Raw genomic sequence first — 57,443 nt, forward strand, 5'->3', positions numbered from 1 at the left:
GTTCGACCCCGGTCGGGACCGCCATTTATGTTGGCTCGGTAGCTCAGTCGGTAGAGCAGAGGACTGAAAATCCTCGTGTCGGCGGTTCGATTCCGTCCCGAGCCACCATTTTTTTTATGCCGGCTTAGCTCAATTGGTAGAGCAACTGACTTGTAATCAGTAGGTTGGGGGTTCAAGTCCTCTAGCCGGCATCATTTAGGGGCATAGTTTAAAGGTAGAACTGAGGTCTCCAAAACCTCCAGTGTGGGTTCGATTCCTACTGCCCCTGTAAAGTATATGGGCCTATAGCTCAGCTGGTTAGAGCGCACGCCTGATAAGCGTGAGGTCGATGGTTCGAGTCCATTTAGGCCCACCATATATTATTCCGCAGTAGCTCAGTGGTAGAGCTATCGGCTGTTAACCGATCGGTCGTAGGTTCGAGTCCTACCTGCGGAGCCATGGCCCGTTGGTCAAGTGGTTAAGACACCGCCCTTTCACGGCGGTAACACGGGTTCGAATCCCGTACGGGTCATACAAAAAAGAGTCAGCATTATGCTGGCTCTTTTTTATTTTGTTGATCCTTTTTATCATGTTACTTTCCAGAAATAAATAAAGGGATTTTGGAAAAGCTATGGTATGTATAAAAAGGAGGAAATAAATAATGACACGAGTTAGAGACTTAATGAGTACCCATATTGTACATTGTACACCGCTAGACAATGTATATGAGGCAGCTGTAAAAATGAAGGAAGAATCGGTTGGATTAATTCCTGTTGTTGAAAATGAACAAGTTGTTGGGCTTGTTACTGATCGAGATTTAGTTGTTCGAGGGATTGCTGAAAAACATCCTGGATCTAATAAAATTACAAATGTAATGACAACAAATATTATCTCAGTTTCTCCAAATGATCCTATTGAAAAAGCTACAGAGCTAATGGCACAGTATCAAATTAGACGGTTACCAGTAGTTGATAGTGGTCAGCTTATTGGTATGTTAGCACTAGGAGATTTAGCTATAAGGGAATCGGCAGATGATCAAGCTGGATTTGCCTTGAGCGAAATTTCAGAGCGTACAGAGTAAATTGAAACTTTAATTAACCGAGATTTTAATGGTTACTCATAAAGAGCTAAACTATATATAAAATTCAGATGCATTATTCTAGCATATATGAATTAAACTAATATGTTAGCGTGATGTATCTGAGACATTATATAATAAGTATATGGTTAATAATTTCGACAGTTTTTTAAAATTTGTTATTCTTAATTTTTAATAAGAGAAAAGATGATATACTGATAGATATAAGTATTATGAGAGATTTTGAATATAACAATATTGATTTTTAATGGTGCGATAATAACTTAATATTTCCTACATAGATGAAAGGGAAGGGGAATTATATGAAGGCTGTACAGGGCGATCCAAATTGGAATTTGGTTACAGATACATATATAGAACCAAATAATTTCGCTGAATTATTTTCTTTGCTTGTACCTTGTCACCCAAAAGGTGAGGGGAAAGAACGAACTATATTAGTATGGAAAGAGAAAGAATTTTATAAAGAAGAAAATTTAGCCGCATTTATTGTATATGGCATGAATAAAGTAAAGAATTTACCGCAGTTTCATAAAGATGAAATTCCAACTTTAGTGCGTATTCTTCGCTTATGCCAAGAGCTTGGTTGGTATGAAGAAGCAAATGCTTTTATGATAGCACAAGGATTAGCTGAGTTTGTTCATACTTCATTGGAATATGAAACATGGGATCTTTTGACGCAATCAGTTGCTTTAAACTATTTAATTATTAAATATCGTATCGGCGAATTGACAGATAGAGATATTAAAATTTGGGATAGAGTTAAATTTAATGAAAAATGTATAACAGATTGTAAACATTTATTATCTCATAAAGAAGTATTGGAATTTACATTCTTTTATATGTGCAAGAGAGCAAAATCATTATCAAAAGAGCAATTAAATAGTGATATGATGAGTTTAGCAATGTATTGTAATACTTTTGTATATGATTTATATACACATGATTTATTACGGAAATATCGCAAGTGTACAGATTTCCTATCATATTATGGGCCTAGTCAGGCAGTTTTAGCATGTCAAAGAGCTGTATTATCTCAAATTTCCGATCGCTTAGACCCGTTAAAGACAACTCATGTAGATGATTATTTATATGTGATGAAAGAAATGATGGAGCATATGACGATAGGAGTAATGGATCGATATGGTCATTTTATTGGAAAGCTACTATCTTATGTGCCATTTTTCGAAATGATACAAGTTCCACAGCATGCATATTATTGTGAAGAGTTACTGTATATTTGTAAGGGCATTGAATATAAAGAAGAAACACTACGCAATTATATATTTATACAATTACATGATTGTTTACCATCATTCTTTAGGCTATTTCTTAAAAATAAGCGTTACGCAACGATTCATGATATTCTTTTCTATTGGTGCGATGATGAACAACGAATGAGCTTAGAGAAAAAATATAATTTGAGCTTTATTTATGAAAAATATGCTTGTGGATAAACAATATTTTCGATATGAAAAATTAATATAAATTAAAAAGGATCTCCGGTTTATGTGAGATCCTTTTTTGTTAGTAAAACAAGGAGAAAGTGATTAAGACAAGAAACAACATTCCATATAGGAGAAGTTGTGCAGTGTAACTTCCTTGTATACCAAAAAAAGTATTAGCTTTTTCATACAAATTCAATATGTATTTTATTGGAGTATCTTTGAAAGATTGGTACACAGTGTCTCCTCTTTCTAAGCTTCTTGTTTTTGTTTTTGGTTATAAGGGACATTAATATATCTAGCTACAAATAACAAAACAGCCATAAAGAATACTGGAAATACAGTAGATAAATAAAAGCCATTACTAATTATATTTGTTATGAGAGCACTCAAAAGAAAAATAGCATTATAAATATGGGCAATTTTTTGTTTTAGTTGTACTTGAAATGATTCCATCATAATTTCTAATGCAACAAAAGCAATAATAATAGATAAAAATACAATGTTTGTATTGTAAATGATTAAACAACAGATTAAACCTAAAAAGGCTACGTATTCAATTATAAGAGGTATATTGCGTGGCATACAATTTACCTAACTAAATATGGCAGTGGATTTACTGCATTTGTTTTTTCAAAATTCCATTCTCCATTATGTAATTCAAAATGAAGATGTTGCCCGTATGAATGACCTGTGTTTCCCATATGACCTACTAATTGTCCAGTTTGTACTTGATCACCAGTTTGTACAGTGCGATCCTTCATATGGGCATAAACAGTTGTATATAATTTCCCATTGATTTGATGCGCAATGAACACAACATTTCCATAGCTAGCTGAATAATAAGATTTCACAACTTTACCTGCAGCAGCAGCTTGGATAGAGACGTTCCCTGGAGCGGCAATATCTATACCATAATGCATTTGTTCCCAGCGTATATCAAAGGTTGAGCTAATTCTTCCTTGAGCAGGGAATTTGAAAGCAGCTGGAATAGATGAAGGTTGCTCTGTTTTAGCTTGTGGTTGATTTTGTACTACATAGTGTTTTGCTACATATCCGTATCCTGTGCCAAAACGAATTTTATACCAAGTTCCTACAGTTTCTACTACTTGTACTTGTGTACCGTTTTGTAATGAACCGAGTAGAGCGCTACTTGTACTAGTGTTGCTACGTACATTCAGATTAGGTGTTGCAACAGTATATTTTGTATTATTTTGAACGGTGATTCCTTTTACTAAGGGCTGTGAACCATTAGAAACGAATGCTTTTTGTACGTAACCTGTTTGGCCATTGTGTGATATTTTATACCATTCGCCTTGATCTTCTTGAACGGTAATGAACTTGCCATTTGGTAATACATCTAAAATGGAAGATTCTAAATTAGGTTCAGAGCGAACGTTTAATGCATTAGCATTGACGATGTATTGATCATTAGATTGAAGTTTGTTTTTTAGTAAAATAGCATCTTTTTGTACATAACCTACTTTATTATGAACAGATACTTTATACCAACCATTAGTTGTTTCAAGGATGTTCACTTTTGTATTAAAGCGAATTGTATCAATTGATGTGCTTTTTACGTTATCTTTTGTATGTAATGCTACTTGATCGACTTTGACATACCCAGTTTTAATATTAGATAATTGTTCAGCGTTTGCTTTTTGTACATTTGTTTCACCCATAGAAGGAAGTAAAGAAGCAATCGCTACAGTAGTTGCTGTTAAAGCAGTAGCTTTCATATTCATGGAATAGAGACCTCCTCTAGTTGTATAGTTGTAATTTTATTATAGTATAAAGATATAATATAGTGGGTGTATTCACATAAATGTAATATGAAATCAATATAAAAATAAATTTTTTGAGGATAATGATTCCTTTTTATACAATTAATTGGGGTTTTATTTTCTAAAATAGAATGTATGTATTTTATAACTTCAATATTTTGTTGATAATTAAGAAAATTAAAACAGTTGATGATGTCTTATTAGGGTGTTATACTGACAGTGATAATTTTATAGTTTGCTAGGAGAGCTGGTGTTGCCAGCTGAGAGTAGGCCGTAAGCCTTTGATCCTTTTTATTACCTGATCTAGATTATGCTAGCGTAGGGAAGCAATTCGGACACTAACAATGAGTCCCCGTTTCTTTGCGTATAGAAACGGGGCTTTTTTATTTGAAAATTTCATATTGAAACCACTAGGGGTGCTTGATTTGCTGAGAGAGGAATAATCCTTAACCCTTATAACACCTGATCTAGGTAATACTAGCGAAGGGAAGTGGAACATCGAATAAATGTATAATTTTATTTGCTGTAACCACTTCTTATATATAGAAGTGGTTTTTTATTTAGATACATATATTGAAAGGGGATAGAGAAATGAAATTTTGCGATAGATTATTAGAAACTGTGCAACCAGTTTGGGAGATGAGTCATAATCATCCGTTTGTAGTGGGTATGGGAGATGGCACGTTAGAAAAAGATAAATTCCAGTATTATATTATTCAAGATTATTTATATCTGCTAGATTATGCAAAGTTATATGCGATTGGTGTTGTAAAAGCAACGAATCCACAAGTAATGGGAAAGTTCGCTGAACAAATTGATGGAATATTAAATGGCGAAATGACAATCCATAAACAATATGCAAAAAGACTTGGAATTTCTATAGAGGAGATAGAGTCTGCGAAACCATCTGCTAAAAATTTAGCTTATACAAATTACATGATGTCTGTATCTCAAAATGGCACACTTGCGGAATTAATAGCAGCGCTTCTTCCTTGTATGTGGAGCTACTGGGAAATTGGAAAGCGTTTAAATGATATTCCTGGAGCAAGAGATCATGAGTTTTTTGGTGAGTGGATTCAAGGATATAGTTCGGAAGAATACGGTAATCTTTGTATTTGGTTAATAGATTTATTAAATGAAATGGCAGTTGGAAAGTCTGAGAAAGAACTAGATAGATTAGAGGAGATTTTCTTATATTCCAGTCGATTTGAATATTTATTCTGGGATATGTCCTATCGTAAGGAGATGTGGGGATTTGAGGAGCAAGAACATACTACAGTTTCATAATGTTTCTTTTCATTACGATGAGAAACCAATCATCCATGAATTAAATGCTTCTATACATGAGAAAGAGTTTGTCAGTATTATCGGACCGAGTGGATGTGGGAAAAGTACTTTATTTCGCCTTATTACAGGCCTAGAGAAGGTAAGTACTGGACAGATAGAACTGACAGAAACAAAGCACCATCCTGTAGGGTATATGCCGCAAAAAGATATGCTTTTGCCGTGGAGAACAATTATTGAGAATGCCGCCTTGCCGCTAGAGTGCCAAGGTGTACAGAAGAAAGAAGCACAAGTAAAGGCAGAGGAACTGTTATATAAATTTGGTTTACAAGGATATGAGACAAAACATCCGAAAGATTTATCTGGTGGTATGAGGCAACGCGTATCTTTTATCCGAACTTTATTAACGGGCGGGGAGATATTGTTATTAGATGAACCGTTTAGCGCGTTAGATGCTTTAACGAAGGCCTCTTTACAAGAATGGTTGTTTGAACAATGGCAAGAGTAGGAAAAAACAATTTTATTCATTACTCATGATGTTGAAGAAGCGTTATTTCTTTCGAACCGAGTTTTAGTAGTGGAACAGCAGCCGATAACGACTTTGACTGAGCGGATTGTACCGCTTGATCATAACAGAACACGAAAAGATTTATATAAACCGGAAGTGTTAGCGCTGAAAGATGAGCTTCTTAGTATGTTACAAAGGCAGGTACTTGTGTGATGAACCGATTGAAAGAATTAGTTCCTGCTATTACACTTTCTAGTATTTTACTTGCTGTGTGGGAAATAGGAGCAAGAATTGTAGATGAGATGTACATTTTACCGTCACCGTCTGCGATTGTAATGAAGATATGGAAACTAAAAGACATATTATTTACGGTTCATTTACCTGCAACGTTATACGTCGTTTTAATAGGTGTTGTGATTTCTATCGTATTAGGTGTAGGGCTAGCGATGTTAATGAATGCGAGTACATGGATGGAAAGAGCATTTTATCCATTATTAGTTGCTTCACAAACGATTCCGATTACTGCGCTTGCTCCGTTATTTGTTTTATGGTTTGGATACACAATCTGGAGTAAGGTTGTTGTCACAGTTTTAATTACGTTTTTCCCGATTGCGGTCAATACATATGATGGACTGCGTAGTACGAAAAAAGAATGGGAGGAGCTCTTAGTTACATATGGAGCAACGAAAAGAGATATTTTTCTTAAACTAAAGTTGCCGTCTGCTCTTCCTTATTTTTTCTCAGCTTTAAAAATTGCAGTTCCGCTTAGTGTTATCGGAGCAGCAATTGGAGAATGGCTCGGTGCACAAGCTGGACTTGGATATTTCAGTAAGAGAATGATGACGCAGTTAGATGGAGCTGGCGTATTTGCACCCATTGTATTGTTATCATTATTAGCTATTTTCTTCGTCGTACTTATTTCCATATTAGAAAAGAAATTCATTAGTTGGAGGAAGCATTCATGAAATTTTTAAAGCGCATCTTTGTGTTTACATTATTAATTGCAATGATTGCAGGATGTTCGAGTAATTCAGCATCAGACAAAAGTAAAAAAGAGAAAGAAATAACAGTCATGTTAGATTGGTATCCAAATGCGGTACATAGCTTTATTTATGCGGCAATTGAAAAAGGATACTTTAAAGAAGAAGGTGTAAAGGTAAATATTAAATTCCCTTCTAATCCGACTGATCCATTAACATTGGCAGCAGCAGGGAAGGTGACAGTTGGCTTGTATTATCAGCCAGATGTTGTTATGGCAAGAGCAAATGAGCAAATTCCAGTGAAATCAATTGGGGCTGTCGTACGTTCGCCATTAAATCATGTCGTATCGCTGAAATCAGCGGGCATTCAATCACCGAAAGATTTAGAAGGAAAAACAGTAGGATATTCTGGAACACCTTTAAGTGAGATGTATTTAAAAACGATGGTAAAAGAAGCTGGTGGTAATCCTGATACAGTGAAAGTAGTTGATGTTGGATTTGATTTAGTACCAGCCTTAATTACGAAAAAAGTGGATGCGGTAACAGGGGCATACATTAATCATGAAGTACCGGTTATGCGTCATGAAGGCCATGAACCAGCTTACTTTAATCCAGCTGATTACGGAGTACCGAACTATCATGAGCTTGTGTTTGTAACAGGTGATAAAACGTTGAAAAAAGATAAAGAAGCGTTGCAAGCTTTCTTACGTGGTACGAAAAAAGGCTATGATTTCATGAAGAAAAACCCAGATGAAGCATTGAATATTTTATTAAATCATCAAGAAAAAGAAAACTTCCCACTTGTGCCAGAAGTTGAAAAGGAAAGTATGAAAATTTTATTAGAGAAGATGGAAACGAAAGATGAGCCATTTTTATCAGATTCAAAAGAATCTTGGGAGAAACAAAATAAATGGCTGAAGGACAAAGGAATGACGAAAGAAACTGTCCCAGCCGATGAACTATTCGAAAATATTTTAAAGTAGGCGAATGAATATGAAAAATGAGCTCCACGTAATCTCAAATGGCCATATGCCATTCGAAGAGTTAGTGAATGTAGCGATGCAAATTGAGAGTGAGATTGATTATTTGCATATTCGTGAGCGTGAGAAGAGTACGAAGGAGTTATATGAAGGTGTGGAAAGTCTTTTAATGGAAGGCTTTCCGGCTTCTAAAATTGTCATAAATGATCGAATTGATATTGCAATTTTATTAAATATTCCTCGTGTTCAACTAGGGTATCGAAGCACAGATGTAAAGTCAGTGAAAGAAAAGTTTTCGTATTTGCATGTCGGTTATTCTGTGCATTCGCTAGATGAAGCGATAGTAGCATTTAAAAATGGAGCGGATTCACTCGTTTATGGTCATGTATTTCCGACCGATTGTAAAAAAGGTGTGCCAGCGAGAGGGCTTGAAGAAATTTCAGACATTGCAAGGTGTTTATCTATACCGATTACAGCAATTGGAGGAATTACTCCAGAAAACACAGTGGATGTCCTTACTAACGGTGTAAGCGGTATAGCAGTTATGTCTGGAATAGTAAGTAGTAGTAACCCGTATAGCAAAGCTAAATCTTATAAGGAATCAATAAGAAAGTGGGCGGAAAAACATGTGTGAGAAGTATGATGTAGCGATTATTGGTGGTGGTGTAATTGGTAGTTCAGTTGCACATTTTCTAGCAGAAAGAGGACATAAAGTAGCGATTGTAGAGAAGCAAAGAATTGCATCGGAAGCTTCGAAAGCAGCTGCTGGTTTACTTGGTGTTCAAGCAGAATGGGATGCGTATGATCCGCTATTTGAACTTGCTAGAGAAAGCCGAGCTATATTTCCACAACTTGCAGCAGTTTTACGTGAAAAGACGGGTATTGATATTGGATATGAAGAAAAAGGAATTTATCGTATTGCTCAAAATGAAGATGAGAAGGAAAGAATTCTTCACATTATGGATTGGCAGCAAAAAACAGGTGAAACTTCCTACTTTCTAACGGGAGACCATGTGCGGGAAAAAGAGCCGTATCTATCCGAATCCATTATAGGAGCAGTATATTATCCGAAAGACGGTCATGTTATTGCACCAGAGCTTACGAAAGCATTCGCACATTCTGCGGCAATGTCAGGTGCTGATATATATGAACAGACAGAAGTGTTTGATATTCGTATTGAAAATAATAAAGTAACCGGAATTTTTACGAGCGAAGGTATTGTCACATGTGAGAAAGTCGTTATTGCAGGAGGTTCATGGAGCACGAAATTACTCAGTTATTTTCACCGCGATTGGGGTACATATCCAGTTAAAGGAGAAGTGGTTGCGGTAAAGAGTAGAAAACAACTTTTAAAAGCACCTATTTTTCAAGAAAGATTTTACATTGCTCCAAAGCGCGGTGGGCGTTACGTAATTGGGGCAACAATGAAGCCCCATACGTTCAATAAAACTGTGCAGCCAGAAAGTATAACTTCTATATTGGAGCGTGCTTATACAATATTGCCAGCTTTAAAAGAAGCAGAATGGGAAAGTACATGGGCAGGATTAAGACCACAATCGAATCATGAAGCTCCTTATATGGGAGAGCATGAAGAAATAAAAGGTTTATATGCTTGTACTGGGCATTATCGAAACGGTATTTTATTAAGTCCTGTTTCTGGTCAGTATATGGCTGATTTAATAGAAGGAAAGCAAGAAAATCATTTGCTAGATTCATTGCTTTCTAGAAGAGTTTAGAAAGGGGATGGAAGTTTGAAGTTAAAAATTAATGGTAACCAACTTGAAGTGCCAGCGAGTGTAAAAACAGTAGCTGAGCTACTTACACATTTAGAACTAGATAACAGAATTGTTGTAGTAGAGCGTAATAAAGATATTTTACAAAAAGATGATCATACAGATACATCTGTTTTTGATGGAGACCAAATTGAGATTGTAACTTTCGTAGGAGGCGGTTGATTATGTTAAACATTGGACCATTTTCATTTCATTCTAGACTTTTATTAGGAACAGGTAAATTCCCTGATTTTGACGTACAGCAAAAGGCAATTGACGTTTCTGAAGCTGAAATTTTAACGTTTGCGGTACGTCGTATGGATATCTTTGATGCAAAGCAACCTAATTTATTAGAGAAACTTGATGTGAAAAAATATACGTTATTACCAAATACAGCAGGGGCAAAAAATGCTGAAGAGGCTGTTCGTATTGCAAAATTAGCAAAAGCGTCTGGGCTTTGTGACATGATAAAGGTAGAAGTTATTGGTGATGATAGAACGTTATTACCGGATCCGGTAGAAACGTTAAAGGCATCTGAAATGTTACTGGAAGAAGGATTTATCGTACTTCCGTACACATCTGATGATGTTGTATTAGCACGTAAATTACAAGAGCTTGGCGTGCATGCGATTATGCCAGGAGCATCTCCAATCGGATCAGGACTTGGTATTGTAAATCCATTAAATTTGAGCTTCATTATTGAACAAGCGACAGTACCAGTTATCATCGATGCCGGTATTGGTAGCCCAGCTGATGCGGCATTTGCAATGGAATTAGGAGCAGATGGCGTGTTATTAAATACAGCTGTATCAGGAGCGAAAGATCCTATTAAAATGGCGCAGGCAATGAAATTAAGTATTGAAGCAGGCCGTTTAGGATTTGAAGCAGGTCGTATTGCACGTAAGCGTTGTGCAACTGCAAGTAGTCCTTTAGAAGGAATGAGCGTAGTTGAATAATCGATATTCTCGCCAAGAACTATTTTCTCCAATTGGAGAAGAAGGACAGCAAAAGATAAGAGAAAAGCATGTGCTTATTATCGGTGCAGGTGCATTAGGTAGTGCAAATGCAGAGATGTTTGTAAGAGCAGGTGTTGGCAAGATAACAATTGTTGACCGGGATTATGTAGATTGGAGTAATTTACAAAGACAACAATTGTATGCAGAGAGCGACGTAAAGAATAATCTTCCAAAAGCTATAGCGGCTAAAAAACGTTTAGAAGAGATTAATAGCGATGTAACAATAGAAGCTCTCGTTCAAGATGTAACAGCTGAAGAGCTAGAAGAACTTGTTACAAACGTTGATGTAATGATTGATGCGACTGATAATTTCGAAACACGCTTTATTGTGAATGATATAGCACAAAAATATTCTATTCCATGGATTTACGGTGCATGTGTAGGTAGTTACGGTCTTTCTTACACAATCCTTCCTAGTAAAACACCATGTTTATCATGTTTATTACAGTCGATTCCGCTTGGCGGGGCAACATGTGATACAGCGGGTATTATATCACCTGCTGTATCTCTTGTCGTTTCTCATCAAGTAACAGAAGCTCTTAAACTGTTAGTAGAAGATTACGAATCACTTCGAGATGGGCTTGTATCGTTTGATATGTGGAAGAATGAGTATTCATGTATGAATGTACAAAAGCTCCGCCAGCATAATTGTCCGTCATGTGGAGAGAATGCATTGTATCCGTATTTAAATAAAGAGAACACATCAAAAACAGCAGTTTTATGCGGGCGAAATACAGTTCAAATTAGACCACCTCATAAAGAAGAAATGAATTTTGAACAATATAAAGAGTTGCTGGAAGGTCGCGTGAATGATTTAAATGTAAATCCATATTTATTATCATTTTCTGTTGAAGACAAGAGGTTAGTCGCCTTTAAAGATGGCCGTGTGCTCGTACATGGAACGAAAGATATAAGCGAAGCAAAAACGATTTATCATCGCTATTTTGGATAGAAAAGGATGAGTGGGATGAAAGTGAATAAAGCTTTGACAATTGCAGGATCTGATAGCGGCGGCGGTGCTGGAATTCAGGCAGATTTAAAAACATTCCAAGAGCTTGGTGTATACGGAATGACGGCTATTACGGCAATTACTGCTCAAAACACGCTTGGCGTTCAAGGGGTATATCCTGTTCCGTTAGAAGGTATTACAGAACAGCTGAATTCAATTGGTACGGATTTAACACCAGATGCAGTGAAACTAGGAATGTTATTTAGTAGTGAAATAATTCAAATTGTTGCAGAACAAATTAAAAAATTTGGCTGGAATAATATTGTGCTAGATCCCGTTATGATCGCAAAAGGCGGTGCATCATTATTACAGCAAGAAGCAGTTCATGCATTAAAAGAATATTTATTACCAGTAGCAACCGTTATAACACCGAATGTTCCAGAAGCAGAAGTGTTAACTGGGATGGAGATTCATAATGTTGAAGATAGTAAGGAAGCTGCAAAAGTATTGCACGAATTAGGTGCTAAATATGTGCTTATGAAGGGCGGACATGCAGAATATCAAGGTAATGAAGTAATTGATTTCCTCTTTGATGGAGAAGAATTTATTGAGTTTAGAAGCGAGCGAATTCCTTCAAAGCAAACACACGGAAGTGGGTGTACATTTGCTTCAGCGGTTACAGCAGGACTTGCGAAAGGGTACTCAATTGAAGATGCTGTTCAAGAAGCAAAACGATTTATTAGTATAGCAATTGAAGAGCCATTGAATATTGGTAGTGGTCATGGACCGACGAATCATTTTGCGTATAAAGTGAATAGAACGCGTGTATAGGTAAGTGAAAAGCCAGTTTTATAACTGGCTTTTTTTCTGTTTACTTTTTCAAAATACAGGAGTAATATATCAGCCAGAATATATTTTTTTGTAAACGCTGAGTCCAATTATATGGAGCGGAGGAACCAATTTGTGCAGTGTCACTAGGGGTGAATCTTTCAAATTTGAAAGTAGGGCTACTCTCAAAGCCCGAATCCGACAGCTAACTTCGTAAGCGTCTTGAGAGAGGACGGTGCCATGATGGATACATCACTTCATCGATCTGATTAGTATAGGGGAATATCAATCTATGTTTGATTTCTTTTATACTAAGGAGGATGAGGTACATGGAACTAACACTTATTTGTGTTGGAGAAGAAAGCAAGGTTAAGAGTTTAAGAGAGCTAGTAGCATTTCAGCATGAGTTAATTATTTTTACAGCAAATGAAGAGGTAGCGGCTGAAGTTAGGAATTGTGGGTTTGATTGGACTTATAGTTGTAGTAAGGAGCAGGATTTTACTAGTATTTGTGAGTGCATTAAGAAGGTGATTTTACTAGGGGATGAGCTTCCAATTGTTAGTTTCTTCACAGAACACATTCGTTTTTCTTTTCAAGCACCTATTACTGTTGTTACAAGGAATAAACGATATCCAGCGAGGCTCTATGAAACAATTGGAGCTAAGTTTGTCGTGTTTACAAATTGTGATAATATTTCTTTTTTATTTTTTGAATAGGGCGGGGGAAGAAATGATGAAGGTACTATTACTTGGAGATATAGCAAATCGTTGGGCAGTATCGGTAGAGCGAGTTCAAGAATTGGTTCAGATTGATCCCCTTTTTCCCGGGCCATATATTATATTACCATCAAAAGATGCTTTGTATTTAGAGATGGATATTACCGAGTATGAGCAGCTACATGCAGAATTGACACAAGTTTATATTCGTGGGAGAAATTTACGTGCATTTTTACGAGGAGAATAAAGGTTGAATAAAAAAGAGCGAATGCTGAGTGCAACAAGCTATGCACTTCATGTCATTCGCTCTTTTTATTTCATATTTAAAAGGTCATTTTTAAGAAAAGAGAAGAGAAATAAAGAAAATAGATGAAATAATAGTAATAATCTTCAATGTAAGCGTTTAAACGAATGTAAATATTATTATTTTCAGAAATTTAGCCCTTTACAAGTGAAATATAGAGGAGTATATTTACTCTCATAAATCATTCATAAAATTTCCAAAAAAACCTAAAATCGCTGAGTTCCAGAAATGGAGCGGGGGAACCAATTTTGTGCATCGTCACTTGGGGTGAATCTTTCAGTTTTGAAAGTAGGGCTACTCTTTAGGCCCGAATCCGACAGCTAACCTCGTAAGCGTTTAGAGAGGAGGTTTACTTTTTGTTGTTCATTTTTTGAACACTGAGTAGAGCTCAGTGTTCTTTTTTAATATTTTAATGGTAAATTTTTACAGAAAGAAGAGAGGGATAGTTATGTTAGATGTTGTAATGGTCGGGATTTTTATTTTATTAGTTGCATCGATGGCAAGTCTTGCAAGTTGGTCAGATAAAGTTGTGAAAGAAGGAAAGCAATCATGATGATTGTCTTATCGGTTATTGTCGCAGCAATTACAGTGTATTTAGTGTATGCATTATTAAATCCAGAGAAGTTTTAATTAGGGGGAATCATTCATTATGATTTGGGTTGCAGTCATTATTACAATGCTCTTGTTTATTTTAGTAGCAAAGCCAACGGGGATTTATTTAGAAAAAGCTTTTCAAGGTAGCAAAACGTTAGATAAAGTATTCGGGCCTTTTGAAAAACTTATTTTTAAAATTACGGGTGTAAAAGCATACAATCAAACGTGGAAACAGTACGCATTATCATTAGTTTTATTAAATGGATTTATGATCGTTGTCGTATACTTCATTTTCAGATTACAAGGTGTGCTGCCACTAAATCCAGCGCATATTGAAGGGATGGAGCCTACGCTCGCTTTTAATACAGCAATTAGTTTTATGGCTGATACAAACTTACAGCATTATAGCGGTGAAAATGGTTTATCTTATTTATCACAATTAATCGGAATTACATTTTTAATGTTTGCGGCACCAGCAACGACATTAGCGCTCGTTATGGCTTTTATAAGAGGACTTGCTGGAAAAGAACTTGGTAACTTTTTCGTTGATTTTACGAGAGCGTTAACGAGGGTGTTTCTTCCTATCGCATTTATTGCGGCACTAGTTTTTGTCGCACTTGGTGTACCACAAACGTTAGATGGGGCGGTTACAGCACAAACGATTGAAGGTGCAAAGCAAAGTATTTTACGTGGACCTGTTGCATCATTCGTTTCCATTAAGGAACTTGGAAATAACGGCGGTGGATTTTTCGGAGCAAACTCTACGCATCCTTTCGAAAATCCAGGACAAATGAGTAATATTTTGCAAATGATGCTTATGATGTTATTACCAACAGCACTTCCATTTACGTACGGACGAATGGTCGGAAATAAAAAACAAGGCCGCATCCTTTTCGTGTCACTTTTTATGGTGTTTTTACTAGGATTTATAACGATTACGACATCTGAACTAAACGGGAACCCGGCATTAAATGGAATGGGTATCGAACATGTACAAGGAAGTACAGAAGGGAAAGAAGTACGATTTGGAACAGTATTTTCTTCACTATACGCAACAGTAACGACAGCTGCTGAAACTGGGGCTGTTAATACGATGCATGATACGTTAACACCAATTGGCGGTCTAGTTCCACTTGTAAATATGATGTTAAATACAGTGTATGGCGGCGTTGGAGCAGGCTTTGTAAACATTATTATGTATGCAATTATAGCGGTGTTTATATCTGGATTAATGGTTGGACGGACACCAGAGTTTTTAGGTAAAAAGATTGAAGGTAAGGAAATGAAATTAATCGCAGTCACGATTTTATTTCATCCATTGCTCATTTTAGGATTTTCGGCATTAGCTCTTTCAACAAATTTAGGAACGGATGCTATTTCTCATTCCGGTTTCCACGGTTTAACACAAGTTGTATATGAATATACATCGTCAGCTGCGAATAACGGATCTGGATTTGAAGGATTAGGAGATAATACACCGTTTTGGAATATTACGACTGGTTTAGTTATGTTTTTAGGACGTTACTTCAGTTTAATTACGATGCTAGCTGTGGCAGCTTCGTTGAAAGAAAAAACGGTAGTGCCAGAAACAGTCGGAACGTTCCGCACAGATAATAGTTTATTTGGTGGTATCTTCATCGGAACAATTGTAATTGTCGGTGCATTAACATTTTTCCCGATGTTAGTACTCGGACCAATTGCAGAATTTCTTACATTGAAGTAATGGAGGGTAAATGATGAGACCGGTAGTAGTAAAAGAAAAACAATTAAATGAGTCACAAATACATGCTGTAGAAGATGAAGTTAGACAAGCGAAAACGATGGATCGTGATATCGTAACACATGCGATGAAACAATCCGTTGCGAAATTGAATCCGAAAGTCATGATAAAGAATCCGATTATGTTCGTTGTGGAAATTGGATTTATCATTACGTTCATTTTATCTTTTCTTCCAAGCAGTTCTAGTAGTATACCAGGATGGTTTAATATAACAGTTTCTCTCATTCTATTATTTACAGTTTTATTTGCGAATTTTGCAGAAGCATTAGCAGAAGGCCGTGGTAAAGCACAAGCCGATTCTTTAAAGCAGTCGAAGAAAGATGTGTTTGCAAATGTTGTAAAAGAAAATGGAGACATTGTCCAAGTTTCAGCAACTGATCTTAGAAAAGGTGACGTTGTTATCGTAAAACAAGGAGAAATGATTCCGAATGATGGCGAAGTAATCAAAGGATTAGCATCTGTAGATGAATCTGCAATTACAGGGGAATCAGCTCCTGTTATAAAAGAAGCAGGCGGTGATTTTTGTTCTGTAACAGGTGGAACGATGGTCGTAAGTGATGAAATTACAATTGTCATTACGAGTAATCCTGGTGAATCATTTATCGACAAAATGATTTCTTTAGTAGAAGGAGCTGCTCGTCAAAAAACGCCGAATGAGATTGCTTTAAATACAGTATTAACGAGCTTAACTCTTATTTTCTTGATCGTCGTTGTGACGTTGCCGATTTTTACAAATTATTTAGGTTTTCAAATTGATACAGCTGTACTCGTAGCATTGTTAGTATGTTTAATTCCAACGACAATTGGTGGTTTGCTATCAGCGATTGGTATTGCTGGGATGGACCGGGTGACAAAATTTAACGTGTTAGCGATGTCAGGGAAAGCAGTAGAAGCTGCGGGCGATATTAATACAATTATTTTAGATAAAACAGGTACAATTACTTTTGGAAACCGGATGGCTCATACATTATTGCCTGTAGGAAATGAAACGATTGAGCAAGTTGGAAAGTGGGCTGCTATTAGTTCTGTTTTAGATGAAACGCCAGAAGGTCGATCTGTTATCGAGTATGTGCAGGGAAAATCTATATCATATAATAGAGAACTTGCAGAACAAGGGGAGTTTGTTCCGTTTAAAGCAGAAACGAGAATGAGTGGTGTTGATTTACAAGACGGAACGAAAGTGAGAAAAGGTGCTGTCGGTGCCGTTATTGAATGGGTTGGGTCACAAGGTGGAACAATTCCGAAAGATGTAAATCAAAAAGCAGACTTAATTTCAAAAGAGGGCGGAACACCACTTGTAGTTGCAGTAGATAATCGTATTTACGGTTTAATTTATTTAAAGGATACAGTAAAACCGGGTATGCGTGAGCGTTTTGAACAGTTGCGCCAAATGGGGATTAAAACGGTCATGTGTACAGGTGATAATCCGTTAACAGCAGCAACGATTGCAAAAGAAGCAGGGGTAGATGAATTCGTTGCCGAGTGTAAACCAGAAGATAAGATTGCTGTTATTAAAGCAGAGCAAGATAAAGGGAAACTTGTAGCGATGACAGGTGATGGTACAAATGATGCTCCGGCATTAGCACAGGCTGACGTTGGATTAGCGATGAATAGTGGTACGACAGCTGCGAAAGAAGCAGCAAATATGATTGATTTAGACTCGAATCCAACGAAAATTATTGAGGTTGTAGGAATTGGTAAGCAATTGTTAATGACACGTGGTGCGTTGACGACATTTAGTATTGCGAATGATATAGCGAAATATTTTGCAATTATTCCAGCAATGTTTACACTTGCGATTCCGCAAATGGAAGCACTAAACATAATGAAGTTAACATCACCACTGTCAGCGATTTTATCAGCATTAATATTTAACGCTGTTATTATTCCACTACTCATTCCGTTAGCGATGAAAGGTATCGCATATAAACCGATGAGTTCTAATGCATTGCTTAGCCGAAACTTACTTATTTATGGACTTGGCGGAGTGATTGTTCCATTCATTGGAATTAAGGTAATTGATATAATTGTCGGCTTGTTCATATAAGGAAGAGGGGAAAAAGATGGAGAAGAAACAAAGTATACTATCACCAATTATCCGTATTACTTTTACATTTCTAGTGTTGTGTGGACTTGTATACCCACTTATTGTTACTGGTATTGCACAAGCCGTGATGAAGGATAATGCGGATGGAAGTCTAATATATAATGATAAAAATGAAGTGATTGGTTCTAAATTAATCGGGCAAAACTTCACGGATCCACGTTATTTTCAAGGGCGTGTTTCTAGTATTGAATATAAGGCTGAAGCATCTGGTTCAAATAACTATGCACCATCTAATCCAGATTTAGCAAAACGAGTAGAGAAAAGTATTGTGGACTGGAAGGAAAAAAATCCAGCTGTTCCAGTTACAGAAGTACCGATAGATTTAGTGACAAATTCAGGTTCAGGGCTTGATCCTGATATTAGTCCGAAGGCGGCCTCTGTGCAGGTGGATCGTATCTCGAAATTAACGAATATTCCGAAAGAAAAACTTGATCAATTGATTAAAGATCAAACAGAAGGTGCTGCACTTGGTTTATTTGGAGAAGATCGAGTGAACGTCTTAAAGCTAAATTTAGCATTACAGAAATTAATGAAATAGTAATAGTGCTACCTCAATCTAACGGATTGAGGTAGCGTTGTTTCGAATGAAAGGTAGTGTTTATTTTGTATGCAGATGATTATGAACCGAAGTTTCAAAGGCGAACGCCAGAGGAATATTTAGAATATATTCGGCAACAAAATCGGGGAAAGTTAAAGCTATATGTAGGAGCAGCTCCAGGCGTAGGAAAAAGTTATAAAATGCTCTTTGATGCAAGAGAAATGAAAAAAGATGGAATTGATATTGTAATTGGTTTAATTGAAACGCACGGGAGAAAAGAAACAGAAGAAGCAATTGCTGATTTAGAGAAAGTTCCTTTGAAAGAAATACAGTATAAAGGAAAGGTATTTTATGAACTCGATGTGGAAGGAATTATAAAACGTGCGCCGCAAGTTGTTGTAGTGGATGAACTTGCGCATAGTAATGTTCCTGGTTCTAAACATAAGAAACGTTATATGGATGTGCAGGAATTGTTAGAGGCTGGTATATCGGTATTATCAGCTTTTAATATTCAACATTTGGAAAGTGTTCATGATATTGTAGCTCAAATTACGAATGTAAAAGTAAGAGAACGAATTCCAGATTTTATTTTACAAAAAGCAAATGAAATTCAGCTCGTTGATGCAACGCCCGAGGTATTAAGGAAGAGACTAATAGACGGAAAGATATATAAAGAAGAAAAAATTCAGCAAAGTTTACAAAATTTCTTTACGCTTAATAATTTAGGAGCACTTAGGGAATTATCACTTCGTGAAGTGGCAGATGATATGGACGAGAAAATTAGCCAAACAGTAATAGAACCGATTGGCGTAAAAGAAAAAATTCTTGTTTGTGTACAATACAGTTCAACAGCGGAGAAATTAATACGACGGGGATGGCGCATGGCTGATCGGTTAAATGCTGAATTGTACGTATTAAACGTTGAGAGGGAAAATATAGATTCTCTTTCAGCAGGTAAAAAACAAACAATTGAAGAGTGGAAATCGTTAACGAATCAATTTGATGCGAGTTTTGTATTAGAAGAGGCGAAAGGAAGAAAGCCAGCAGATGTTATTATTGAAGCCGCAAAAAGATTACAGGTAACGCAAATTTTACTTGGACAATCGGCTAGAACAAGGTGGGAAGAAATACGAAAAGGCTCTATTGTAAATGAAATTATGAGACAAACAAAGTATATTGATATTCATATTGTTGCGGATCAAAGAGGGTAAAATAGAGCCGACCTTTTTGGGGGCTCTATTTTACTTTTTGTACAGCATGAAAACTTAGCATTTTCATTGCATATAAGATTACAAGTAAAAACATAATTGCACCTAGGAAGAAAATCCAAAAGTAATTTTGGTTAAATAAAAGAAATCCACCTAGAAGTGGCCCTGTGCTCATACCGAGATAGCGGATGAAGTTGTACATACCGATAGCTGTTGCACGTTCTTGCACGAATTCTTCTGTTAATAAAGTAGTGTGAGTTGGCATAGAAAGTCCCATACTAAAACCGTACAAAGATGTAACGATAATGATGAATGGGATATTGATGCTATATGTGAAAGAGAATAAAACGACACATATAATATTGAAGAAACTCGTAATAAATAAAGCTTGCTTTGTTGTGAGGCGTTTTGGAAAAAACTTGTAGCAAAAACTTCCTAGCATGATAGAAAGAGACATTGGTACAAACATAAGACCAATTTCACTTGCAGCTAGATGAAATGAATTTGTTAAAATGTTCGGTAAAAAAACGAGAAAGCAAAAGTAAATACAAAATTGAATGAAGCCAATAAGAGTAATAGAAAACCCAGTTTTATTTTTTAAGATAAGAGAGTAATTCTTTTGTGCTTTAGACTGCTTAATTACATTTGGCTTTGTTTCTGGAAGTAGTGAAATGTTTATAATTAATAAGATAATGCCAAGTGTAGATAAAAAGAGGAATACAGATAAGTGACCATTTATACTGCCAAGATAACCACCTATGAGTGGAGCCATTGCAGGTGCGAGGGCAAGTAACATTTGGTATAGGCTCATCGCTTCTCCGCGTTCTTTTCCTTCAAATAAATCGCCGATAATCGTTGCTGAAACTACAGGTATAGCCGCTATTCCTATAGCTTGAACAGCTCTAAAAAAGAGAAATAAATAAATGTTTGCCGAAAAAGCACATCCGATTGAACCAATTGTACTAATGACTAAACTAGGGATAAGGACAGATTTTCTCCCTTTTGTATCAATTAAAGGTCCATATACGAGCTGCATAATTGCAAGAACGAATGTGAAAAGTGAAACTGTTACATTTACAAGATAAAGAGAAGTGTGAAAAGAATTTTGAATCATCGGTAAGATAGGTGTGTAAATATTTTGAGCGAAGGAACCGAGTAAGGCACTAATACAGACAACATATAAAATGAAAGTTAGTTTAGATTTTTTCATCTTTTTAACCTCCTTGTATTTTAGTTTCCTTGGAAACTAAATTTATTTTAACATGATTTTCTCACTTGTAAAGATGAAAAAAATTTTTTAAAATGGTATATAGTTAAATTGTTTCTTTGGAAACTTAGGAGGCGAACGGATTGAAGCATACAACGAAGCAAATGGAAATACTGTCGGACATTCGTACACTTTTGCATAAAAAAGAAGAACATTTAAAACGACAAAACGAGAAGTTTCTTTATGAGACAGGTGTAAGTAGTATGTCTTTATCTGAGTTACATGTAATCGAATGTATCGGAAAAAATGGTTTGATGAATGTAACGGCAATTACGACAGAAATGGGCATGACGAAGGGAGCAATCTCTAAAATTTGTACGAAGTTGTTTCAAAAGCAATTCGTTGAGAAGATGCAAATGTTAGATAATCAGAAGGAAATATTCTTCCGTTTAACGGAAAGTGGAAATGAAATATATATAGCTCATGAAAAATTGCATAAAAAAGCTGAAGAAAAGTGGCTGTTACTTTTAGATGGATATACAAAAGAAGAGCAAGACTTTATTCAAAGGTTTATAAAGGATGTCTCCGATCATTTGGAAATATAATTGGAATAAAAAACTCCTTTTTCTCAAGTCTTTTAAATATAATTTCTGAAAGAACTCATATATAATAGAAAAAGATACTTAACATGGTGAATAATTAAAGAGTCAATATATATAGAGGAGCGAGTAACATGCTTGAAAATACGGGTTTAGTATTAGAGGGCGGCGGTATGCGTGGTGTGTACACGGGCGGGATATTAGAATACTTTATGGAACAAGATTTATATTTTCCATATGTAATCGGTGTATCAGCTGGTGCTTGTCATGCGGCGTCGTATCTTTCCAGACAAAGAAATAGAAATAAAACGGTCAATATTGATTATGCATCACATCCGAAATATTTGTCGTATAAAAACTTATGGAGAAAACGTCAGCTATTTGATATGGATTTCATTTTTCATGAAATTCCAGAAAAGCATGTTCCGTTTGATTTTGAAACATATTTTAATAGCCCAGAACGTTTCCTTGTAGGAACGACGGATTGTGAAACAGGACAATCAGTTTATTTTGAGAAAGAAGGAACGAATGATGATGCACTAAATTTATTACAAGCGTCTAGTTCATTGCCTTTCATTGCACCAGTAGTAAATTATCGTGGTAAGCAGTTATTAGATGGCGGGATTTCTGATCCAATTCCAGTTCGTAAAGCACAGGAAGATGGATTTAAAAAATCAGTCGTTATTTTAACGAGAAATCATGGTTACGCGAAGAAAAAATCAAAATTCGGATGGATTGCAGGAAAAGCTTATAAAAAATATCCGAATCTTGTTAACACGATGTTGAATCGTTATGAAGTGTATAATGAAACACTTCACTATATTGAAAAAGAAGAGCAAGCTGGTAATTTATTTGTTATTCGCCCAGAAGTGCCGCTTCAAGTAGATCGTATGGAAAAAGATACAGCAAAACTACAAAGTTTATACGAGCAAGGCTATGAAGATGCAAAGAGACAATTTGCAGATTTACAGGCGTTCTTACAAAAATAATAATTAGGCTGTGGAGATGGAGTTCTCTGCAGTCTTTTTTGTATTACTTGCTTATGTTACTTTTAAAAAATGTATGAATGTTTAAGTGTTTAAAGAGTTTGTAAAACATTGGGGCGTCGTATTGAGGAGAATTTACTTGAGAGGTATTATGACGATGTAGCGCTACTAAACTATTAAATTTATGAGGTGATTGTTAATGAAAGGAAAAGTTTTTTCAATTACGACTTTAGTATTATTAGCAACATCAATCTCAACAAGTGCATTTTATCCAACTCTAAGCGGTCACAAAAGCGGTAACCTACTATCTTACAGAGCTCAAACTACTACGAATCAAAATGCATCTCGTTGTTCAGTAGCAATTTCTTTTATTAAATCAAATGGAAATAATTCATATATTGAAAGCGCTTCAGATAAATTAGGATCCCATGAATCTGGAAGAGCATTAAACGCAACTGTGAGTAATGGTGCATATAACGCCTTTGGTGCAAAAGGACTATACTCTGAGCATTATGCTAATGAAAATAATGACTATCAAGAAGATACACACAAAGGTACTTTTGATAGTAATGGTAACTTACGATTACAGTGGTAAAAAGCATTAAACAGTTGTCTTTATAAATATTTGGATAAGGAGAAGGGGATGTTCATCATCTCCTTCTTATTTAAAAGGAGTAGAGACATGTATTTAGCTTTTAAAAATATAAAAAACAACAAACTGTTTTCAGTCATTCTTCTTATGGCATTTTTTATTTCTTTTCTTTCTATATCAATATCCGCACTTTTAACAGAGTCTAAACGAAACTTTATATCTGCTTTTCAAATAGGTTTTCCAGAGAAAAATCAAATTTTAACTGTTCCGATAGCGAATGCAACTGAATTGGAAGAGATAATTCCTTTCATACAAGATACTTTTGTTAAAAGTGATATTTACGTAGAGAATTTAAAAGCATTAAATAGTTCAGGGGCAACAAAGATCATAGCTGTGAACTTAAAAGATGATTATTATTGGAAGCCATATATTTCTGAAGGACAATATTTTCATCGTGAAAATGTAAACGATATGGTTGTTGGCGATCAAACGAATGTAGAGGAGTTATATGAATTTGATGATACATATAAAAAAATAGGAACTATATCGAGAAAAGACAGTGACGTCGGTGTAGCAGGCATATACGTTCCACTTCAAAACTTACCTACTATATCTAAAAAAGGTATTATCGCGAGTAAACAATTACAATTAACAGTTGTTAATCCTACATCATCTATTCATAACGAAATAAAAAAGTTTATGGGTAGGAGTAAAGAAGTGCTTTCGGGAGATGTTCAAATACTGAATGAACGAGATCTTCAGGAACTACATGTGACACATATAGATCCAGCAAATAAGTATTATTATAAATTCATTCTTGTTGCAATTGTTTCTGGCATTTCTGCAGTTTTATTTTGGATTTATAAAAAAGAAAGAGAGATTTCATTAAAAAAAGCAGTAGGTGCTTCTAATAGATCTATTTACTGTGAACTATATGTTCAAATTTTGTTTATTTCTCTAGTGGCGATGTTGTTGGTTTTTCTGGTGTTAGAAATGTTTTCTGGAACAATTCATACGTATTTTCAGACATACTTATTAAAACCGTTAACACCATATGTATTGGTATGTAATATTGTTTTTATAATTTTTCTTACAATGTTTGTTACTGTAATTCCAATCAAGCACATTATAAATATATATCCTGGAAAACATTTAAGAACGTAGGAGGTCTTCATGTTTTTTATATTTGATTCTATACGGTCTGTGAAAAAACGGTTGTTACCAAGTTTGATTATAGTAATTTCTTTAATTATTGCATTTTCTTCAGCAATAGAATTTGTTAGTAATCTTTCGGGATATCGAAAAATGATGACGTTAGCAAATAATTTATCAACTCATAAAAATTTCTATGAACTTTATGCGACGCAAGATATAACATTGTTTAGCGAAGAAAAAGCGAAAAATGATTATCAAGATTTCATGCAAGGGTTATCTAATACGATACCAATAACAAATAAAACAAATTATTTGTTCCGTAACTATTCACTTAGTTTAAAAAAAGAAAATGGAACGATAAAGACTCTTATTGTTGATAAAGATATTAATAAGTACTTTCATATACGAATTTCACAAGGAAGATATTTTGAGGAATCGGAATTTCATAAATCAGTATTTGATATTAGACCTGTTATATTAGGGGCTAATTATATAGAAAAGGTATCTATTGGTGATGTTATACGATCTGGAAAAATGAAGCTAAAAGTAATTGGCTTTTTAGAAAAAAATTCACCATTTACATATCCTCGAAGTGGTGAAATATCGGATAATCGTATTACATTATTAGATGACATGGCGATTTTACCAATTGGAACAGAAGAAATAGAGTTCTATAGTGTAGAACTTTTATACAATGGGTTAATTATAGAAACAAAGGAGAAGATAAATATAAATGAATTTCAAAAGAAAGTATTAAAGGTAACGGAAGGTAAGGGGTATTCGTATTATGTTACAAATCCGAATAAATTGTTAGAAAATGAAAAACAAGGTATTGATAATATGTCATACCCCTTATTATTAAGCGGTACAGTCTTATTTTTTTCATTTCTATCTATTGTATTGACATCAATGGCAACACTTTATATAGAGCGTAAAAATATTTCTATTAAATCAGCGTTAGGTGCAAGCACTTTTCAAATATGTCTTCCATTTATTATTGAGTATATGTTGTTATTCATTTTATCGATATGTATAGGAATTACGTATTTTCAATGGGAGAATAGCGGAGCGATTGAAATTCAAAAAGAGCTAGAAAATAGTACCGTATCTTTTTTTGGAACGTTAAAAGTCTCTATAGAATCATTGGTTGTTATAGGTGCTTTATCACTTGTAATGATCCTCGTTATATATGCAATCATTTATTTAAATGTATTAAAAATAAAAAATACATATATGAAAGAGGTGTTATAGATGATTCAGCTCGCAAATGTGGCTAAGGGATACGGAAAGAGCAATTTTAGTGCTTTAAAAGATATTAATCTTACAATAGAAAAAGGCGAAATGATAGCCATTATGGGACCATCTGGTTCTGGGAAATCAACCTTGCTTAACATTATTGGCTTAATTGAGAGCCCCTCTACTGGAATGTATTTTTTAGATGGAATGGATACGAGTACATTCAAGTCAAACTATCATAAGTATAGAAACACGGAAGTTGGATTTGTATTTCAGAACTTTTCGCTATTAGATGATTATACAGTTGTTGAAAATGTAATGCTTCCGCTTGTATATAGAAAAATTTCTCATAAGAAACGTATACAAATATCAAAAGAAATGCTGGAAATGGTAGGACTGGAAAGGCATATTAACAAATATCCTTACGAGTTATCAGGAGGAGAACAGCAAAGAACAGCAATAGCAAGGGCTTTAGCACAAGATACAAAAATTATACTTGCTGATGAACCGACTGGTGCTCTCGATCAAGAAAACGGGAAGAAAATTATGAGCATTTTAAAAGAGATTAATAAACAAGGAAAAACGGTGCTAGTTGTTACACATGATCAAAAGGTAGCTGCATATTGTCAGAGGACGATACGGTTACTTGATGGTTGTATGGTATAATATGGATAATGTTATATGAAGAGGTGATACATATGGAAAATGTATATAAAGGACTTAGGCATACCGGATTTACTGCAATGCTTATTTTTGGAGGGGTATTTCTACTTCGCTGGCTCATACATGATGAGATGCTACTGGATCAGCTTATTGGATTTAGTGTAGGAATGGTAATGGTTGTTTCGTCAGTTTCCATTCAAAAGTATAGTAAAGAATTACAGATGAATGAGAAATATTAATAATTTTTAACTGCTGTTATCTTTTTCATAGTTTAGTAATCGTGGAGGCTTTCGTGTGATTGTTGCAAAGGGAAAATAGAGCATCGAATTTCGATGCTCTATTTTTTATTTACGCTTCTTTTTAATAAATGAAAAGGCTAAAGCTGTAATTAAAATACTGCCTTTAATGATATCTTGTGCATAATAAGGAACGTTCATCATTGTGAGGCCATTTAGTATAATTCCGATTAATACCGATCCGAGGAATGTTCCGACTATATTTGGTTTCTTGGCACCGAACATTGCGTAACCGATATAGGCAGCTGCGACTGCATCCATTAATAATGGAGCACCAGCTGAAACTTGTCCTGTTCCAACGCGGCTGCATAGAATAATGCCGCCAATAGAAGCTAGTAAACCACTAATCATATAAGCATATACACGGTAACGATCAGTAGGAATACCGGCTAATCTAGCAGCTTCTCGATTCCCACCAGTCATATAAAAGAAACGACCGTACGTTGTTTTTTCTAAAAATAGATGTGCAATTAAAACGACAGTAAGCATGATAATGACAGGGACTGGAATTCCTAAGACGGAACCTTGACCGATAAATAAAAAGGATGGAATAAAATGTCCTGTTGCACCGGACATTCCTTCATAAATTGAGGATCCTTTTGAAAATGTTAAGTGTAGTCCATTAACGATATACATGATACTTAATGTAGCTAGTAAATCGGGTAGTTTAATTCGGATAACGAGTAGTGCATTTAATAATCCAACTAATAATCCGCAAAGAATAGGAACAAGGAGTGTAACTAATAGTTCTTGTCGATATAAAACGAGACAAGAAGCAGCTGCAATTGTTGCTAAACTAGCGGTAGAGCCGACTGATAAATCAAACCCATCTACAATCAATGTAAAGGTAACGCCGATTGCAAGTAACGTTACGATGGAAATAGAACGTAAAATATCACTAATATTGTTATATGTTAAAAAAGAATCATTGACGATAGAGAAAAAAATTGTAACACCTATAATAATAGCAATTGTACTAAATTGATAAAAAAGATGAGTAGGTAAATATAGTTTCTTAGTTTTCGTTTTATGAACGAGATTCAATGGAATAGCTCCCTTCAGATAAATGTAAAAGCTGTTCAGGAGATAGTTCGCTTGGTAAGTATTCACCTACAAATTCTCCGTTTGCCAGTATAAGAATGCGATCAGCAATATGCAACGCTTCATCTTGTTCTCCTGTGAAATAAATTACGGAACTTCCGTTTTCTGTAATGTTGCGAATGAATTGAAAAATGTCTTGTTTCGCAGCGATGTCTACACCTTTAGTTGGCTCGTCTAAAAGAAATAGATTAGGTTTGAATCCACTCCACTTTGCAATTGAGACTTTTTGTTGGTTTCCACCGCTAAGTGAATGAATATGTGCCTTTGGGTCATTTGGTGAAATACCGAAAGAAGAAATTGCTGTAGTAGCATCATTTAATTCGGTTTGTTTTCGTTTCCAACCTGATTGATGTAAATTTGTGTGACTTATAATATCTTCCGAAAGAAATACGCCTTGTTTTCTTCTTTCTTCTGGTACAAGTGCGATTTTCGCTTTAATCGCATCTCGTGGTGTTTTAATCGTTAGTTTTTGACCGTCTATTTCTGCGTGATAAGTATGAAGAGCACCAAATAACGTTTCAGCAAGTGTTGTTTTTCCACTTCCAATTAATCCGTATATCACAACAGTTTCTCCTTTTCGTATTGTAAGAGAAAGGGGAGAATGACCTTCGTGTAATAGAAGCTCTTGTACTTTAAATAGTTCCTCGCTCCCGGTTTTTGGTGCGGTATTAATAGGAAGTGTAAGTTGTTTTCCAGTCATTGCTTCCACAATTTGTTGATCTGTAATCGTTGTAATGGTTTCAGAAAGGGCAACTTGACCATTATGTAATACAGTTACATCATCCGCGAAATTTCGAATCTCTGATAAACGATGAGAAACTAAAAGGATGCCAATTCCTTTTGATGTTAAATCTTTTAATAGTTTCCCAAAGGTTTCAACTTCTTTTGGTCCAAGAGAAGAAGTAGGTTCATCTAATAAAAGGTAATTTGTATTGTTAGATAAAGCTCTTGCGATAAGAAGTAATTGTTTTTCATGTAATGAACAGTTTGAAACATCTTCCGAAACATTTAAATTTACCTGTACAGTTTGCAAATGTTGTTTAGCAAGTGCGACTAATTTGGACTTTGAAAATAGTACTTTATTGTGCATTGCTAAATGATCGATTAGTACATTTTCTAATACAGATAATCCGGGAATAAGTCCGTGATCTACTTCTTGTGTTACGAAAGAAATGCCATGCTTTTTTGCATCGCGCGGTGAAGTAAAGGAAACAGACTGAGTATCAATTTTTATATCGCCAACAACTGGTTGAATTTCACCAGTTGCTATTTTTAGTAAAGTACTTTTTCCCGCACCGTTCATGCCTAGTAAAGCGTGTACTTTTCCTTTTTGAATATGAATAGAAACATCTTCTAGAACAGGTGTAGCGACATGATAAGAATGTGTAATGTTTTGAAGAGAGAACGTCATCATTTTTTCTCCTTCTCTAATTTTTTCATCCAAGGGGAATATGCATCTTTTGAGTCTCCCCAACCGTTTATATATTTTGATAACTGATCCATTGTTATATTTTCTTTTGGTAAACTATTTTTCTTTACTAAATAAGGTTCTAGTGAATAAATATCTGGCGTTTGTTCACCAGCAATTTTTTTGTATAAAAATCGTACTTGAACCTTACCTACTTCAGCTGGATCAGTTGCAGCTGTAGCAGTCCAAGGTGAGTTTTCTTTTTGCATGAGTTGTAAATCCTCATTACTTAAGTCAATGCCATATACTTTTATATCTGTACGACCAGCTTGTTCAAGTGCTTTAACAGCCCCTTTAGCAAACTCATCCCACGAAGCGAAAATAGCTTGTAAATCGCCTTTTTTCGGATATTTCTTTAGTAAAGCTTCTACTTGTGTTTGTGTATCGAGCGGTGTGTTATTACTAGCAGTACCGAATCTTGCAACTTCTTTTATATTTGGATACCGTTTATAAAAAGCATCAATGATAACATTGCGACGTTCCATTGGAGCAAATCCGCCGACCCATACAACTGCGATATTTCCTTGTCCATTCAAATCTTCCGCTAACGTTTTTAATGATTTCCATGCAAGACTATAGTCATCTTGATCAATAATTGTCACACCTGGCAAGCGTAGATCGTTATCGAACGCAACTACGGGAATGTTCGCCTGTAACGCTTTTTCTACTCCAGGTTTTAGTGCTTCAGAACGGCCATGATCAATTAAAATACCATCCACTTTTGAATTAATAGCAGTATCTAAATTTGCAGCCATTTTTGCTAAATCGTTATCAGAATTGTAGACTTGTACACTGCCGCCAAATAGCTCAACTTGTTTTTTGACACCCTCAATATATTGAGAGGAAAAAGTTCCGATGGACATTTGCATAATTAATGCGATTTTTAATGGCTTCTTCATTTGGCTTGGAATTTCTGTTTGTAATTGATTTTCTACCGTTGTAGTCGCCTTTCTCACAGTTTGTTGCTTTTGTGAAGAGATAGCATCTTGTTCATTTGTACATGCTGCTAATGTAAATAAGAGAAAAATAAGTACGATGGAACATAATTTTTTCATAAAAAAATCCCTCCTAAACTAAAAAGAGAGAGGAGGGAGTGAAAATAAAAAACGCCTTTTCATATAGAAAAGACGCCTTATCATATTACTCTTATCTTTCAACACAATGTGTTGTAAGAATTAGCACCGTGCCCATAAATGGGTCGGTTGCCGGGCTTCGTAGGGCTCATCCCTCCACCTGCTCTTGATAAGACATCGAATATTTAACTATTTTGAATTATTCCACAAACGAATGGTGTTGTCAAACAGTATTTATAAAAAAATCCCTCAGGAAGAGGGATTTTAATGTGGTAAGAATATCAATTGATAAGCAAACAAAATTCCAAATACATATACAAGTGGGTGAACAGCACGGAATTTACCTTTCGCCACTTTCATAAGTGGGTATGAAATAAATCCAAGAGCGATACCTGTTGCGATACTTGATGTAAGTGGCATGCTTAAGATTACTAAAAATGCTGGGAATGCTTCATCAAATGCGTCCCAATCGATGTGGCGAACTGAACCCATCATAAGACTACCAACGATAATTAATGATGGTGCAGTAATAGCTGATACACCAGAAACGGCACTTACTAATGGTCCGAAGAATGCTGCTAGTGCGAATAGAACAGCTACTGTAACAGTTGTTAAACCAGTACGACCACCAGCTGCAACACCAGCAGATGATTCAATGTAAGCTGTTGATGGTGTTGTTCCGAACATAGAACCGATTGTTGCTGAGAATGAGTCAGATAGAAGAGCGCGTCCAGCTTTTGGAAGCTTTCCGTCTTTCATAAATCCACCTTGTTGTGCAACGCCAAGTAATGTACCTGTTGTATCGAATAGTGTAACAAGGAAGAATGAGAATACAACGCCATATAATCCGTAGTTAATTACGTCAGATACAGCAGTAATTGGATTTGAAACGATAATTCCTTCTGGTAATCCAGGCATTGATGTAACACCGTTTGAGAATGTTAATTGCCCTGTGAAGAAAGCGATAATACCAGTTAATAGCATACCAATAAATAGTGCGCCATTTACATTTAAAGACATAAGAACAATAGTAATTCCAAGCCCAGCCAATGCTAGTAGAACTGGAGCAGAGTGAAGATCACCAAGTCCAACTAAATTTGCATCATTTTTTGTAACGATACCTGTTAAACGTAAACCGATAAAGGCGATGAAAAGACCGATACCAGCAGTAATTGCATGTTTTAAGTTTTCAGGAATTGCTTCCATTAATTTTGTACGGAAAGATGTAAATGATAGCAAAATTAAAATCATACCTGCTACGAATACAGCAGAGAATGCAATTGCGAAAGTCATGCCTTCATGAGCTTTTACAACAGAGTAAGAGAAGTAAGCATTTAATCCCATACCTGGCGCGATTGCGATTGGTAAGTTTGTAAAGATTGCCATAAATAATGTTCCGACAACAGCAGCGATAATTGTTGCTGTAAATGCTTGTTCAAATGGAACACCTGCATCCCCAAGGATAACAGGGTTTACGACAATGATATATGCCATTGTTAAGAAGGTAATAATACCTGCCATAATTTCAGTTTTAATAGAAGTTTTATGTTTTGAAAGGTTAAACATATAAACATCCTTTCTGTTTACGAATAATTTTCACAACAGTTATATATAATATTCGTTTTTTAACTGTTTTGCAATAGTTTTGTATAAAAAGTTTACAACAATTCATATTTTGTGTCTTAAATTCGAATATTAATCGTAACTTGATGTGTGAATTTCAGTTTTTATTATGCACATTATAAGGAAAAGGAGTTGAAAGAAGCTATGCCACAGCAAAAAAACTTTGTAACAATGCCAGCGCAACATCAAAATAAACAGCCTGGTATTGAATCATTAATGAATCCACTTCCGCAGTTTGAAGATTCAAATTATAAAGGTAGCGAAAAGTTAAAAGGAAAGAATGTATTAATTACAGGGGGAGATAGTGGGATTGGACGAGCTGTTTCCATCGCTTTTGCGAAAGAGGGAGCAAATATTGCGATTGCTTATTTAGATGAGGAAGAAGATGCTAATGAGACGAAGCAATATGTTGAGAAAGAAGGTGTAAAGTGTGTATTGTTGCCGGGTGATTTAAGTGATGAACAGCATTGTAAAGATGTTGTTCAAGAGACCGTCCAGCAGCTAGGTAGTTTAAATATTTTAGTAAATAACGTTGCACAGCAATATCCACAGCAAGGGCTAGAGTATATTACAGCAGAACAGCTAGAAAAAACATTTCGTATTAATATTTTTTCTTATTTTCACGTTACGAAAGCAGCACTTTCTCATTTGAAGAAAGGAGATGTCATTATAAATACGGCATCTATCGTTGCATATGAAGGGAATGAAACGTTAATTGATTATTCCGCAACGAAAGGAGCAATCGTAGCTTTTACAAGATCACTTTCTCAATCGTTAGTGCAAAAAGGGATTCGTGTAAATGGTGTTGCACCAGGACCGATTTGGACACCGCTTATTCCATCGAGCTTTGATGAGAAGAAAGTCTCTCAGTTTGGGAGCAATGTCCCGATGCAAAGGCCTGGTCAACCATATGAGTTAGCGCCGGCATACGTATATTTAGCGTCTGATGATTCTTCTTATGTTACTGGACAAATGATACATGTAAATGGGGGCGTTATTGTAAATGGATAGTTTTCATTTATAAGAGCAAAGTAAAGCTAATTACAATTATTATGGTGAGCGCTAGGGGGGATATAGGTGAAAAGGGTATGTTTCGTCTTACTATTATTTTTCTTCCTACCGGTTAGTGCTTTTGCTGATACAGATCATTTAATACTAGTTAATCTTACGACAAACCAGTTGTCTTTTTTTGAGAATGGAAATTACACAAAAACATTTCCAGTAACGACTGGAAGAGATCGTACACCTACGCCTGAGGGTAATTTTTGTATTATAACGAAATTTAAAAATAAAGAATACCATCGAAAAAAAATAGCTGGGGGTGCACCGAATAACCCTCTTGGTACGAGATGGCTTGGGCTAGATAAGAATGAATATGCGATTCATGGGACAAACCGGGAATGGACGATTGGAAGTAGGGAATCAAATGGCTGTATTCGCATGCATGACAGGGATATACAATGGTTATATGACCGAGTACAATTACAAACAAAAGTAATCATTTCTCGTTTTCATACGAGCCCCGAATATGAAGCGAATAAGCTTGGTTATCGCGTTGTGAGCTGGAATGGTCGAAAAATAGAAAAAGAACAAATTGGAATACTTACGTTAGTAGACCGCGCGGATATATATTGGCAAGAACCAAATGGACAGTTAACGAAAGTGAAAACGGTATTGCCAAATGAAAGATATCCGGTGTACTCAAAACGAAAAGATGGAATATATTATATAGGAAACAATTCGTATATTATAGATGAAACAGGAGAGAAAATTCGTTACGAGCAAATTCCTTCTTCGATTTTAAGTAATATATATAAACGGAAATACAATGTTCCGTAATGGCTACCGTATTATAGACGGTAGCTTATTTATACTTGGAGTTTAACTGCAACTATTGTATTTTGCTGAATATAATACAGTACAGATAGGGGGCGGTTATATTATGAAAAGTGAATTTGCGTTTAAAGTTTTCTTAGTAACGACCTGTTTATTTATCGTGTATTTATATGCGTTTCTCGTCTTTTCTTTTTATGTTCCATATGTTGATTTAATATTGTTCTTTGGATTTATTTGGGCGTTTGTGAAAGCGAGGGAAGGAGAGAAGAGTATATATCGGCGCATTACCTTATGCGGAACGGTAGTTCTCGTTATTTTGTACTTTTTTATTATGCATGATTTTTGGAGGGGGATATAAAAAAGCATACGATGAATCGTATGCTTTTTATGTTTAATATTTAGGCTTAAATGTATGACAACAAGTCTCTATACTCGTTGCTACAGAACTTTCTAGCGTCTCGTTTGTTAAAACAGTAGCTGTATATGAATCATTTTCAGTTTGACCAGTTTCATCTGCATCAGGCTGAACGACGATCGCACTTGCTTGACAAAAGTTACCTTGTCCCCAAAAAGAACAGTTGGAAACAGAACATCTTACTTCTGGCATAAAACCCCCTCCTTATACATTAGTGTGGGATTTTACGCCCATTTCATGTGTAGAAGGAGTTTCCTTTTCTTATTACTTTTTCGTTTGCTCAAGCCATTCTTTTAATTTGTCTTTCGGCTGTTCACCACTAATACGGCTCACTTCTTTGCCATCTTTAAAATGAATGATTGTTGGTGTACCTTGAATTTTATATTCATCCCAAGGAGCATCTAATTTTTCAATATCCATAACTTTCATATCAACGTTCAAGTCTTTAGCCATTGGCACTACGACAGGAGATAATTTTTGGCAATGAACGCAAGATGTTTGATAAAAGTATACTGTTTCTTCTTTTTTCTCTTTTAAATTCTTTTGAAGATCTGAAAGAGAGATTTTATTTGTGTAGTAGTCAGGACCATCTGTTTGACTACCAGTAGCATTATCAATTTTTTGGCTAGTTGAAGCTTTTTTTTCTTCCATTTGTGTTACAGCGAAAATTGCCGCAAACAAGGCGATAATAATACCACCAAATATAAGCATTTTTTTCATTCTTTCATCTCCTTATTTGTTTTTGATGACAATAAAGCTACAAACAGCGATTGTAATAAAGCCGATAAGTGCTAAAAACGGGATTGTCACAAAGCCGAACCAGTTTATGTATTCTCCCGTACATGGTACACGTCCACAAGCTGCCCCAGTAGCTGAAAATGCTGCGACTTTTTGAATTGCATAGTGATATAAAGAAATACAAGCGCCAATAGTTGCGATTGGTAAAGAATAATTTGCGATGCGATAGTCTTTCTTTGCTACAGCGATACCGAGCCATAAAACGAATGGATACATAAAAATACGTTGATACCAACAAAGAACACAAGGCTCAAATTTCATGATTTCGGAAAAGTACAGACTTCCTAGTGTAGCGATAAAAGAAGCTCCCCATGCGGTAAGTAAAGCATATTCTTGCTTTTTTTCTCGTCCCATATTTTATACCTCTCTTATAATAGTTACATACTAAATTATAGTATGAAGTGGTATGGAAAAGAAAGAAAAAATATGTTTATCAATAAAAGTTTTATAAGGAGAAACTTTTATTGATATAAATATTTTAAAAAAGCGCCATTCTCCGGAAGAGAATAGCGCTATAGTTTACATTTGAATTTGTTCTACTTCTTCTACATGCGACTTTTGGGATGCGTGGTCAATATATTGAAATAGGAGCTGCAATTGTTTATCAACTTCTGGTAGTTCTTTACTGTATTGATAAGCGTGTAAAAAATGCTCAATACGCTTAGAAAATAATTGATCGTTCGTTTGAACCATGAGAACGAGTAATTTATCCCAGTTACAGCAATACGTGTAATAGAGAGCTTTATCATAGTCGTTATATGTTTGCACTGTGTACCCTCCTTACCGAGAGTTATATATAGTGTGTGATAAGTAAGGAGAAATACACTTGAAAGAATTTGTTAAGAAAAAAAGTGAATGAAAAGAAAAAACGAGGAGTTTCCTCGTTTTTTAAGCTTTTGGCATTGGTGTAGGTGTTGGTTTGCCATAGCCTTCTTTGTATTTATTATCGATATAGTTACGAATTTCAAGCGTTGATTTTCCTTTTTGTTTCATGGAAGCAGATTCAACTGCGATTTCTAGGCAATTGACGCAAGTCGTTGCATGGGAGTCCCAAACAACTTCACCATTCTTTTTAATTTCACGAATAAAGCAGTTTTTATTATTTTTATGTCCTACACTTTCACCGCAACCACAATAGCATGGAATCCAATCTAATAGCTCTGCATTTTGTCCAGCGACGGTGTAGATATCTTTCATTTGTGGATCAAGCTTATCTAGGAAGGTCGGAAGTGTGTCGACTCCTTTTGTTTTCTCTTGAATGTCAGCTTGCTGAGTGTGCGATGCGTGGTCATGTTCTTCTTTTTTTGATTCAGAAGATTTTTGGTCATTTGTACCAGTACTTCCGCATCCAGCAAGAATTAAGCTTAGTACTGCAAGTAAAGAAAATACATACTTTTTCATTCGCTTGTCCCCTTTACAAATGTATTAACCAAATTGTATCAAATATCATGGTGCGTTGGGTGAAGATTTTTTCGACTGATTTTTGAAACGCCACCGCAGTGAATGGAATAGAAATAAAAGTGGGATATAAGCGTATACAATATATAATCCAACCTGGGAGAGTACTGTATTTAATGTATTGATACTTTCACGGTTTGTGAAAAATAAGGATGAAATAAATATAGCTGCGATAAAAAATGGTAATGTAATTTTAACCGGTATGTGAAAGGCAGTTTTACTAATACGACAAGAAGACCAAATGGTTAAACAAAGATTAGGTAAAATAATAAGAAACCATAGGAAAATAATAATGTACTCAAATCTTTGGATAAAAGGAACCTTAATGATTTTTAGCATCGTTAATGTTGGCCAAATTGTATGATGTAGTTGTCCTTGGCTATAGTACATAAGGGACACAATTGCTAGCATGACATATAAAATAGTTGTAAAGGCAATACCGCCATGTGCCCATTTATGTAGTGATTTTCCTTTTTTAATAAGCGGATAAAAGATAAGAATTGCTTCAAATCCAAGAAATTCTAATGCAGATGATTTTGCTGAAGTTAGAATTTCTACAGGTGAATGGGTAAGAATTGGTAAAATGTTACGGACGTGTGCATATTTCATAGGAAAAACTAAGAAAAGTAGTACGAATATCGGTATTACGACGCCCCAAAAACAAATTCCTGTTACAGAGCGGAATCCACCTTTTATTACGTAATAGGTCACGAGCAAAAATAATAACGTTAATTTCCATGGCTTAATTGTAGGGAAGACCCATACTTGAATGACTTCAATATATGTACGAAGCACAGTTAGGCAAAATAAGAGAAGATATGCAGCAAAGCACATAGACAAAAAAGTTCCAATCCATTTTCCAAAGCATGTCTTATGAATGGTCATTAAATCATTATCTTTATCCAACATTTTTAACATACAAAACAGTACGATATGAGTTATAATACCGGCAACAATAAGGGCAATCCAAGCATCATAACCAGCATATTGTGCAATAATACGTTGATATCCTAATACACCTACTCCAACTTGAAGAGAGTGTAATAGAAGAAATGTGAAATAAGGAGAAACGGTTATTGTTTTATTTTGTTCAGCCATTGTAACACCTCACTATTCTCCGATACCAGATTGCACGACATTGATTTGTACATGAACGGCAACATCTACATTAGGGTACATGTCTTGAATTTGTTTCATCGTCCATTTTCTTGAGTGGCTACGAATTTCTTCTCGTATACCTATTGGATCCACTTCTTTTTCTTGAAATTGTTTTATTAATTCGTTTAAATGGTTTTCAATTGTTTTTTCTACATGTTTTTTTACGTATTTTACATTTTCTGTCTTTGATAAATCGAGCCAAGGCGGAGCGTTTTTTATGAGCCCGTTTAATTTGAGGTGAATATGGATTTTCGGGATGTTACCGGTATCCGAAAGAGAGCAAATGCTATTTCCAGATAAGTTTTGAGTGGCAATTAACCCTTTGTGCTTACCTTGACGTATCGGAACCTCGTAACGGCCATTTTTAGTTGGATTAATGAGCAATTTTAATAAAAAAGATCCCTTTTTATCTGTATACATAACCACTTTATCCTTTTTTAAAAAAGCGAGTCCCTTAATGGAAGCAGACTGGTCTTCATCCACTTTAATATAAGGAAGAAATGGATCGCATCCTGATGAATAAAAGTTATACAAGAAAATATTTAATGCAGTTCGTGGAATTGTTTCGTTTTCTATATTTTGCTCTAGTAAATCAGAAAGATATAGTGATCCATTTGTTTTGACATGTTTGAGAAGCTTTTCAGTTGAACCGTCTACAAGTGCTAGCTGTACGTCACGGCCAATGTTAGGATCACGCTGTAAATTGTTAATAATATCACCAATTCCATGTTCACCAAATGCTTTTCCGAACAGTACGACACGCATTTGACCTACGGCGATAGTATGTGGTGATTTGGCGTTTAGTCGTGAAGAAATTGTTTCAATCGTGCCAGCCGTAGTTGATTGGGTTTGTGGTTTGGATTGCACGCCTTTTGTGTAATCGGGATAGAGGATCGTCCCGCGGAATTGTTTGTCTTTTGTTATATCGAATCCGCCTACATGAATAATTCGTTGTGTGTCTACTATATTCGCTTGTGTACATCCGGATTGGAAAATTAAAACGATAATAGCCGAGCATAATAAAATGTTTTTCATTTTTCCTCACCATCACGCTTTTCTTTCGCTTTGCTTGGATCATAGCGCCATTTCTTTTTTGGTCTCAGGAAAGAAGCACGTCCAGCGGTTTGACTAAATGGTAAGCGAAGGAGCCCTTCTGCTGTACCTAACCCGCGAAATGGGTATAAAGGTAATAAGTAAGGTGATCCAAGTGATTTTAAGCGAATTAAATGAGCCAATATGAATACGAACCCGACAATGAGACCTAGACCACCAAATGCTCCAGCCAAAATGATGAGTGGAAATCGTAATATCCGAATTGTGGAAGACATTTTTACTGTCGGTGTTGTAAAAGATGCAAGTGCTGATAACGCAACCGCAATTAATAAAATAGTACTCGTTAAAGCGGCTTCGACAGATGCTTGCCCAATTACAATCCCGCCAACAATACCAATCGTTTGACCGACTTTGGTCGGTAAACGTGCTCCAGCCTCGCGTAGTAATTCAATAGTAATTTCTAAAAAGAGTGCTTCTAAAATAGGTGGAAATGGTACGTTAGCTCTAGAATAAATAATAGGGCCAAGTAAATCGGCCGGAATCATTTGATAGTGATATGTTAATACCGCTGTATAAATGGCTGAAGAGAATAAAGAGAATGCTGCTCCAAAAAAACGAACTAATCTAAGAAATGAGCCTGCTATCCATGGTAAATAATAATCTTCTGGTGAGACGAAGAAATCGAGCAATGTCGCTGGGCCAGCTAATGCATACGGTGAACCGTCGGTTAAAATGACAACCCCTCCATTAAGTAATGCATAAACGGAACGATCTAAACGTTCTGTAGGTAGTAAAACTGGAAATGGGGAGTTGCTATTATCACTAATAAACTGTTCAACCATAGTTGCATCGAAAGGGACATCAAAATCGATATCTTGTAGACGTTGTAGTGCAGTATTAATATGTTGTTCATTTGTGATTTCTTCCATATAAGCAACGGCTACTTTTGTTTTTGATATAGATCCAACTTGGACTTCTTTAAAAATTAACTGCTCGGTTACAATATTTCGGCGTAGTAAATGTATATTTATATCAATATTTTCAACGAATCCAACTTTTGGTCCGATAACGCTATATTCGTTTTCAGTATCATTTGCTAGTCGGGTGCCCAGCACGTTACTTTCTGCGCGTACGAGTGCATATTCCTTCGTTGTCGCATCACTTTTTCGTTCTATAAGTACATATCCCCCTAACAACTTTTCACGAACATCATTAGTGGAAGGATTAATCATAATATCTTCAATGAATATAACATTTACTAAATCATTTATACTGTGAATGTTTTCTAGCTCTTTTTTTAGAGGTGTTAAAATGAATTGTTTAACAATGAGAGATTCTACAGTTGATTTATAATAAAATAAACAGAGAGTTTCTTCTTGGTCGATGTTGTAAGACACGAAGTCCATGGATTCTTTCATACTTTTTACAAATTCTGGAACAGAACAGACTGATTTATGTTTTTGTTTCTTTGATGATAAACGAAACATTTTCTCACCCCTAACATACGTTATTTACTTGTGTTAGTTTTTGGGAAAGACGGGAATTTATACTTAAAAATTGAAAGTTCATAAAGAAAAGGAAGAGTAGTGAGTACCTCTTCCTTTTTGGCGTGTTAATTTGTTCTCTTTTCTTTAATTGACTTCACTAATTTCATCATTTCCGCCCGTATATCTTCTCTTTTTACATTTAATTTTTCGGCAATTTGTTTAATGTCCATTCCATCTTTTTTCATTTTTAATACATCATCAAGAGGGGTATTACTTTTTTGAGAGATGATTGTTAACACAGCAAGATGACGCAATTTGATGTTATATTCTTTCATTTTTTGCTTGAGCTGATCCGGTGTGGATTTTTGCATAGTTGCCAACTGTTGTAGTAGTGCTTGTTTTGTTTCTTTATTCATATGATGCTTTTTCAGCTTACTTGGATCTACACCGAAATGCTCGGCTGTTTTCTCCCAAGATTTATTTTGCTTATAGTAAGCTAAAACGTCTTTTATTTCTTTATTACTAATTTTTGCGATATGAGCAGCTTTCCAAATTTCATGTTTGTTATAGCCGAGTTTTTCTAGCGACTGCATTTCTTCTTCTGAAATTGGTTTATGGTGATGCATTGTTACTTCTTTTGGTGTGGCAGCGGACGTAGGGACGGTGGATATCCCACATAATAATGCTGCCATAGTCATACTTACCGCGATTTTTTTGTACATGTAAACTCCTCCTAGATGGATAGTGTGGAAAACTGTACACATATCATTTCCATAAAATGTGAAATACTTGTGAACAAGTTAAGTTTTTTTATTCACAGCATGGAATGACGTTTTTAGAAGTTTTCCAACATAAAACATTGATTAATAGTAAAAAACTAAGGTATAATCGAAATTGAAAATCAATATCAATACTGACGATAAACTTATACATATAGATAAAAATAAGGGAGAGATAAATATGACTACATATACTTCCATCGCTAATGTGATTAAAGAAAGGCGCTCTGTTCGTACATTTACAGATAAAGCAGTAGAAAAAGATTTATTAATTGAACTATTAAACGATGCAACATGGGCGCCAAATCATAAAAACCGTGAACCATGGAATTGTAAATTATATATTGGAGAAGGCCGTCAGAAATTAGTAGACGCAGTATTAAACTCTTTCACAGAAGAAGAAAGAGCGAAACGCGGTAAAATTTTATCTGATCGTTTCTTAAGTACACCTGCACAAATCGTCGTATATATAAATGAAGACCCACGTCAAATTCAACGTGACGAAGATTACGCTGCAACATGTGCATTTATGCAAAACTTCCAACTTCTTGCTTGGGAACGTGGATTAGGTACTGTTTGGAAATCAGGCGGATTAAACTATAATCCATTATTTATAGAAGGACTTGGTTTAACAAGAGGTCAACGCATCGTTGGAATTCTTCACCTTGGCTATTTCGATAAAGCGCCAGAAGGAAAAGCTCGTACACCGATTACGGAGAAGATGGAGATTATTGAAGGTTAATAGATAAGACATTCTCGTTTTTATGAGGATGTCTTTTTATTATGCAATCAATCCTCATGAAAGCTTGTTTCCAATCATACACTTTCTTAAGGGAAAGTGTAAGGAGGGAAAATAATGAGAGCAAGTGACGATAAAGCACTGCAATATGCGATTGCGGAAATTACGGAAATTGCGACTGGATTTGGGCTTGATTTTTATCCGATGCGTTATGAAATATGTCCAGCAGAAATTATTTATACATTTGGTGCATATGGGATGCCGACGCGGTTTTCACATTGGAGTTTTGGAAAACAGTTTTTCAGAATGAAATTACAATACGATTTAGGTCTTAGTAAAATATACGAACTCGTTATTAACTCTGATCCATGTTATGCCTTTTTATTAGATACGAACTCGTTAATTCAAAATAAATTAATTGTAGCGCACGTTTTAGCACACTGTGACTTCTTTAAAAATAATATTCGCTTCTCTAATACGAAACGAGATATGGTGGAGAGTATGGCGGCAACGGCTGATCGAGTGAAAGCATATGAGCATAAGTACGGAAAGGCAGAAGTCGAAACATTTTTAGATGCCGTACTTGCCATTCAAGAGCATATTGACCCGTCGCTCATGCGTCCGAAACTTGCTTGGAGTATTGATGATTTAGAAGAAGAAGTAGAAAAGAAAAAGGCATCACAATACGATGATCTATGGAATTTAGATGATCGAAATAAAAAGAGAGAACGATCCAATATACGCAAAAAGAAGAAGATTCCACCGCAACCAGAGAAGGATTTACTCCTCTTTATTGAAGAATATAGCCGTGAGCTAGAAGATTGGCAGCGAGACATATTAACGATGATGCGTGAAGAAATGTTATATTTCTGGCCGCAGCTTGAAACGAAAATCATGAACGAAGGCTGGGCGTCCTACTGGCATCAACGCATACTTCGTGAAATGGACTTAACATCTGATGAAGCAATTGAATTTGCGAAATTAAATGCAGGTGTTGTACAGCCATCAAAAACAAGTATTAATCCATACTACCTCGGTATTAAAATGTTTGAAGATATTGAAGAACGGTACAACAATCCGACTGAAGAAATGAAGCGACGAGGCGTAAAACCAGGATCTGGCCGTGATAAAATGTTTGAAGTACGCGAAATTGAATGGGACGTATCGTTCCTAAGAAACTACTTAAATAAAGATCTTGTTATGCGAGAAGATATGTACTTATTCCAGCGCCAAGGAAAAGAATATAAAGTAATAGATAAAGAATGGGAAAATGTGCGTGATCAACTCGTAAATATGCGGACAAATGGTGGGTTCCCGTACTTAGTAGTAGAAGATGGAGACTACTTAAAGAACGGAGAATTATACATTAAACATAGTTACGAAGGAATCGAGCTCGATTTAAAATACTTAGAAAAGGTATTACCATATCTTCATCAACTATGGGGAAGAACTGTGCATATGGAGTCGATTGTGGAGAGTAAGGGCGTTGTGTTTTCTTATGATGGGAAGATGGTGCATCGGAAGTATGTGTGAGGAGAAGAATGGACATAGGATACTGTGTCCGTTCTTTTTATTTGAAAAATTTATTTATATTTTTTACTTAAGGTAAAGAATATGACTAATTGTTTGAGTTTGTTAAGTCAACGTAATTAATAATGATTATCATTATTAATTACGTTGACTTCTGGAAAAAGAAAAACTAGAATTTATAAAGGGATCCTCAATTGTTTGCTATCACTTGTATAGGAGGTAAGTTATGTTGTATAGCTTTATTTCTATAAGATATATGTTGGCTCTTTATAGTTTTGGTGTTCTTTTTATCTTTTTTTGTATAGTATTTTTGGTGAATCAAAAGGTCTATGCAGAAGATGTACCGTGGACATCGGTTTCAAATGAGGGAGAACGTGAACTGTTTCAAGAACAATTATTGTATAGTAATGATCGAAGGGGAGAAGATCTTGTTTCGCCCTCATTTGAAGGGCGAAAACATGGTGGGGAAGATTGGGGAGCATATTTGGAAAATAGTAAGTTAAGTTATTCATTCAACATTCTTACCTATTCTCTTATAGGAATAAATGATCGAATACGGGTTAATGATAGAATTAGCGCTACAGTCCATGTAGCAACTCAGTATAATAGTGGAGAAATTTATGGATGTACAGGAGTACTAATTAGTAAAGATACAGTACTTACAGCTGGACATTGTATTTACAATAAAGAAATTGGTAGATGGGCGACAAATGTTATTGCAACTCCATGGCGTAATGGAGGATAAGCACCGTATTTATCTTTTTATGTTAAAAATAAAGAAAAACAGCCAATAAAAAATTTTGAAATTATACTTATGAAAGACGAATCACCTGAGCCCAGTAAAGAAATTGGGATCTCAATAGGGAAAACAGACGAAGAAGGAAAAGTTATTTGGAGTAATGTAATGAAGGGAAAATATATTATATTTTTGCCGAATAGTAAGACGCAAATAGTTAGAGTTAAAGACAGAGATGAATCGAGAGTAATAAATATATCATTGTAAAAAACGAATCTATTTGGATTCGTTTTTTATTGGTAAGTAAAGTAGTTGAAAAAAATTTAAAAAAGTAAATCCTTTACAATATACCCTTAAGGGTATATGATATTATACAAAGTTATAAAGTAATGTATAATATAGTTACGATTACGGAGGTGGTCTATAGTGGAATATAATCAAGATATGAAAAATAGATTGAAACGTATTGAAGGTCAAGTTCGTGGTGTGCTTCGTATGATGGAAGAAGGAAAAGATTGCCGAGAGGTTATTACACAGTTAACGGCATCTCGTTCTGCCCTTGATCGTACAATTGGGCTCGTTGTTGGAACGAATTTAGAGCAATGTTTGCGTGAACAGTTTGAAAGTGGTAATGGTTCAAATGAAGAGTTAATTAAAGAAGCTGTTCAATTACTTGTAAAAAGCCGATAATCTGTCAAACATAAGTGTTGACAGATTTTCAAAAACGTTTTAATATACCCCTACAGGTATATGTATATGAATTGTGGAGGAATCGATTATGAGTATAAAAGTGGATATGAGTTTAGATTGTAAAGGTTTGGCTTGTCCGATGCCTATTGTGAAAACGAAGAAGACGATAGAAGGGTTAGCACCAGGGCAGGTGATTGAAGTTAAGGCAACAGATAAAGGATCTACGGTAGATATAAAAAGTTGGGCGGGTAAAGTAGGACATCAATATATCGGGACGAAACACGAGGGTGATGTATTGGTGCATTATGTTAGGAAAGCAAACGAGCATGAAGTGAATGAAGTTGTGAAATATCCACATACAATTACGAATGCAGAATTACAGTCTATATTGTCTCTTGGCGAAGAATGCATTGTATTAGATGTTCGCGAAGCAGCGGAGTTTGCTTTTGGTCATATTCCATCGGCCATTTCGGTACCATTAGGTGAATTAGACAGCGCAGTGTTAGATCAGACGAAGCAAATTTATGTTATTTGTCGAGCTGGTAACCGTAGTGATGTAGCTTGCCAAATGTTGAATGAGAAAGGTTATTTAAATGTGAAAAATGTCATTCCGGGTATGTTAGAGTGGCAAGGGAATATAGAGAAGTAAATTTTTTTGAATGAAAATATACCTATGGGGGTAATCAAATGGATGTTAAACAGTTACAAGCAAAAGATGTGGCAGAGAAAGTGTTATTCGGAGAGTTATTTATTTTAGATGTTCGTAATGAGGCGGATTATGAAGATTGGAAAATTGAAGGGAAGCAAGTTTCTTCTATTAATAAACCTTATTTTGATTTGTTAGATGGTGTAGATCATATTGTAAGTGAATTACCTAAAGATAAAGATGTTTTAGTAGTATGTGCAAAAGAAGGGTCTTCTATATTTGTGGCAGAGCAGTTAATAGAGGTTGGATTACAAAATATTTATTATTTAGCTGGTGGCATGAAAGCTTGGAGTGAATATGTAAAGCCTATAAAAGTTGGAGATTTAAAAAATGGCGGAAGTATGTATCAGTTTAACCGCCTAGGAAAAGGCTGTTTATCTTATATGGTCGTTTCAAACGGTGAAGCAGCAGTTATTGATGCGGTAAGGACAGCCGAGGCATATGAAGAGTTTGCGAAAGAGCACGGCGTTACGATTACGAATGTAATGGATACACATTTACATGCAGACCATATTTCTGGTGGACGTAAGTTAGCTGAAAAGGTAGGTGGTACGTATTGGTTACCGCCAAAAGATGCCGAGGAAGTTGTTTTCTCATACGAACCGCTTGTTGAAGGATCTGTTATTACGGTGGGGGGTACTAAAATTGTAATTGACGCATTATACTCACCAGGGCATACGATTGGAAGTACGTCATTCATTGTAGATGATTCTTATTTATTATCAGGCGATATTTTATTTGTAGATTCAATTGGGCGTCCTGATCTTGCTGGTAAGGCTGAAGATTGGGTGAGTGATTTAAGAAATACGTTATATACACTGTATAAGGAACTGTCTCAAGATTTAATTGTTTTACCAGCTCATTATTCAAAAATAAGTGAAATGGATGAAAGAGGCGTTGTGAGTGCGAGCTTACAAGATCTATTTAAAGAGAATGTAGGATTAAATATTGCTGATGAAGTGGAGTTTCGTAAAACTGTGACAGAGAATTTACCACCTCAGCCAAATGCATATGAAGAAATTCGTCAAACGAATATGGGGAAAATTCATCCGAGTGTGGAAGAAGAGCGTGAAATGGAGATTGGCCCAAATCGTTGTGCAGTGCATGAGTCATTATAAAAATAACAAATTGGAGGAATTAATGATGAATATAAAACAAGTATTAGATGCGAAGGATTTAGCATGTCCGATGCCGATTGTAAGAACGAAAAGAGCGATGGATACTTTACAATCGGGCGAAGTGTTAGAAGTACATGTAACGGATAAAGGGTCAATTAAGGATATTCCAGCGTGGGCAAACAAAACTGGTCATGAAATCGTAAAGCATGTAGAAGAAGCTGATGTGCTGAAGTTTTGGATTAAGAAGGCGTAGGAAAAAATATTGTTATAAATGCAGAGAGGTTGGTTATATGAACACAATATTAAGTACGCTTTTCATTGTACTTGCTACATGGTTTGTTATTTCGCGCTTTTTACCAGTGAAAGGTGTTCAAAATATAAATGGAAAAGAATTAAAAAGTATAGTGGGGAAAAAGGGGAAGTACTTTATTGATGTCCGTACAGTAGGTGAATATAGAGGAAATCATATGAAAGGATTTCAGAATATCCCGTTAAATGAGTTAGCAAGTAGAGCAAGTCAGTTAGATAAAAATAAGGAAGTAATCGTTATTTGCCAAAGTGGAATGAGAAGTAAGCAAGCTGCAAAGATGTTGAAAAAACTAGGGTTTCAGCAAGTAATAAACGTTTCAGGTGGTATGAATGGTTTGTGAGGAGGACTTTAAAATGAAAGAAATGACAGCAAAAGAATTAGAAGAAAAATTGTTAAGTAAAGAAGCAGTAAATATCGTAGATGTCCGTGAAGTAGAAGAAGTAGTTGAAGGGGGAATTCAAGAAGCATGTAATATTCCACTAAGGCTATTAGAGTTTCGTATGCATGAGTTGGATAAAAAGAAAGAATATATTATCGTGTGTCGCTCTGGCGCGAGAAGTGCAAGAGCCGTTCAATTTTTAGAAGGTTACGGTTTTCAAGCGATCAATATGGTAGGTGGTATGTTAGCTTGGGAAGGTAAAGTCATATAGCATAGAGATAAAAGATTTGAGCCTTTTTATAAACAATTAAATACCCCTATAGGTAATTTAGAGGAGGAACAACATGGAACAGCAGAAAAAAACGACAATCGTTTTATTTAGTGGAGATTACGATAAAGCAATGGCTGCTTATATTATTGCAAATGGTGCAGCGGCGTATGATCAAGAGGTAACTATTTTTCATACTTTCTGGGGATTAAATGCTTTAAGGAAAGATGAGCATGTGAATGTAAAGAAAACATTTATAGAAAAAGTATTTGGAAAAATGATGCCACGCGGTGCTGATAAGATGGGATTATCCAAAATGAATTTTGCTGGCATGGGGCCGAAGATGATTAAAGGCATTATGAAAAAACATAACGCAATGCCTTTGCCAGATTTAATTGATTTGGCGAAAGAACAAGGAATTAAACTTGTAGCTTGTCAAATGACAGTAGATTTATTAGGGTTAAAAGAGGAAGAGATTATGGAAGGGGTAGAGTTTGCAGGTGTAGGGGCATATTTAGCAGATGCTTCGGATGGGAATGTAAACTTATTCATTTAAATCACCTTCTTTTTAGAAGGCGGGGGATGTAAGATGAGCTTAGTCGTATTACTTTTTATAATTGGGTTTATAGGATCGTTTATATCAGGAATGGTTGGGATTGGTGGCGCGATTATTAATTATCCGATGATCTTATACATTCCAGTATTGCTAGGATTTACTGGCTATACGTCACATGAAGTGAGCGGTATTACAGCGGTACAAGTATTCTTTGCAACTTTTGCAGGCGCGTGGGCATACCGGAAAAGTAATGACATGAATAAAACATTAGTTATGTATATGGGAGCTAGTATATTAATAGGAAGCTTCATAGGGAGTTTCGGTGCTAACATATTAGAGGAACATACAGTTAATGTTGTTTATGCAGCATTAGCTACAATTGCAGCTATTATGATGTTTGTACCGAAACAAAATAATAGTGGAGATGTGAAGTATAATAAATGGTTAGCAAGCTTGTTAGCGTTCGTTGTAGGGGGAGCTTCAGGCATTATAGGAGCTGGAGGTTCGTTCCTTTTAGTTCCCATTATGCTAGTTATTTTAAAATTACCACTGCGCATGACGATCGCAACATCTATCGCTATTACGTTTATTTCCTCAATAGGGATTACTACCGGAAAAGTGATTACTGGGCAAGTAGTTATCATTCCAGCTCTAATTATTGCGGTTGCAAGTATATTTGCTGCGCCACTTGGAGCACGAGTCGGGAAGAGGCTAAATCAAAAAGTACTGCAATATGTATTGTCCACTTTAATTGTAGGAACTGCTGTTAAAATGTGGATTGATATGATATCGAAATAAAAGGATGGTGCTGCTTGCAGCCCATCCTTTTATTTATTGCCTGTAAACCCCACGGATTATAGTTTCACTTTATGCCCAAATAACTTTCATTAAGTTTTTATATTCGTCATTTGCTAATTTATATAGCATTCTCGTATGTTCAAAGACAAGTGCTGGATTAAAGTTTGGTTCTGAGAATGCAAGAGATGCTGAAATATCAATTGCATTTTGCTTGTTTAATGTGAATTTTGCAAAGCGATAAGATGTGTTTAATTCATTAATGACATGTAAAATATCATTTGTTGATGTTGCATCAGGCACGTGAGCAACATTGAAGCAGTATATATCCACCGTAGGATGTTCGTTTTGGAAAGCAGCGATAAGTTGAATTTTTGCGCCAGCTTCTGTCTCTAATCCTACTGAAAAATGAACAGAGCCATCATTTTCATCTATATTTTCTTCCATGTATATATCGTTGGATTTTAAGTAGTCTTTAAAATCTGAGATGTTATGTTTTACTGCAGCTTTCATATGTATGAGCCCCCTGATAATTGGAATAGATTGCTACTATTTATTATAATTTAAAAATATTAAAAAAGATAGTTAGAAAGTTCTGATTTTTGTATTTAGAAGAATAAAAAGAAGCGGTTCTCTACCTCCATAGAGAACCGCTTCTATATTATTCATTGTCATTAGATGATGTTTCTGTATCTTCACTGCTATTTTTGTTCTTATTTTTCACTTCATTGTTACTTGATTCGCGTTCACTTGAATTTTCAGACTTAGATTCTTTTGTCTTTTTCGAATCAGAGTCTGAGTCAGACTTTGTATATGCAGGTAGCCCAAGATGAGTACGAAGTTCATTTGTAACATTAGCTAATTCTTTTTTATCTGGATTGTAGTAGTAAGTTCGACCACCACCAGCAGATTTGCTACATGTATCGTCACCTTTTGCCATATAGCAATCATCACCTTGGATTTGTAATTTCTCAATTTCCGAATCCGATCCGTACTTATAGAATGAAAGCATATCATCAAATGTTAAGTTTGTAACAAATTGTCCGTTAATATCATCAATGATGTTGCCAACTTTTGTTACAGAACCAGCATTTGTTAGTTTCTTTAAAATAGCTTCGATAACGAGTTGTTGACGTTGTCCACGCATTGCATCACTATCGATGTGTCTTGTTCTAGCAAGAGCAAGAGCTTCTTCGCCATTTAACTTTTGAACACCTTTTTCTAGGTGAATTGCCTCAGCATTATCATTGCTATCTTGCTCAGTAAATTCAACTGGTACATCAACTTCAACACCGCCCAAGTCATCGACGATTTTTATAAATGATTTAAAGTTAAATTTTACAAAGTAATCGACAGGAACATTCATTAATTTTTCAACTGCATCAATGCTTGCTTGTGGTCCACCATTTTTCCCGTTTTTAGCAGAACCGAATGCATGAGCGTGTGTAATTTTATCTTTTTTCTTTTCTATTGGAATATAAGTATATGTGTCACGTGGGATACTTAATAGTTTAACAGTTTTGCTATCTTTATTAAATGTTGCAAGTAAAAGCGCATCTGTTCTTATAGCTTCACCATATTCTTTTCCTCGGACATCGCTTTCATCAACACCCATTATTAAAACAGAGACGTTATTTGTAATAGGTTTTACAGCTTTATCTCGTAAATCTGATTTATCACCGCGTGCTAAATCGTGTGCGGCATTTCGAACAGCAGAAGATGCTTTATTTACTAAAAACCAAGTATAACCGCCGCCTATTAATAAAACGAATAGTATAGCGCTTATAATAATTTTTATTTTTTTCTTATTTTTTTTCGGTTTACTGCGTGTATTTTCTTGCAAAGATGGGTTTTGCTCCATTTCCTGTACTCCTTCATTTGGATTGAAATACGACACTCATATCCACTTATTATAATGAAATTTAGCGAAAAAAAACATTACAAATCATTTACATTTCGTAAAAATTCAATTTATTTATAAAAAGTCAGATTTTCTATATATTATTTTGTAGATGTAGAATAAGTATAAGGGCTATTAGTAGAAATGAAAATATATATTATGAGAAAGCGATAGGGAAGTAAGATTTGTTGAAATATAGCCAAGAAGAAATGAGTAAGCTTACTTATTTCTTCTATATAATAAAGAAGAATTTGACGGATAAAGGAGAGAGCATAATGAATCATACATCATTCCGAGCAATCGTTGTGAACGAAACGGAAAATCATCAGTTTGTAAGAAAAGTTGTTGAGAGAGAAGTAAGTAGTTTACCTGAGGGAGACGTATTCATACAAGTTCATTATTCTTCATTAAATTATAAAGATGCCCTTTCAGCTACTGGTAATAAAGGTGTTACGAGAACATATCCTCATACGCCAGGAATTGATGCCGCAGGAGAAGTTGTGAGTAGTGAAGATAACTCCTTTAAGGTAGGAGATCAAGTTATTGTAACGGGATATGACTTAGGTATGAATACCTCTGGTGGTTTCGGAGAATATATTCGCGTCCCATCATCTTGGGTCGTGCCTTTACCAGAAGGAATGTCATTAAAAGAAAGTATGATGTATGGGACAGCAGGTTTTACTGCTGCTTTGTCGGTATATAAGCTTATTGGAGCAGGAATCAAGCCTAGTATGGGAGATGTTTTAGTAACGGGTGCTACAGGCGGCGTAGGGAGTGTAGCTGTTAGTATATTAAGTAAGTTAGGGTTTAACGTAGTAGGAGCGACAGGAAAAATAGAAGAGGAAGATATGCTACTACGTCTAGGAGCGAAAAAAGTGATTCATCGCGCGGAATTGAATGATGAATCAGGAAGACCGATGTTAAAAGGGCTATACGCCGGAGTTATCGATACTGTAGGTGGACATATGTTAGAAACAGCTTTAAAAACAGTAAAGTATGGTGGGTGTGTAACGACATGCGGTAATGTGGCAGGCCAAGAACTACAAACAACAGTATATCCATTTATTTTACGAGGCATAAGCCTTTTAGGGGTAGATTCCGTGCAATGTCCAGTGGATGTGAGAAGAGATGTGTGGACGCTTTTAGCGAAAGAATGGGGAAATAAAGAATTACTATCTTATACAGAAGAATGTACATTAGAAGAATTAGAGAAGAAGTTTACACTTATATTGCAAGGAAAGTTAAAAGGAAGAACAGTTGTTAAAATATAATGAAAAAAGAGACGCTTAAGCTAGCGTCTCTTTTTTCATTATAATGATTGTTTTAAATTGATTTTTCCTTGTTCGCCTAAAACACCGTCAGCGATATTTACAGCGTGATCGCCAATGCGCTCTAAGTTACTTACCATATCGACGAAGATGATACTTGCATCACCTGAACAGCTGCGTTCGTTTAGACGTAATACGTGACGTTTACGAAGAACACGTTCCATTTGGTCGATTTTGCGTTCTTTTGCAATAACAGTTTGAGCTAGTTCAGTATCGAAGTTTGTTAAAGCTTCAACTGAGTCTTGCAGTGTTGAAATTGTTAATTCAAGCATTTCGTTTAACTCAGCTAATGCTTCGTCTGATAGTGAAACACGGTTTGAAATTTGGAAATCTACAAGTTCTACAAGGTTTTCTACATGATCACCGACACGTTCAATATCCCCAACAACACCTGCTAAAACAGAATGTTTTTCAGAATCCGTAGGTGAAAGTGGCTTTTCTGATAGTAAAACTAAATACTCGGTAATTTTTTTATCTAAATTGTTAATAGCTCCTTCTAATTGAGTAGCCATGTTTGCGTGTTTTTTGTCTTGTGTATTTAAAAATTGATTTGCTTCTTTTAATCCATGTAATGAGAACTCAGCCATACGGATAATCTCTTTTTGAGCTTCAGTTAAAGCGATGGCTGGAGATTGTTCAATAAAGATTGGATTTAAATGTTGTGGTTTGAAGTCAATCGCTGCATCCTCACCACGAATAATTTTTGTTACGATCCATGCTAATACTGCAATGAATGGGAATTGAATAATTGTATTTGTTACGTTAAATGTTCCGTGTGCAAATGCAATAGTCATTTCTGGATTCAAGTTTAATGATGTTTGGAAATATTGAATTAAACTTGTAAATGGTACTAATAAAATTGTAAAGATAATTGTACCGATAATATTAAAGATAACGTGAACTAATGCTGCACGTCTTGCTGCAATTGAAGTACCGATTGCTGCTAATACAGCTGTAATTGTTGTACCGATGTTATCACCGAATAATACAGGAAGAGCTGCTTGTAAATCGATTGCACCTTGACCGAATAGTTCTTGTAAAATACCGATTGTTGCGCTTGAGCTTTGTACAATTAAAGTAAAGACTGTACCGACAACAATTCCTAAAATTGGATTGTCACTCATGCTAACTGTTAATTCTTGGAATGACTCTAAAGAACGAAGAGGTTTCATACCTGCGCTCATTAATTCTAAACCGAAGAATAACATACCAAAACCGAATACAACTTGACCTACAGAATGTACTTTTTTATTTTTAAAGAAGAATAGTAAAATAGCTCCAACTGCCATAACTGGGAGAGCATATTCTCCGATTTTAATTCCGATAATAAATGCAGTAACTGTCGTACCGATGTTTGCACCCATAATAACACCGATTGCTTGTCTTAATGTCATAAATCCTGCACTTACAAGTCCGACTGTTAAAGCGGTTGTTCCTGAACTTGATTGGATTAATACAGTAACTAACATACCTGCTAGTACACCCATAAGTGGGTTTGTTGTAAAACGATCTAGAATATCACGAAGACGATCTCCAGCTGCTTGTTGCAGTCCATCGCCCATGTATTTAATCCCGAATAAGAAAATACCTAATCCACCAATGAACTGGAAGATCATATCTTGAACATTATATTCCACGCATTCCACTCCTTAAATTTCATGTACGATGTAATTATTAACTGAACCTTGAGTCACTGTAAACGGTTTGTTAGTAAAATTTACACTAAATTTACAAAGGGAAGAAAAGTTTACAAACCCTTAAAGAAACAGCTGTATTTTATTGGTTTTCATCTGTATAAATCTTAATTTTGTAAAGAAATCACACTTTTTAGAATAATATTGTTCAGTTGAATATCAAGGATAGCATCTGCGAGTTCATCGTATATTTTTTGATGAAAGTTAAAAAAATATGTAGGAAAATGCATGTAGTTTTATAACAGCAAAACGAGGGAAAACAATTCTTTTAACACGATAAAAAAGCCACTGAATTATCCAGCAGCTTTTTCCGTATTTGTATCGCCATGCTTTTGTTTTCTTATGCTTGTAATGTAAATGAAGAGAAAAGCAATAAGTAATAGAGAGGAGTAACGATATACAGTTGCATAGTTTGTAAAATGAGCAATAAATCCAAATATAATTGCTCCAGCGCCGATTCCAAGGTCAAATGCGGAGAAGAATGTAGCCGTTGCTACGCCGCGTCGATGCGGTGCTACGCGGTCAATCATCCATGCTTGTAGTGCAGGTTGGATCGCGCCAAAACCACTTCCGTAACATGCTGCAGCAATAATTAAGCTCGGAATTGTCGTCGTATACGATAATAAAATAATACCTGTAAACGTTATAATAACTCCTGGAATGATGACGAATGTATGGCCTTTCGCATCATATAGCTTTCCAGAGAATGGACGAGTCACAGCGATTGCTAGTGCGTTACATAAAAAGAAGAGGCTAATATCAGCTATGCCGACTTCTGTAGCAAATAGTGTGATAAAACTTCCGATTCCTCCGTACATTAATGTAATACATAATATTAATAATGAAGGAAGTAAAGCTTTACGTTCAATAAATCCATCGAGAAAAGTACTAGATGATTGTTGTGGAGGCTGTTTCGTTTTTTGGATTTGAAGTAGTTTCGTTAATATTAATGAAACAATTGTGCACGATAATGCACATAAAAAAAGAATTGTGAAGTTATATGTTTGCATAAGCCATAGTCCGATAAGTGGACCGAGGGCCATTGCAATTGTTCCAGAAAGGCCAAAATATCCCATGCCTTCTCCGCGGCGAGCTGAGGGAATTAAATCAGAAACGACAGTCCCATATGTAGTCGTTGTAATACCGAAACCAGCTCCGTGTAAAATACGAACAGCAAGCAAGAGAAAGATTGTTGAGGCGAAAAGGTAACTGCCCATAGCGAGTAGACAAATAGCAGTACCGATCATTAAAATGATTTTTTTATTGAATTTTTGCAAGGCGTTCCCAGTTAGCGGTCTAACAAAAAGTGCCGCGACGGTAAACATGCCGACAACCAATCCGATATTGGAACTTGTGCCACCAATTTCTTTCACATAAACAGGTAAGGTTGGAATTAACATTTGAAACCCTAAAAACATACATAAGTTTGCAAAAATTAAAGCAACAAACTCTTTTGTCCATAACGGTTCTCGTTTTACGAGTATTGCTTCTCCCATATATTCATCCCCTATATAAAATTTTCTCTTTTCTTTCGAGTATATGTATTGGCCAATGCAACAGTCAAGGAAGGTGTCTTGAAAACGGAAAACAATTTTTAAGGTGAAAAACTGACAAATTTGTGTAAAAGCTACACAACTATGAAAAAAAGATGTAAAGTATAGATGTATAGACTTGTAGGTGTTAAGAATGATAGAAATTGTTTTTTCTTTAAAGAAAGCGGATTCAAAAGAGTAGTGAACAAGAAGGGGATATATACTTTTTCACTACATATATTTGAAAAGGTTTACAATATGATGAAGAAAGAGGCGTGTACATATGAGACGATTAGGTATTTCTATTTATCCAGAACATTCAACAGTAGAGAAAGATAAGGAGTATTTAACATTAGCAAGTAAATATGGATTTACACGTGTGTTCACATGTTTATTATCTGTGGATGGAGAAAAAGAGAAAATTATAGAAGAATTTAAAGAAACGATCTCTCATGCGAATGCATTAGGGTTCCAAGTATTAGTTGATATTAGTCCGTCTGTTTTTGAACAATTAGGTATTTCGTATAATGACTTATCATTCTTCCATGAATTAGGTGCGTACGGTATTCGTTTAGATGTTGGTTTCTCAGGATTAGAAGAATCAATTATGACTTATAATCCGTATGGTTTGAAAATTGAGATTAATATGAGTAATGGTACGAAGTATGTAGATAACATTATGAGTCATAGACCAAATCGTGAAAATTTAATTGGTTGTCATAATTTTTATCCGCATCGTTATTCAGGGTTATCATACAATCATTTCATTAAATGCTCGAAACAATTTAAAGATTACGGTATGAGAACGGCTGCTTTTATTTCATCATTTGATGCAACATACGGACCTTGGCCAGTAACAGAAGGGTTATGTACATTAGAGCAGCATCGTGAATTACCGATGACAACACAGGCGAAGCATTTATTTGCGACGGAATTAATTGATGATGTTATTATTGCAAACGCATATGCGTCAGAAGAAGAATTACAAGCACTAGGTGCATTAAATAAAGAGAAACAAACATTTGATATAGAACTATATGATACAACGACAGAATTAGAAAGAATTATCGTATTAGACGAACCACATTTTTATCGCGGAGATGTATCTGAATATATGATTCGTTCTACACAAAGTCGTGTGAAATATAAAAAAGAAGAGTTTAAACCTCATAATACGCGTGAAATTAAGCGTGGAGATCTATTAATTGATAATGAACAATATGGCCAGTATAAAGGCGAATTACAACTTGCATTAAAAGATATGGTGAATACAGGAAAAACAAATGTAGTTGGTCGAATTGTAGAAGAAGAGATTTTCTTACTAGATTATTTACAAGCATGGGATAAATTCGGATTCACATTAAAGAAATAGAGAGAATATAAAGGGGAAAAACTACTGATTTCAGCAGCTTTTCCCCCTTTATATATAAAGAGCGAGAGGAAGAGCTATGACAAAGGTGCATCAGCGATTAATTTCTATTTTAGAGGAGTTTTTAGAAGAGAAATCGATGTTAAATCGAGCTTTTTTAGCGGGCCGTTTACATGTATCGACGAAGACGATTCAAAAGGATATAAAATTATTAAATGATATATTGGAAGAAAACGGAGCGAAAATCGAATCGCAAAGAGGGACTGGGTACGAATTAGAAATTATACAAACGAAGAAATTTGAAGACTTTTGTGTGAGTCTATTTCAAAAACAGACGGAAAAGATTCCAACTTCTTATGAAGAAAGAATAGCGTACATTTTGCAGCGTGTTTTAACGACAGAGGGATATGTGAAGCTTTCAGAATTAGCGGAAGAGATTTATGTGAGCAAATCAACGGTCAATTTAATTATGAAAGATGTTACAGATATATGTAGTCGCTATAAATTACAAATTGAGAAGAGACCGTATTATGGTATACGTATTGTTGGAGAGGAATTTAATATTCGTTCTTGTTTATCACAATATGGTTTACCGCGTTATGACCATACTCCGTTTCATGAGCAATTTGAGCAGACGGAGACGTATTTATCGCTACCGCATATATCACTTATTCGTTCAATTATATTAAAGTATATTGAGGGTGGAACAATATATTTATCTGATATAGAAATTGATAATTTAGTCATTCATATTGCAATCGCATTAAAGCGTTGTCAAAGTCAACATTATATGAAAGGACTGCATGCGGAGCAATCAGAACTTATAATAAAGAAAGAATATACAATTGCGAAGCAGATTTTAGGAGATTTAGAGAAAGAGTTAAAATTTTTATTTCCAGAAGAAGAAGTATTATATGTGACGATGCATTTATTAAGTACTGC

At 35.4% G+C, this 57,443-nt stretch carries 63 protein-coding genes, 6 tRNA genes, 3 pseudogenes and 5 riboswitches (1 of these 77 running past the window's edge); of the genes and pseudogenes, 52 read left to right on the forward strand and 20 right to left on the reverse strand.

Going from position 1 to position 57,443, the window contains the following annotated elements; translation table 11 throughout:
• Positions 1–32 precede the first annotated feature (32 nt).
• The 8 genes from RT27_RS16885 to RT27_RS16920 all read left to right on the forward strand — a co-directional run bounded on the left by RT27_RS16885 (position 33) and on the right by RT27_RS16920 (position 2,532).
• A tRNA-Phe gene (locus RT27_RS16885) sits at positions 33–108 on the forward strand.
• A 10-nt stretch (positions 109–118) separates the two neighbouring features.
• Positions 119–191, forward strand: a tRNA-Thr gene (locus RT27_RS16890).
• Between the two features lie 6 nt (positions 192–197).
• Positions 198–268: transfer RNA gene (locus tag RT27_RS16895), tRNA-Trp, on the forward strand.
• A 10-nt stretch (positions 269–278) separates the two neighbouring features.
• A tRNA-Ile gene (locus RT27_RS16900) sits at positions 279–355 on the forward strand.
• Between the two features lie 8 nt (positions 356–363).
• Positions 364–438 (forward strand) — tRNA-Asn (locus tag RT27_RS16905).
• 1 nt (position 439) lies between these two features.
• Positions 440–511: transfer RNA gene (locus RT27_RS16910), tRNA-Glu, on the forward strand.
• A 129-nt stretch (positions 512–640) separates the two neighbouring features.
• Complete coding sequence (locus RT27_RS16915) at positions 641–1,060, forward strand: CBS domain-containing protein (protein WP_016082802.1); 420 nt, start codon at positions 641–643, stop codon at positions 1,058–1,060.
• 320 nt (positions 1,061–1,380) lie between these two features.
• A complete protein-coding gene (locus tag RT27_RS16920) occupies positions 1,381–2,532 on the forward strand; it encodes a DUF3965 domain-containing protein (protein WP_043936744.1) in 1,152 nt (383 codons plus the stop codon).
• 240 nt (positions 2,533–2,772) lie between these two features.
• Here RT27_RS16920 and RT27_RS16925 read toward each other — a convergent pair whose 3' ends face one another.
• Positions 2,773–3,105: a hypothetical protein gene (locus RT27_RS16925; protein ID WP_001137823.1), complete on the reverse strand. Its 333-nt coding sequence runs from the start codon at positions 3,103–3,105 to the stop codon at positions 2,773–2,775.
• A 5-nt stretch (positions 3,106–3,110) separates the two neighbouring features.
• Positions 3,111–4,265 (reverse strand): SH3 domain-containing protein, encoded by a 1,155-nt coding sequence (locus RT27_RS16930; protein ID WP_016082799.1) that lies wholly within the window; start codon positions 4,263–4,265, stop codon positions 3,111–3,113.
• Between the two features lie 269 nt (positions 4,266–4,534).
• Positions 4,535–4,646, forward strand: a riboswitch (TPP riboswitch).
• 60 nt (positions 4,647–4,706) lie between these two features.
• Positions 4,707–4,810, forward strand: a riboswitch (TPP riboswitch).
• A gap of 85 nt (positions 4,811–4,895) precedes the next feature.
• Here RT27_RS16930 and tenA point away from each other — a divergent pair.
• The 19 genes and pseudogenes from tenA (at position 4,896) to kdpDN (ending at position 19,871) form a co-directional block, all read left to right on the forward strand.
• Positions 4,896–5,591, forward strand: a complete 696-nt coding sequence (gene tenA / locus RT27_RS16935; protein ID WP_000666826.1) for a thiaminase II — start codon at positions 4,896–4,898, stop codon at positions 5,589–5,591.
• Positions 5,560–6,309 (forward strand): annotated as a pseudogene (locus RT27_RS16940) (ABC transporter ATP-binding protein). The gene tenA and the pseudogene RT27_RS16940 overlap by 32 nt, the downstream one beginning before the upstream one ends.
• Entirely contained in the window at positions 6,309–7,061 is a 753-nt protein-coding gene (locus RT27_RS16945) for an ABC transporter permease (RefSeq protein WP_001080857.1), read from the forward strand. The pseudogene RT27_RS16940 and the gene RT27_RS16945 overlap by 1 nt, the downstream one beginning before the upstream one ends.
• On the forward strand, positions 7,058–8,059 hold the full coding sequence (locus tag RT27_RS16950; RefSeq protein WP_000670421.1) for an ABC transporter substrate-binding protein: 1,002 nt from the start codon (positions 7,058–7,060) through the stop codon (positions 8,057–8,059). Before RT27_RS16945 ends, RT27_RS16950 begins: the two co-directional genes overlap by 4 nt.
• A gap of 10 nt (positions 8,060–8,069) precedes the next feature.
• Complete coding sequence (tenI, locus tag RT27_RS16955; protein ID WP_000787170.1) at positions 8,070–8,690, forward strand: thiazole tautomerase TenI; 621 nt, start codon at positions 8,070–8,072, stop codon at positions 8,688–8,690.
• Entirely contained in the window at positions 8,683–9,792 is a 1,110-nt protein-coding gene (gene thiO / locus RT27_RS16960) for a glycine oxidase ThiO (protein WP_043936746.1), read from the forward strand. Before tenI ends, thiO begins: the two co-directional genes overlap by 8 nt.
• A 15-nt stretch (positions 9,793–9,807) precedes the next feature.
• The gene (gene thiS / locus RT27_RS16965; RefSeq protein WP_016082796.1) at positions 9,808–10,011 is read left to right on the forward strand and encodes a sulfur carrier protein ThiS; all 204 of its coding nucleotides are present in this window, start codon (positions 9,808–9,810) and stop codon (positions 10,009–10,011) included.
• Between the two features lie 2 nt (positions 10,012–10,013).
• The gene (thiG, locus tag RT27_RS16970) at positions 10,014–10,784 is read left to right on the forward strand and encodes a thiazole synthase (protein ID WP_043936747.1); all 771 of its coding nucleotides are present in this window, start codon (positions 10,014–10,016) and stop codon (positions 10,782–10,784) included.
• On the forward strand, positions 10,777–11,796 hold the full coding sequence (gene thiF, locus RT27_RS16975) for a thiazole biosynthesis adenylyltransferase ThiF (protein WP_016082795.1): 1,020 nt from the start codon (positions 10,777–10,779) through the stop codon (positions 11,794–11,796). The genes thiG and thiF overlap by 8 nt, the downstream gene beginning before the upstream one ends.
• A gap of 15 nt (positions 11,797–11,811) precedes the next feature.
• Entirely contained in the window at positions 11,812–12,624 is an 813-nt protein-coding gene (thiD, locus tag RT27_RS16980) for a bifunctional hydroxymethylpyrimidine kinase/phosphomethylpyrimidine kinase (protein ID WP_029441655.1), read from the forward strand.
• An 85-nt stretch (positions 12,625–12,709) separates the two neighbouring features.
• A riboswitch (cyclic di-AMP (ydaO/yuaA leader) is annotated at positions 12,710–12,857 on the forward strand.
• A 93-nt stretch (positions 12,858–12,950) separates the two neighbouring features.
• A complete protein-coding gene (locus RT27_RS16985; protein WP_016082793.1) occupies positions 12,951–13,337 on the forward strand; it encodes a hypothetical protein in 387 nt (128 codons plus the stop codon).
• 13 nt (positions 13,338–13,350) lie between these two features.
• Entirely contained in the window at positions 13,351–13,584 is a 234-nt protein-coding gene (locus RT27_RS16990; RefSeq protein ID WP_002025339.1) for a hypothetical protein, read from the forward strand.
• Between the two features lie 3 nt (positions 13,585–13,587).
• Positions 13,588–13,710, forward strand: coding sequence for a hypothetical protein (locus RT27_RS36115; RefSeq protein ID WP_001034421.1), 123 nt, complete (start codon positions 13,588–13,590; stop codon positions 13,708–13,710).
• 134 nt (positions 13,711–13,844) lie between these two features.
• Positions 13,845–13,990, forward strand: a riboswitch (cyclic di-AMP (ydaO/yuaA leader).
• Positions 13,991–14,089: 99 nt separating this feature from the next.
• On the forward strand, positions 14,090–14,194 hold the full coding sequence (locus tag RT27_RS16995; RefSeq protein ID WP_000887894.1) for a SipW-dependent-type signal peptide-containing protein: 105 nt from the start codon (positions 14,090–14,092) through the stop codon (positions 14,192–14,194).
• The gene (gene kdpF / locus RT27_RS17000) at positions 14,194–14,271 is read left to right on the forward strand and encodes a K(+)-transporting ATPase subunit F (RefSeq protein ID WP_223153441.1); all 78 of its coding nucleotides are present in this window, start codon (positions 14,194–14,196) and stop codon (positions 14,269–14,271) included. The genes RT27_RS16995 and kdpF overlap by 1 nt, the downstream gene beginning before the upstream one ends.
• Positions 14,272–14,290: 19 nt before the next feature.
• Complete coding sequence (kdpA, locus tag RT27_RS17005; protein ID WP_000638330.1) at positions 14,291–15,958, forward strand: potassium-transporting ATPase subunit KdpA; 1,668 nt, start codon at positions 14,291–14,293, stop codon at positions 15,956–15,958.
• 13 nt (positions 15,959–15,971) lie between these two features.
• Complete coding sequence (gene kdpB / locus RT27_RS17010) at positions 15,972–18,062, forward strand: potassium-transporting ATPase subunit KdpB (RefSeq protein WP_043936749.1); 2,091 nt, start codon at positions 15,972–15,974, stop codon at positions 18,060–18,062.
• A 16-nt stretch (positions 18,063–18,078) separates the two neighbouring features.
• Positions 18,079–18,660 (forward strand): K(+)-transporting ATPase subunit C, encoded by a 582-nt coding sequence (gene kdpC / locus RT27_RS17015; RefSeq protein WP_016082790.1) that lies wholly within the window; start codon positions 18,079–18,081, stop codon positions 18,658–18,660.
• 56 nt (positions 18,661–18,716) lie between these two features.
• Positions 18,717–19,871 (forward strand): KdpD-like non-kinase potassium sensor, encoded by a 1,155-nt coding sequence (gene kdpDN, locus RT27_RS17020; protein ID WP_080681700.1) that lies wholly within the window; start codon positions 18,717–18,719, stop codon positions 19,869–19,871.
• Positions 19,872–19,896: 25 nt separating this feature from the next.
• Here kdpDN and RT27_RS17025 read toward each other — a convergent pair whose 3' ends face one another.
• Positions 19,897–21,078 (reverse strand): MFS transporter, encoded by a 1,182-nt coding sequence (locus RT27_RS17025; protein ID WP_043936750.1) that lies wholly within the window; start codon positions 21,076–21,078, stop codon positions 19,897–19,899.
• A 140-nt stretch (positions 21,079–21,218) separates the two neighbouring features.
• On the opposite strand from RT27_RS17025, the gene RT27_RS17030 reads away from it, so the two are divergent.
• The 7 genes from RT27_RS17030 (at position 21,219) to RT27_RS17060 (ending at position 26,545) form a co-directional block, all read left to right on the forward strand.
• Entirely contained in the window at positions 21,219–21,680 is a 462-nt protein-coding gene (locus RT27_RS17030) for a MarR family transcriptional regulator (RefSeq protein ID WP_029441660.1), read from the forward strand.
• 128 nt (positions 21,681–21,808) lie between these two features.
• Positions 21,809–22,663: a patatin family protein gene (locus RT27_RS17035; RefSeq protein ID WP_016082786.1), complete on the forward strand. Its 855-nt coding sequence runs from the start codon at positions 21,809–21,811 to the stop codon at positions 22,661–22,663.
• Between the two features lie 196 nt (positions 22,664–22,859).
• The gene (locus RT27_RS17040; protein WP_000676983.1) at positions 22,860–23,255 is read left to right on the forward strand and encodes a hypothetical protein; all 396 of its coding nucleotides are present in this window, start codon (positions 22,860–22,862) and stop codon (positions 23,253–23,255) included.
• 87 nt (positions 23,256–23,342) lie between these two features.
• Complete coding sequence (locus RT27_RS17045; protein ID WP_043936752.1) at positions 23,343–24,416, forward strand: ABC transporter permease; 1,074 nt, start codon at positions 23,343–23,345, stop codon at positions 24,414–24,416.
• A 9-nt stretch (positions 24,417–24,425) separates the two neighbouring features.
• Positions 24,426–25,658, forward strand: coding sequence for an ABC transporter permease (locus RT27_RS17050; RefSeq protein WP_043936753.1), 1,233 nt, complete (start codon positions 24,426–24,428; stop codon positions 25,656–25,658).
• The gene (locus tag RT27_RS17055) at positions 25,659–26,309 is read left to right on the forward strand and encodes an ABC transporter ATP-binding protein (RefSeq protein ID WP_043936755.1); all 651 of its coding nucleotides are present in this window, start codon (positions 25,659–25,661) and stop codon (positions 26,307–26,309) included.
• A gap of 8 nt (positions 26,310–26,317) precedes the next feature.
• Positions 26,318–26,545 (forward strand): hypothetical protein, encoded by a 228-nt coding sequence (locus RT27_RS17060; RefSeq protein WP_140163946.1) that lies wholly within the window; start codon positions 26,318–26,320, stop codon positions 26,543–26,545.
• A 105-nt stretch (positions 26,546–26,650) separates the two neighbouring features.
• Here RT27_RS17060 and RT27_RS17065 read toward each other — a convergent pair whose 3' ends face one another.
• The 4 genes from RT27_RS17065 to RT27_RS17080 form a co-directional block, all read right to left on the reverse strand.
• Positions 26,651–27,646: an ABC transporter permease gene (locus RT27_RS17065; RefSeq protein ID WP_001054980.1), complete on the reverse strand. Its 996-nt coding sequence runs from the start codon at positions 27,644–27,646 to the stop codon at positions 26,651–26,653.
• Positions 27,630–29,117, reverse strand: a complete 1,488-nt coding sequence (locus RT27_RS17070; protein ID WP_043936808.1) for a sugar ABC transporter ATP-binding protein — start codon at positions 29,115–29,117, stop codon at positions 27,630–27,632. The genes RT27_RS17065 and RT27_RS17070 overlap by 17 nt, the downstream gene beginning before the upstream one ends.
• On the reverse strand, positions 29,114–30,226 hold the full coding sequence (locus RT27_RS17075; protein WP_016082779.1) for a sugar ABC transporter substrate-binding protein: 1,113 nt from the start codon (positions 30,224–30,226) through the stop codon (positions 29,114–29,116). Before RT27_RS17075 ends, RT27_RS17070 begins: the two co-directional genes overlap by 4 nt.
• Positions 30,227–30,314: 88 nt before the next feature.
• A riboswitch (SAM riboswitch) is annotated at positions 30,315–30,420 on the reverse strand.
• A gap of 88 nt (positions 30,421–30,508) precedes the next feature.
• The gene (locus RT27_RS17080; RefSeq protein WP_000482715.1) at positions 30,509–31,810 is read right to left on the reverse strand and encodes an NCS2 family permease; all 1,302 of its coding nucleotides are present in this window, start codon (positions 31,808–31,810) and stop codon (positions 30,509–30,511) included.
• A 201-nt stretch (positions 31,811–32,011) separates the two neighbouring features.
• Here RT27_RS17080 and RT27_RS17085 point away from each other — a divergent pair, with 201 nt between their 5' ends.
• The 3 genes from RT27_RS17085 (at position 32,012) to RT27_RS17095 (ending at position 34,061) form a co-directional block, all read left to right on the forward strand.
• On the forward strand, positions 32,012–32,878 hold the full coding sequence (locus tag RT27_RS17085) for an SDR family oxidoreductase (protein WP_043936756.1): 867 nt from the start codon (positions 32,012–32,014) through the stop codon (positions 32,876–32,878).
• Between the two features lie 66 nt (positions 32,879–32,944).
• The gene (locus RT27_RS17090) at positions 32,945–33,706 is read left to right on the forward strand and encodes a L,D-transpeptidase (protein WP_000831960.1); all 762 of its coding nucleotides are present in this window, start codon (positions 32,945–32,947) and stop codon (positions 33,704–33,706) included.
• Between the two features lie 103 nt (positions 33,707–33,809).
• Positions 33,810–34,061 (forward strand): hypothetical protein, encoded by a 252-nt coding sequence (locus RT27_RS17095; RefSeq protein WP_016082777.1) that lies wholly within the window; start codon positions 33,810–33,812, stop codon positions 34,059–34,061.
• Between the two features lie 33 nt (positions 34,062–34,094).
• On the opposite strand, the gene RT27_RS17100 is transcribed toward RT27_RS17095, so the two are convergent.
• The 9 genes from RT27_RS17100 to RT27_RS17140 form a co-directional block, all read right to left on the reverse strand.
• Positions 34,095–34,310 (reverse strand): DUF1540 domain-containing protein, encoded by a 216-nt coding sequence (locus tag RT27_RS17100; RefSeq protein WP_043936757.1) that lies wholly within the window; start codon positions 34,308–34,310, stop codon positions 34,095–34,097.
• A 72-nt stretch (positions 34,311–34,382) separates the two neighbouring features.
• Positions 34,383–34,838, reverse strand: coding sequence for a thioredoxin family protein (locus RT27_RS17105; protein WP_016082775.1), 456 nt, complete (start codon positions 34,836–34,838; stop codon positions 34,383–34,385).
• A gap of 12 nt (positions 34,839–34,850) precedes the next feature.
• Entirely contained in the window at positions 34,851–35,270 is a 420-nt protein-coding gene (locus RT27_RS17110) for a disulfide oxidoreductase (RefSeq protein ID WP_043936759.1), read from the reverse strand.
• Positions 35,271–35,435: 165 nt separating this feature from the next.
• Positions 35,436–35,684 (reverse strand): YhdB family protein, encoded by a 249-nt coding sequence (locus RT27_RS17115; RefSeq protein ID WP_001195459.1) that lies wholly within the window; start codon positions 35,682–35,684, stop codon positions 35,436–35,438.
• 120 nt (positions 35,685–35,804) lie between these two features.
• A complete protein-coding gene (locus RT27_RS17120) occupies positions 35,805–36,317 on the reverse strand; it encodes a PCYCGC domain-containing protein (RefSeq protein ID WP_000761026.1) in 513 nt (170 codons plus the stop codon).
• Between the two features lie 45 nt (positions 36,318–36,362).
• Positions 36,363–37,472, reverse strand: a complete 1,110-nt coding sequence (locus RT27_RS17125) for a GerAB/ArcD/ProY family transporter (protein WP_043936760.1) — start codon at positions 37,470–37,472, stop codon at positions 36,363–36,365.
• Between the two features lie 12 nt (positions 37,473–37,484).
• Positions 37,485–38,567, reverse strand: coding sequence for a Ger(x)C family spore germination protein (locus RT27_RS17130; RefSeq protein WP_016082772.1), 1,083 nt, complete (start codon positions 38,565–38,567; stop codon positions 37,485–37,487).
• A complete protein-coding gene (locus RT27_RS17135) occupies positions 38,564–40,072 on the reverse strand; it encodes a spore germination protein (protein WP_043936762.1) in 1,509 nt (502 codons plus the stop codon). The genes RT27_RS17130 and RT27_RS17135 overlap by 4 nt, the downstream gene beginning before the upstream one ends.
• 125 nt (positions 40,073–40,197) lie before the next feature.
• Entirely contained in the window at positions 40,198–40,794 is a 597-nt protein-coding gene (locus RT27_RS17140; RefSeq protein WP_043936763.1) for a hypothetical protein, read from the reverse strand.
• Between the two features lie 238 nt (positions 40,795–41,032).
• Here RT27_RS17140 and RT27_RS17145 point away from each other — a divergent pair, with 238 nt between their 5' ends.
• The 12 genes and pseudogenes from RT27_RS17145 (at position 41,033) to RT27_RS17200 (ending at position 48,681) form a co-directional block, all read left to right on the forward strand.
• The gene (locus RT27_RS17145; protein WP_016082769.1) at positions 41,033–41,593 is read left to right on the forward strand and encodes a nitroreductase; all 561 of its coding nucleotides are present in this window, start codon (positions 41,033–41,035) and stop codon (positions 41,591–41,593) included.
• 114 nt (positions 41,594–41,707) lie between these two features.
• The gene (gene spoVR, locus RT27_RS17150) at positions 41,708–43,123 is read left to right on the forward strand and encodes a stage V sporulation protein SpoVR (protein WP_029441674.1); all 1,416 of its coding nucleotides are present in this window, start codon (positions 41,708–41,710) and stop codon (positions 43,121–43,123) included.
• A 223-nt stretch (positions 43,124–43,346) separates the two neighbouring features.
• Positions 43,347–43,862, forward strand: a pseudogene (locus RT27_RS17155) (trypsin-like serine protease); the annotation flags it as partial.
• Positions 43,863–43,874: 12 nt separating this feature from the next.
• A pseudogene (locus RT27_RS17160) lies at positions 43,875–44,123 on the forward strand (DUF2606 family protein); the annotation flags it as partial.
• A 159-nt stretch (positions 44,124–44,282) separates the two neighbouring features.
• Complete coding sequence (locus tag RT27_RS17165; protein ID WP_000456206.1) at positions 44,283–44,546, forward strand: metal-sensitive transcriptional regulator; 264 nt, start codon at positions 44,283–44,285, stop codon at positions 44,544–44,546.
• An 88-nt stretch (positions 44,547–44,634) separates the two neighbouring features.
• The gene (locus RT27_RS17170; RefSeq protein WP_043936767.1) at positions 44,635–45,195 is read left to right on the forward strand and encodes a sulfurtransferase TusA family protein; all 561 of its coding nucleotides are present in this window, start codon (positions 44,635–44,637) and stop codon (positions 45,193–45,195) included.
• Positions 45,196–45,233: 38 nt separating this feature from the next.
• The gene (locus RT27_RS17175; protein ID WP_043936769.1) at positions 45,234–46,370 is read left to right on the forward strand and encodes an MBL fold metallo-hydrolase; all 1,137 of its coding nucleotides are present in this window, start codon (positions 45,234–45,236) and stop codon (positions 46,368–46,370) included.
• A 22-nt stretch (positions 46,371–46,392) separates the two neighbouring features.
• The gene (locus RT27_RS17180) at positions 46,393–46,623 is read left to right on the forward strand and encodes a sulfurtransferase TusA family protein (protein WP_029441679.1); all 231 of its coding nucleotides are present in this window, start codon (positions 46,393–46,395) and stop codon (positions 46,621–46,623) included.
• A 37-nt stretch (positions 46,624–46,660) separates the two neighbouring features.
• Positions 46,661–47,020 (forward strand): rhodanese-like domain-containing protein, encoded by a 360-nt coding sequence (locus RT27_RS17185; protein ID WP_016082763.1) that lies wholly within the window; start codon positions 46,661–46,663, stop codon positions 47,018–47,020.
• 13 nt (positions 47,021–47,033) lie between these two features.
• The gene (locus RT27_RS17190; protein WP_043936770.1) at positions 47,034–47,330 is read left to right on the forward strand and encodes a rhodanese-like domain-containing protein; all 297 of its coding nucleotides are present in this window, start codon (positions 47,034–47,036) and stop codon (positions 47,328–47,330) included.
• Positions 47,331–47,403: 73 nt separating this feature from the next.
• Entirely contained in the window at positions 47,404–47,883 is a 480-nt protein-coding gene (locus tag RT27_RS17195; protein ID WP_000437741.1) for a DsrE/DsrF/DrsH-like family protein, read from the forward strand.
• A gap of 33 nt (positions 47,884–47,916) precedes the next feature.
• Entirely contained in the window at positions 47,917–48,681 is a 765-nt protein-coding gene (locus RT27_RS17200) for a sulfite exporter TauE/SafE family protein (protein WP_000060742.1), read from the forward strand.
• A gap of 69 nt (positions 48,682–48,750) precedes the next feature.
• Here the strand turns inward: RT27_RS17200 and RT27_RS17205 are convergent, their stop codons facing one another.
• Complete coding sequence (locus tag RT27_RS17205) at positions 48,751–49,191, reverse strand: hypothetical protein (protein ID WP_000642361.1); 441 nt, start codon at positions 49,189–49,191, stop codon at positions 48,751–48,753.
• 148 nt (positions 49,192–49,339) lie between these two features.
• Positions 49,340–50,539 carry an LCP family protein gene (locus RT27_RS17210; RefSeq protein ID WP_016082761.1) on the reverse strand — a complete coding sequence of 400 codons (1,200 nt, stop codon included), beginning with the start codon at positions 50,537–50,539 and terminating at the stop codon, positions 49,340–49,342.
• Positions 50,540–50,853: 314 nt separating this feature from the next.
• On the opposite strand from RT27_RS17210, the gene RT27_RS17215 reads away from it, so the two are divergent.
• Entirely contained in the window at positions 50,854–51,849 is a 996-nt protein-coding gene (locus RT27_RS17215) for a YhdH/YhfP family quinone oxidoreductase (protein ID WP_016082760.1), read from the forward strand.
• A gap of 38 nt (positions 51,850–51,887) precedes the next feature.
• Here RT27_RS17215 and RT27_RS17220 read toward each other — a convergent pair whose 3' ends face one another.
• Both RT27_RS17220 and RT27_RS17225 read right to left on the reverse strand, forming a co-directional pair.
• On the reverse strand, positions 51,888–53,543 hold the full coding sequence (locus RT27_RS17220; protein WP_016082759.1) for a Na/Pi cotransporter family protein: 1,656 nt from the start codon (positions 53,541–53,543) through the stop codon (positions 51,888–51,890).
• A gap of 350 nt (positions 53,544–53,893) precedes the next feature.
• On the reverse strand, positions 53,894–55,096 hold the full coding sequence (locus tag RT27_RS17225) for an MFS transporter (RefSeq protein ID WP_016082758.1): 1,203 nt from the start codon (positions 55,094–55,096) through the stop codon (positions 53,894–53,896).
• A gap of 319 nt (positions 55,097–55,415) precedes the next feature.
• On the opposite strand from RT27_RS17225, the gene RT27_RS17230 reads away from it, so the two are divergent.
• Positions 55,416–56,504 (forward strand): DUF871 domain-containing protein, encoded by a 1,089-nt coding sequence (locus RT27_RS17230; protein ID WP_029441684.1) that lies wholly within the window; start codon positions 55,416–55,418, stop codon positions 56,502–56,504.
• Between the two features lie 76 nt (positions 56,505–56,580).
• On the forward strand, positions 56,581–57,443 hold the 5' portion of the coding sequence (locus tag RT27_RS17235) for a BglG family transcription antiterminator (RefSeq protein WP_029441685.1). 1,078 nt of this gene lie beyond the right edge of the window; the window shows 863 of its 1,941 coding nt (coding positions 1–863); its start codon is at positions 56,581–56,583; the stop codon falls past the right edge of the window.

Origin of the sequence: Bacillus sp. L_1B0_5, from assembly GCF_000836715.1 — a bacterium.
GTDB classification, from domain to species: Bacteria; Bacillota; Bacilli; order Bacillales; family Bacillaceae_G; genus Bacillus_A; species Bacillus_A thuringiensis_S.

Excerpts from the sequence above, each read along its gene's own strand:
- RT27_RS16915 (WP_016082802.1), top strand. The coding sequence starts at position 641 with ATGACACGAGTTAGAGACTTAATGAGTACCCATATTGTACATTGTACA.
- RT27_RS16920 (WP_043936744.1), top strand. The coding sequence starts at position 1,381 with ATGAAGGCTGTACAGGGCGATCCAAATTGGAATTTGGTTACAGATACA.
- RT27_RS16925 (WP_001137823.1), bottom strand. The coding sequence starts at position 3,105 with ATGCCACGCAATATACCTCTTATAATTGAATACGTAGCCTTTTTAGGT.
- RT27_RS16930 (WP_016082799.1), bottom strand. The coding sequence starts at position 4,265 with ATGAATATGAAAGCTACTGCTTTAACAGCAACTACTGTAGCGATTGCT.
- tenA (WP_000666826.1), top strand. The coding sequence starts at position 4,896 with ATGAAATTTTGCGATAGATTATTAGAAACTGTGCAACCAGTTTGGGAG.
- RT27_RS16945 (WP_001080857.1), top strand. The coding sequence starts at position 6,309 with ATGAACCGATTGAAAGAATTAGTTCCTGCTATTACACTTTCTAGTATT.
- RT27_RS16950 (WP_000670421.1), top strand. The coding sequence starts at position 7,058 with ATGAAATTTTTAAAGCGCATCTTTGTGTTTACATTATTAATTGCAATG.
- tenI (WP_000787170.1), top strand. The coding sequence starts at position 8,070 with ATGAAAAATGAGCTCCACGTAATCTCAAATGGCCATATGCCATTCGAA.
- thiO (WP_043936746.1), top strand. The coding sequence starts at position 8,683 with ATGTGTGAGAAGTATGATGTAGCGATTATTGGTGGTGGTGTAATTGGT.
- thiG (WP_043936747.1), top strand. The coding sequence starts at position 10,014 with ATGTTAAACATTGGACCATTTTCATTTCATTCTAGACTTTTATTAGGA.
- thiD (WP_029441655.1), top strand. The coding sequence starts at position 11,812 with ATGAAAGTGAATAAAGCTTTGACAATTGCAGGATCTGATAGCGGCGGC.
- RT27_RS16985 (WP_016082793.1), top strand. The coding sequence starts at position 12,951 with ATGGAACTAACACTTATTTGTGTTGGAGAAGAAAGCAAGGTTAAGAGT.
- RT27_RS16990 (WP_002025339.1), top strand. The coding sequence starts at position 13,351 with ATGATGAAGGTACTATTACTTGGAGATATAGCAAATCGTTGGGCAGTA.
- RT27_RS16995 (WP_000887894.1), top strand. The coding sequence starts at position 14,090 with ATGTTAGATGTTGTAATGGTCGGGATTTTTATTTTATTAGTTGCATCG.
- kdpF (WP_223153441.1), top strand. The coding sequence starts at position 14,194 with ATGATTGTCTTATCGGTTATTGTCGCAGCAATTACAGTGTATTTAGTG.
- kdpA (WP_000638330.1), top strand. The coding sequence starts at position 14,291 with ATGATTTGGGTTGCAGTCATTATTACAATGCTCTTGTTTATTTTAGTA.
- kdpB (WP_043936749.1), top strand. The coding sequence starts at position 15,972 with ATGAGACCGGTAGTAGTAAAAGAAAAACAATTAAATGAGTCACAAATA.
- kdpC (WP_016082790.1), top strand. The coding sequence starts at position 18,079 with ATGGAGAAGAAACAAAGTATACTATCACCAATTATCCGTATTACTTTT.
- RT27_RS17025 (WP_043936750.1), bottom strand. The coding sequence starts at position 21,078 with ATGAAAAAATCTAAACTAACTTTCATTTTATATGTTGTCTGTATTAGT.
- RT27_RS17035 (WP_016082786.1), top strand. The coding sequence starts at position 21,809 with ATGCTTGAAAATACGGGTTTAGTATTAGAGGGCGGCGGTATGCGTGGT.
- RT27_RS17040 (WP_000676983.1), top strand. The coding sequence starts at position 22,860 with ATGAAAGGAAAAGTTTTTTCAATTACGACTTTAGTATTATTAGCAACA.
- RT27_RS17045 (WP_043936752.1), top strand. The coding sequence starts at position 23,343 with ATGTATTTAGCTTTTAAAAATATAAAAAACAACAAACTGTTTTCAGTC.
- RT27_RS17050 (WP_043936753.1), top strand. The coding sequence starts at position 24,426 with ATGTTTTTTATATTTGATTCTATACGGTCTGTGAAAAAACGGTTGTTA.
- RT27_RS17055 (WP_043936755.1), top strand. The coding sequence starts at position 25,659 with ATGATTCAGCTCGCAAATGTGGCTAAGGGATACGGAAAGAGCAATTTT.
- RT27_RS17060 (WP_140163946.1), top strand. The coding sequence starts at position 26,318 with ATGTTATATGAAGAGGTGATACATATGGAAAATGTATATAAAGGACTT.
- RT27_RS17070 (WP_043936808.1), bottom strand. The coding sequence starts at position 29,117 with ATGATGACGTTCTCTCTTCAAAACATTACACATTCTTATCATGTCGCT.
- RT27_RS17075 (WP_016082779.1), bottom strand. The coding sequence starts at position 30,226 with ATGAAAAAATTATGTTCCATCGTACTTATTTTTCTCTTATTTACATTA.
- RT27_RS17080 (WP_000482715.1), bottom strand. The coding sequence starts at position 31,810 with ATGTTTAACCTTTCAAAACATAAAACTTCTATTAAAACTGAAATTATG.
- RT27_RS17085 (WP_043936756.1), top strand. The coding sequence starts at position 32,012 with ATGCCACAGCAAAAAAACTTTGTAACAATGCCAGCGCAACATCAAAAT.
- RT27_RS17095 (WP_016082777.1), top strand. The coding sequence starts at position 33,810 with ATGAAAAGTGAATTTGCGTTTAAAGTTTTCTTAGTAACGACCTGTTTA.
- RT27_RS17100 (WP_043936757.1), bottom strand. The coding sequence starts at position 34,310 with ATGCCAGAAGTAAGATGTTCTGTTTCCAACTGTTCTTTTTGGGGACAA.
- RT27_RS17105 (WP_016082775.1), bottom strand. The coding sequence starts at position 34,838 with ATGAAAAAAATGCTTATATTTGGTGGTATTATTATCGCCTTGTTTGCG.
- RT27_RS17110 (WP_043936759.1), bottom strand. The coding sequence starts at position 35,270 with ATGGGACGAGAAAAAAAGCAAGAATATGCTTTACTTACCGCATGGGGA.
- RT27_RS17120 (WP_000761026.1), bottom strand. The coding sequence starts at position 36,317 with ATGAAAAAGTATGTATTTTCTTTACTTGCAGTACTAAGCTTAATTCTT.
- RT27_RS17125 (WP_043936760.1), bottom strand. The coding sequence starts at position 37,472 with ATGGCTGAACAAAATAAAACAATAACCGTTTCTCCTTATTTCACATTT.
- RT27_RS17130 (WP_016082772.1), bottom strand. The coding sequence starts at position 38,567 with ATGAAAAACATTTTATTATGCTCGGCTATTATCGTTTTAATTTTCCAA.
- RT27_RS17135 (WP_043936762.1), bottom strand. The coding sequence starts at position 40,072 with ATGTTTCGTTTATCATCAAAGAAACAAAAACATAAATCAGTCTGTTCT.
- RT27_RS17140 (WP_043936763.1), bottom strand. The coding sequence starts at position 40,794 with ATGTACAAAAAAATCGCGGTAAGTATGACTATGGCAGCATTATTATGT.
- RT27_RS17145 (WP_016082769.1), top strand. The coding sequence starts at position 41,033 with ATGACTACATATACTTCCATCGCTAATGTGATTAAAGAAAGGCGCTCT.
- spoVR (WP_029441674.1), top strand. The coding sequence starts at position 41,708 with ATGAGAGCAAGTGACGATAAAGCACTGCAATATGCGATTGCGGAAATT.
- RT27_RS17170 (WP_043936767.1), top strand. The coding sequence starts at position 44,635 with ATGAGTATAAAAGTGGATATGAGTTTAGATTGTAAAGGTTTGGCTTGT.
- RT27_RS17175 (WP_043936769.1), top strand. The coding sequence starts at position 45,234 with ATGGATGTTAAACAGTTACAAGCAAAAGATGTGGCAGAGAAAGTGTTA.
- RT27_RS17180 (WP_029441679.1), top strand. The coding sequence starts at position 46,393 with ATGATGAATATAAAACAAGTATTAGATGCGAAGGATTTAGCATGTCCG.
- RT27_RS17185 (WP_016082763.1), top strand. The coding sequence starts at position 46,661 with ATGAACACAATATTAAGTACGCTTTTCATTGTACTTGCTACATGGTTT.
- RT27_RS17190 (WP_043936770.1), top strand. The coding sequence starts at position 47,034 with ATGAAAGAAATGACAGCAAAAGAATTAGAAGAAAAATTGTTAAGTAAA.
- RT27_RS17195 (WP_000437741.1), top strand. The coding sequence starts at position 47,404 with ATGGAACAGCAGAAAAAAACGACAATCGTTTTATTTAGTGGAGATTAC.
- RT27_RS17200 (WP_000060742.1), top strand. The coding sequence starts at position 47,917 with ATGAGCTTAGTCGTATTACTTTTTATAATTGGGTTTATAGGATCGTTT.
- RT27_RS17205 (WP_000642361.1), bottom strand. The coding sequence starts at position 49,191 with ATGAAAGCTGCAGTAAAACATAACATCTCAGATTTTAAAGACTACTTA.
- RT27_RS17210 (WP_016082761.1), bottom strand. The coding sequence starts at position 50,539 with ATGGAGCAAAACCCATCTTTGCAAGAAAATACACGCAGTAAACCGAAA.
- RT27_RS17215 (WP_016082760.1), top strand. The coding sequence starts at position 50,854 with ATGAATCATACATCATTCCGAGCAATCGTTGTGAACGAAACGGAAAAT.
- RT27_RS17225 (WP_016082758.1), bottom strand. The coding sequence starts at position 55,096 with ATGGGAGAAGCAATACTCGTAAAACGAGAACCGTTATGGACAAAAGAG.
- RT27_RS17230 (WP_029441684.1), top strand. The coding sequence starts at position 55,416 with ATGAGACGATTAGGTATTTCTATTTATCCAGAACATTCAACAGTAGAG.